Source organism: Agrobacterium sp. CG674 (genome assembly GCF_053521645.1).
Window position 1 is genome coordinate 510,845 of sequence record NZ_JBNWDZ010000003.1, and the last position, 57,227, is coordinate 568,071.

53 protein-coding genes and 2 tRNA genes (2 of these 55 running past the window's edge) are annotated in these 57,227 nt (G+C 56.7%); 32 read left to right on the forward strand and 23 right to left on the reverse strand.

The genetic code is table 11. From position 1 onward, the window contains the following. The 4 genes from ACQZ51_RS11675 to ACQZ51_RS11690 form a co-directional block, all read left to right on the forward strand. Window positions 1-283 carry the 3' end of an ABC transporter permease gene (locus ACQZ51_RS11675; protein ID WP_448777345.1) on the forward strand. It extends 521 nt beyond the left edge of the window, so the window shows 283 of its 804 coding nt (coding positions 522-804); its start codon lies off the left edge, out of view; its stop codon occupies window positions 281-283. After that, window positions 280-1,110, forward strand: a complete 831-nt coding sequence (locus ACQZ51_RS11680; RefSeq protein WP_448777347.1) for an ABC transporter permease — start codon at window positions 280-282, stop codon at window positions 1,108-1,110. The genes ACQZ51_RS11675 and ACQZ51_RS11680 overlap by 4 nt, the downstream gene beginning before the upstream one ends. 163 nt (window positions 1,111-1,273) lie before the next feature. Further along, window positions 1,274-1,540 carry an usg protein gene (locus tag ACQZ51_RS11685; protein ID WP_243255838.1) on the forward strand — a complete coding sequence of 89 codons (267 nt, stop codon included), beginning with the start codon at window positions 1,274-1,276 and terminating at the stop codon, window positions 1,538-1,540. Window positions 1,541-1,614: 74 nt separating this feature from the next. Continuing rightward, entirely contained in the window at window positions 1,615-2,439 is an 825-nt protein-coding gene (locus tag ACQZ51_RS11690) for a methyltransferase domain-containing protein (RefSeq protein ID WP_448777349.1), read from the forward strand. A 70-nt stretch (window positions 2,440-2,509) separates the two neighbouring features. Here ACQZ51_RS11690 and ACQZ51_RS11695 read toward each other — a convergent pair whose 3' ends face one another. The 3 genes from ACQZ51_RS11695 to ACQZ51_RS11705 all read right to left on the reverse strand — a co-directional run bounded on the left by ACQZ51_RS11695 (window position 2,510) and on the right by ACQZ51_RS11705 (window position 4,283). After that, window positions 2,510-3,001: an Lrp/AsnC family transcriptional regulator gene (locus tag ACQZ51_RS11695; RefSeq protein WP_042619306.1), complete on the reverse strand. Its 492-nt coding sequence runs from the start codon at window positions 2,999-3,001 to the stop codon at window positions 2,510-2,512. A gap of 65 nt (window positions 3,002-3,066) precedes the next feature. After that, window positions 3,067-3,699, reverse strand: coding sequence for a uracil-DNA glycosylase family protein (locus ACQZ51_RS11700; RefSeq protein WP_448777352.1), 633 nt, complete (start codon window positions 3,697-3,699; stop codon window positions 3,067-3,069). A 5-nt stretch (window positions 3,700-3,704) separates the two neighbouring features. Then, entirely contained in the window at window positions 3,705-4,283 is a 579-nt protein-coding gene (locus ACQZ51_RS11705) for a thermonuclease family protein (RefSeq protein ID WP_448777354.1), read from the reverse strand. 107 nt (window positions 4,284-4,390) lie between these two features. Here ACQZ51_RS11705 and ACQZ51_RS11710 point away from each other — a divergent pair, with 107 nt between their 5' ends. Then, window positions 4,391-5,926 carry a sensor histidine kinase gene (locus tag ACQZ51_RS11710; RefSeq protein WP_448777356.1) on the forward strand — a complete coding sequence of 512 codons (1,536 nt, stop codon included), beginning with the start codon at window positions 4,391-4,393 and terminating at the stop codon, window positions 5,924-5,926. On the opposite strand, the gene ACQZ51_RS11715 is transcribed toward ACQZ51_RS11710, so the two are convergent. Further along, window positions 5,923-6,342: a diacylglycerol kinase gene (locus ACQZ51_RS11715; RefSeq protein WP_448777358.1), complete on the reverse strand. Its 420-nt coding sequence runs from the start codon at window positions 6,340-6,342 to the stop codon at window positions 5,923-5,925. The genes ACQZ51_RS11710 and ACQZ51_RS11715 overlap by 4 nt on opposite strands. A 7-nt stretch (window positions 6,343-6,349) precedes the next feature. Continuing rightward, window positions 6,350-7,372, reverse strand: a complete 1,023-nt coding sequence (gene cobT / locus ACQZ51_RS11720) for a nicotinate-nucleotide--dimethylbenzimidazole phosphoribosyltransferase (RefSeq protein ID WP_448777360.1) — start codon at window positions 7,370-7,372, stop codon at window positions 6,350-6,352. A gap of 164 nt (window positions 7,373-7,536) precedes the next feature. Here cobT and ACQZ51_RS11725 point away from each other — a divergent pair, with 164 nt between their 5' ends. Genes ACQZ51_RS11725 through ACQZ51_RS11735 form a run of 3 tightly spaced genes read left to right on the forward strand, consistent with a single transcriptional unit; the run spans window position 7,537 to window position 9,209 of the window. Beyond that, window positions 7,537-8,292, forward strand: a complete 756-nt coding sequence (locus ACQZ51_RS11725; protein WP_448777591.1) for an adenosylcobinamide-GDP ribazoletransferase — start codon at window positions 7,537-7,539, stop codon at window positions 8,290-8,292. 9 nt (window positions 8,293-8,301) lie between these two features. Next, a complete protein-coding gene (locus tag ACQZ51_RS11730; RefSeq protein ID WP_448777362.1) occupies window positions 8,302-8,505 on the forward strand; it encodes a DUF1289 domain-containing protein in 204 nt (67 codons plus the stop codon). Then, complete coding sequence (locus ACQZ51_RS11735; RefSeq protein ID WP_448777364.1) at window positions 8,502-9,209, forward strand: TIGR02281 family clan AA aspartic protease; 708 nt, start codon at window positions 8,502-8,504, stop codon at window positions 9,207-9,209. Before ACQZ51_RS11730 ends, ACQZ51_RS11735 begins: the two co-directional genes overlap by 4 nt. A 15-nt stretch (window positions 9,210-9,224) precedes the next feature. Here the strand turns inward: ACQZ51_RS11735 and ACQZ51_RS11740 are convergent, their stop codons facing one another. Next, the gene (locus ACQZ51_RS11740; RefSeq protein WP_448777366.1) at window positions 9,225-12,662 is read right to left on the reverse strand and encodes a YhdP family protein; all 3,438 of its coding nucleotides are present in this window, start codon (window positions 12,660-12,662) and stop codon (window positions 9,225-9,227) included. A 135-nt stretch (window positions 12,663-12,797) separates the two neighbouring features. Between ACQZ51_RS11740 and bcp the strand changes: the two genes are divergently transcribed. The 7 genes from bcp (at window position 12,798) to purB (ending at window position 20,154) form a co-directional block, all read left to right on the forward strand. Next, a complete protein-coding gene (gene bcp / locus ACQZ51_RS11745; RefSeq protein ID WP_448777368.1) occupies window positions 12,798-13,265 on the forward strand; it encodes a thioredoxin-dependent thiol peroxidase in 468 nt (155 codons plus the stop codon). A gap of 86 nt (window positions 13,266-13,351) precedes the next feature. Continuing rightward, entirely contained in the window at window positions 13,352-14,617 is a 1,266-nt protein-coding gene (locus ACQZ51_RS11750; RefSeq protein WP_448777370.1) for a M23 family metallopeptidase, read from the forward strand. A gap of 205 nt (window positions 14,618-14,822) precedes the next feature. Beyond that, window positions 14,823-16,337: a DEAD/DEAH box helicase gene (locus tag ACQZ51_RS11755; protein WP_448777372.1), complete on the forward strand. Its 1,515-nt coding sequence runs from the start codon at window positions 14,823-14,825 to the stop codon at window positions 16,335-16,337. Then, window positions 16,337-16,756 (forward strand): NUDIX domain-containing protein, encoded by a 420-nt coding sequence (locus ACQZ51_RS11760; protein ID WP_448777593.1) that lies wholly within the window; start codon window positions 16,337-16,339, stop codon window positions 16,754-16,756. The genes ACQZ51_RS11755 and ACQZ51_RS11760 overlap by 1 nt, the downstream gene beginning before the upstream one ends. Window positions 16,757-16,893: 137 nt before the next feature. Further along, complete coding sequence (locus tag ACQZ51_RS11765) at window positions 16,894-17,967, forward strand: branched-chain amino acid ABC transporter substrate-binding protein (RefSeq protein WP_448777373.1); 1,074 nt, start codon at window positions 16,894-16,896, stop codon at window positions 17,965-17,967. An 81-nt stretch (window positions 17,968-18,048) separates the two neighbouring features. After that, entirely contained in the window at window positions 18,049-18,726 is a 678-nt protein-coding gene (gene rpe / locus ACQZ51_RS11770) for a ribulose-phosphate 3-epimerase (protein WP_448777374.1), read from the forward strand. Window positions 18,727-18,852: 126 nt separating this feature from the next. After that, a complete protein-coding gene (gene purB, locus ACQZ51_RS11775) occupies window positions 18,853-20,154 on the forward strand; it encodes an adenylosuccinate lyase (RefSeq protein WP_448777375.1) in 1,302 nt (433 codons plus the stop codon). Between the two features lie 76 nt (window positions 20,155-20,230). Here the strand turns inward: purB and ACQZ51_RS11780 are convergent, their stop codons facing one another. Next, entirely contained in the window at window positions 20,231-21,886 is a 1,656-nt protein-coding gene (locus ACQZ51_RS11780; RefSeq protein ID WP_448777377.1) for a tannase/feruloyl esterase family alpha/beta hydrolase, read from the reverse strand. 163 nt (window positions 21,887-22,049) lie between these two features. On the opposite strand from ACQZ51_RS11780, the gene ACQZ51_RS11785 reads away from it, so the two are divergent. The 6 genes from ACQZ51_RS11785 to ACQZ51_RS11810 all read left to right on the forward strand — a co-directional run bounded on the left by ACQZ51_RS11785 (window position 22,050) and on the right by ACQZ51_RS11810 (window position 27,808). After that, window positions 22,050-22,622, forward strand: coding sequence for an RBBP9/YdeN family alpha/beta hydrolase (locus tag ACQZ51_RS11785; protein WP_448777379.1), 573 nt, complete (start codon window positions 22,050-22,052; stop codon window positions 22,620-22,622). Between the two features lie 155 nt (window positions 22,623-22,777). Further along, complete coding sequence (locus ACQZ51_RS11790; RefSeq protein WP_448777381.1) at window positions 22,778-25,315, forward strand: EAL domain-containing protein; 2,538 nt, start codon at window positions 22,778-22,780, stop codon at window positions 25,313-25,315. A 311-nt stretch (window positions 25,316-25,626) separates the two neighbouring features. After that, complete coding sequence (purC, locus tag ACQZ51_RS11795; RefSeq protein ID WP_042619710.1) at window positions 25,627-26,391, forward strand: phosphoribosylaminoimidazolesuccinocarboxamide synthase; 765 nt, start codon at window positions 25,627-25,629, stop codon at window positions 26,389-26,391. 17 nt (window positions 26,392-26,408) lie between these two features. Continuing rightward, window positions 26,409-26,651 (forward strand): phosphoribosylformylglycinamidine synthase subunit PurS, encoded by a 243-nt coding sequence (gene purS / locus ACQZ51_RS11800; protein WP_448777383.1) that lies wholly within the window; start codon window positions 26,409-26,411, stop codon window positions 26,649-26,651. A gap of 17 nt (window positions 26,652-26,668) precedes the next feature. After that, a complete protein-coding gene (gene purQ, locus ACQZ51_RS11805; protein ID WP_448777384.1) occupies window positions 26,669-27,340 on the forward strand; it encodes a phosphoribosylformylglycinamidine synthase subunit PurQ in 672 nt (223 codons plus the stop codon). A 60-nt stretch (window positions 27,341-27,400) separates the two neighbouring features. After that, window positions 27,401-27,808 (forward strand): hypothetical protein, encoded by a 408-nt coding sequence (locus ACQZ51_RS11810; protein WP_448777386.1) that lies wholly within the window; start codon window positions 27,401-27,403, stop codon window positions 27,806-27,808. A 73-nt stretch (window positions 27,809-27,881) separates the two neighbouring features. Here ACQZ51_RS11810 and ACQZ51_RS11815 read toward each other — a convergent pair whose 3' ends face one another. Next, window positions 27,882-29,714 (reverse strand): methyl-accepting chemotaxis protein, encoded by a 1,833-nt coding sequence (locus ACQZ51_RS11815; protein WP_448777387.1) that lies wholly within the window; start codon window positions 29,712-29,714, stop codon window positions 27,882-27,884. A gap of 520 nt (window positions 29,715-30,234) precedes the next feature. Between ACQZ51_RS11815 and ACQZ51_RS11820 the strand changes: the two genes are divergently transcribed. From ACQZ51_RS11820 to ACQZ51_RS11830, 3 genes are all read left to right on the forward strand, one after another. After that, window positions 30,235-31,653, forward strand: a complete 1,419-nt coding sequence (locus ACQZ51_RS11820; RefSeq protein WP_448777388.1) for an aminotransferase-like domain-containing protein — start codon at window positions 30,235-30,237, stop codon at window positions 31,651-31,653. Between the two features lie 133 nt (window positions 31,654-31,786). Beyond that, the gene (purL, locus tag ACQZ51_RS11825) at window positions 31,787-34,021 is read left to right on the forward strand and encodes a phosphoribosylformylglycinamidine synthase subunit PurL (protein ID WP_448777389.1); all 2,235 of its coding nucleotides are present in this window, start codon (window positions 31,787-31,789) and stop codon (window positions 34,019-34,021) included. A 15-nt stretch (window positions 34,022-34,036) separates the two neighbouring features. Continuing rightward, entirely contained in the window at window positions 34,037-34,270 is a 234-nt protein-coding gene (locus ACQZ51_RS11830) for a BolA/IbaG family iron-sulfur metabolism protein (protein WP_003507909.1), read from the forward strand. Window positions 34,271-34,322: 52 nt separating this feature from the next. Here the strand turns inward: ACQZ51_RS11830 and ACQZ51_RS11835 are convergent, their stop codons facing one another. Further along, the gene (locus ACQZ51_RS11835; protein ID WP_448777392.1) at window positions 34,323-35,471 is read right to left on the reverse strand and encodes a hypothetical protein; all 1,149 of its coding nucleotides are present in this window, start codon (window positions 35,469-35,471) and stop codon (window positions 34,323-34,325) included. A 110-nt stretch (window positions 35,472-35,581) separates the two neighbouring features. Here ACQZ51_RS11835 and ACQZ51_RS11840 point away from each other — a divergent pair, with 110 nt between their 5' ends. Continuing rightward, window positions 35,582-35,839 carry a hypothetical protein gene (locus ACQZ51_RS11840; protein ID WP_448777394.1) on the forward strand — a complete coding sequence of 86 codons (258 nt, stop codon included), beginning with the start codon at window positions 35,582-35,584 and terminating at the stop codon, window positions 35,837-35,839. 92 nt (window positions 35,840-35,931) lie between these two features. Here ACQZ51_RS11840 and ACQZ51_RS11845 read toward each other — a convergent pair. Continuing rightward, window positions 35,932-36,016 (reverse strand) — tRNA-Leu (locus ACQZ51_RS11845). A gap of 188 nt (window positions 36,017-36,204) precedes the next feature. On the opposite strand from ACQZ51_RS11845, the gene lipB reads away from it, so the two are divergent. Further along, complete coding sequence (lipB, locus tag ACQZ51_RS11850) at window positions 36,205-36,939, forward strand: lipoyl(octanoyl) transferase LipB (protein WP_448777395.1); 735 nt, start codon at window positions 36,205-36,207, stop codon at window positions 36,937-36,939. A 105-nt stretch (window positions 36,940-37,044) separates the two neighbouring features. Next, a complete protein-coding gene (locus ACQZ51_RS11855) occupies window positions 37,045-38,109 on the forward strand; it encodes an NAD(P)-dependent alcohol dehydrogenase (protein ID WP_448777397.1) in 1,065 nt (354 codons plus the stop codon). 135 nt (window positions 38,110-38,244) lie between these two features. On the opposite strand, the gene ACQZ51_RS11860 is transcribed toward ACQZ51_RS11855, so the two are convergent. The 4 genes from ACQZ51_RS11860 to ACQZ51_RS11875 all read right to left on the reverse strand — a co-directional run bounded on the left by ACQZ51_RS11860 (window position 38,245) and on the right by ACQZ51_RS11875 (window position 39,570). After that, the gene (locus tag ACQZ51_RS11860) at window positions 38,245-38,457 is read right to left on the reverse strand and encodes a hypothetical protein (RefSeq protein ID WP_042619285.1); all 213 of its coding nucleotides are present in this window, start codon (window positions 38,455-38,457) and stop codon (window positions 38,245-38,247) included. Window positions 38,458-38,693: 236 nt separating this feature from the next. Beyond that, window positions 38,694-38,939 carry a hypothetical protein gene (locus ACQZ51_RS11865; RefSeq protein ID WP_448777399.1) on the reverse strand — a complete coding sequence of 82 codons (246 nt, stop codon included), beginning with the start codon at window positions 38,937-38,939 and terminating at the stop codon, window positions 38,694-38,696. Between the two features lie 138 nt (window positions 38,940-39,077). Continuing rightward, window positions 39,078-39,153 (reverse strand) — tRNA-Lys (locus ACQZ51_RS11870). Between the two features lie 165 nt (window positions 39,154-39,318). After that, window positions 39,319-39,570, reverse strand: coding sequence for a GlsB/YeaQ/YmgE family stress response membrane protein (locus ACQZ51_RS11875; RefSeq protein WP_042619284.1), 252 nt, complete (start codon window positions 39,568-39,570; stop codon window positions 39,319-39,321). 155 nt (window positions 39,571-39,725) lie between these two features. Here ACQZ51_RS11875 and ACQZ51_RS11880 point away from each other — a divergent pair, with 155 nt between their 5' ends. After that, window positions 39,726-42,305 carry a mechanosensitive ion channel domain-containing protein gene (locus ACQZ51_RS11880; protein WP_448777400.1) on the forward strand — a complete coding sequence of 860 codons (2,580 nt, stop codon included), beginning with the start codon at window positions 39,726-39,728 and terminating at the stop codon, window positions 42,303-42,305. Between the two features lie 167 nt (window positions 42,306-42,472). Further along, entirely contained in the window at window positions 42,473-44,986 is a 2,514-nt protein-coding gene (locus ACQZ51_RS11885) for a GcvT family protein (protein WP_448777402.1), read from the forward strand. Between the two features lie 158 nt (window positions 44,987-45,144). On the opposite strand, the gene exoR is transcribed toward ACQZ51_RS11885, so the two are convergent. From exoR to ACQZ51_RS11900, 3 genes are all read right to left on the reverse strand, one after another. Next, window positions 45,145-45,939, reverse strand: a complete 795-nt coding sequence (exoR, locus tag ACQZ51_RS11890) for an exopolysaccharide production regulator ExoR (RefSeq protein WP_042619282.1) — start codon at window positions 45,937-45,939, stop codon at window positions 45,145-45,147. Between the two features lie 42 nt (window positions 45,940-45,981). Continuing rightward, window positions 45,982-46,233, reverse strand: coding sequence for a hypothetical protein (locus ACQZ51_RS11895; RefSeq protein ID WP_448777404.1), 252 nt, complete (start codon window positions 46,231-46,233; stop codon window positions 45,982-45,984). A gap of 228 nt (window positions 46,234-46,461) precedes the next feature. Beyond that, window positions 46,462-47,694 carry an OmpP1/FadL family transporter gene (locus ACQZ51_RS11900; RefSeq protein WP_448777406.1) on the reverse strand — a complete coding sequence of 411 codons (1,233 nt, stop codon included), beginning with the start codon at window positions 47,692-47,694 and terminating at the stop codon, window positions 46,462-46,464. A 457-nt stretch (window positions 47,695-48,151) separates the two neighbouring features. Here ACQZ51_RS11900 and trmFO point away from each other — a divergent pair, with 457 nt between their 5' ends. Then, window positions 48,152-49,645: a methylenetetrahydrofolate--tRNA-(uracil(54)-C(5))-methyltransferase (FADH(2)-oxidizing) TrmFO gene (gene trmFO, locus ACQZ51_RS11905; RefSeq protein ID WP_448777408.1), complete on the forward strand. Its 1,494-nt coding sequence runs from the start codon at window positions 48,152-48,154 to the stop codon at window positions 49,643-49,645. Here trmFO and ACQZ51_RS11910 read toward each other — a convergent pair. The 5 genes from ACQZ51_RS11910 to yajC all read right to left on the reverse strand — a co-directional run bounded on the left by ACQZ51_RS11910 (window position 49,594) and on the right by yajC (window position 54,433). After that, window positions 49,594-50,091: a hypothetical protein gene (locus tag ACQZ51_RS11910; RefSeq protein ID WP_236727996.1), complete on the reverse strand. Its 498-nt coding sequence runs from the start codon at window positions 50,089-50,091 to the stop codon at window positions 49,594-49,596. The two genes, trmFO and ACQZ51_RS11910, sit on opposite strands and share 52 nt — an antisense overlap. Before the next feature lie 108 nt (window positions 50,092-50,199). Then, the gene (locus tag ACQZ51_RS11915) at window positions 50,200-51,048 is read right to left on the reverse strand and encodes a phytoene/squalene synthase family protein (protein ID WP_448777410.1); all 849 of its coding nucleotides are present in this window, start codon (window positions 51,046-51,048) and stop codon (window positions 50,200-50,202) included. A gap of 14 nt (window positions 51,049-51,062) precedes the next feature. Further along, window positions 51,063-51,455, reverse strand: coding sequence for an Mth938-like domain-containing protein (locus tag ACQZ51_RS11920; RefSeq protein ID WP_448777412.1), 393 nt, complete (start codon window positions 51,453-51,455; stop codon window positions 51,063-51,065). After that, window positions 51,455-54,013, reverse strand: a complete 2,559-nt coding sequence (gene secDF, locus ACQZ51_RS11925; RefSeq protein WP_448777414.1) for a protein translocase subunit SecDF — start codon at window positions 54,011-54,013, stop codon at window positions 51,455-51,457. Before secDF ends, ACQZ51_RS11920 begins: the two co-directional genes overlap by 1 nt. 63 nt (window positions 54,014-54,076) lie before the next feature. Beyond that, entirely contained in the window at window positions 54,077-54,433 is a 357-nt protein-coding gene (yajC, locus tag ACQZ51_RS11930; RefSeq protein ID WP_042619276.1) for a preprotein translocase subunit YajC, read from the reverse strand. A gap of 233 nt (window positions 54,434-54,666) precedes the next feature. Here yajC and ACQZ51_RS11935 point away from each other — a divergent pair, with 233 nt between their 5' ends. Next, the gene (locus tag ACQZ51_RS11935; RefSeq protein ID WP_192066963.1) at window positions 54,667-55,539 is read left to right on the forward strand and encodes an ATP-binding protein; all 873 of its coding nucleotides are present in this window, start codon (window positions 54,667-54,669) and stop codon (window positions 55,537-55,539) included. Window positions 55,540-55,720: 181 nt separating this feature from the next. Then, window positions 55,721-56,620 carry a PhnA-like protein gene (locus ACQZ51_RS11940; protein ID WP_448777415.1) on the forward strand — a complete coding sequence of 300 codons (900 nt, stop codon included), beginning with the start codon at window positions 55,721-55,723 and terminating at the stop codon, window positions 56,618-56,620. Window positions 56,621-56,739: 119 nt separating this feature from the next. Here the strand turns inward: ACQZ51_RS11940 and ACQZ51_RS11945 are convergent, their stop codons facing one another. Next, a protein-coding gene (locus ACQZ51_RS11945) for a lipocalin family protein (protein WP_448777417.1) crosses the window boundary here: on the reverse strand, window positions 56,740-57,227 show its 3' portion. 43 nt of this gene lie beyond the right edge of the window; the window shows 488 of its 531 coding nt (coding positions 44-531); its start codon lies off the right edge, out of view; it ends in the stop codon at window positions 56,740-56,742.

The following is a 57,227-nucleotide window of genomic DNA, read 5'->3' on the forward strand; positions in this document are numbered from 1 at the left end:
GCGCAGCCGGACCATGGTGCTGATCATCATTCCGCAGCTCATCCGCATCGCACTGCCGGGCATGACGAATTTGTGGATGATCCTGCTGAAGGATACCTCCTATGTGTCGATCATTGGCCTCTCAGATATTGTGCGCCAGACTGGCATCGCGGCGCGCGTCAGCAAGGAAGCATTCTTCTTCTATGGCATAGCCTGCCTTCTGTACCTCATCCTCGCATTGATCTCGTCCCTGGGCCTTGGCTATATTGACCGCTGGTCGCGTCGCTCGGAGGCCAGCCGATGAGCCATGCGCAAGAATTGATCCCTGCCCGCCCCGCGCCGCCAGCCGTGGGGAAAACCCTTAATGCCTCAAAAGTGCTGGGCTATGGCGTGACGGGTCTGTGGCTGCTGCTGGGCCTTGGTCTTCTCTCCTTCATGATTTCAGGCTGGAGCATCGACAAGTTCACCCGCTACGGGCCGCGCTATATCGACGGCCTGATCACCACGCTGACGCTGGTCGGAACGTCCATCATTCTCGGCGCCCTGCTTTCGCTGCCGCTCGCCTTTGCCCGCATGTCGAAAAACCGTGTTATCGGCACGCTGGCCTATGTCTATGTCTACGTGTTTCGCAGCACGCCTTTGCTGGCGCAGCTCTTCCTCATCTATTACGGCTTTGGCAGTTTCCGCCCGGAACTCGAAAGCGTTCACCTTTGGTGGTTCTTCCGTGAGGCATGGTATTGCGGTCTTTTATCGCTGACGCTGAACACGGCGGCCTACCAGGCGGAAATCCTGCGTGGTGCGATTATCAGCGTTTCAAAGGGCCAGCATGAAGGCGCAGCCTCTCTCGGCATATCCAAGGCCGTGACATTCTGGAAAATCATTCTTCCCCAAGCACTGATCGTGGCGCTGCGCCCATACGGCAACGAGATCATCCTTATGATCAAGGGATCCGCCGTGGTCTCAATCGTCACCGTCTTCGACCTGATGGGCCAGACCCGCTACGCCTTCTCAAGGACATTCGATTACCAGACCTATCTGTGGGCAGCGATATTCTACCTGACGATCGTCGAAATCCTGCGCAACACATGGGCGCGTATCGAGCGGCGCCTCACACGGCATCTCAACCGGTAGAAGAGTGGCAGCACTCCCAGAGGATGAATGCTAACAGACTGATAAATATAAATATTTTGTGACGGAAGGGCGTTTCAGCAAGGTTCGGTTAAGGATCTCGTGTTCCCATGGTTATCGGTATCGAAAGCGATATCGGCGACCATTGAGAACGGGAGCAGCCAGCATGAACAAAGACATGGAAATGATGCTGAAGGGCTACGGTCTGACCACTGCTGAAATACTGTACAGAATGCCCGACCATCCAGTCGTTCTGCAAACCTACCTCTGGCAGCACTATGATCTTGCGCCTGACTTTCCTGAAATGCACGGCTTCCTGAAATTCTGGAAGGAGAAACTGGACGGCCCCCTGCACTCGGTTCGCTATACTCACCGCCAGTTGATTTCGGCGCAGGAGTGGCGGTCGCTGAAGGGCGAGTTCATTCTTCACTGACAAAACAAGGATTGCGCCATCCGGATTTGCAGCTTAATCAGACTTCGATTTCAAGCAAAGTCCGGATGCGCGCCATGACAAACAACCAGAAGATCGACGAAGAAGCTCTTGCCGAGGCGTATAATCGCGCTCTTTCCCTGGAAAAAGCGGGTGATATCGACGCCGCCGTCAAGGCTTATGAAGAGGTTCTGGCGATTGACCCGGAAGATCATGGCGGTGCCGCCGTTCGCATCGCCTCCATGGGTCGCGGCGAAACGCCGCCCAAGGCACCCGATGCTTATGTCGAAACGCTGTTTGACCAGCAGGCTGAGGCTTTCGAGGGCATTCTGGTTGATCAGTTGGGATATGCAGTGCCAATGGCCGTCCGCCAGCGCCTGCAAACGCTGGAACTAGGGCCCTTCAAGCGCATGCTCGATCTGGGCTGCGGCACAGGCCTGACAGGCGAAGCGCTGCGCGACATGGCCACTGATATCACCGGCATGGATCTTTCCGAAAACATGGTCGAAATCGCCCATGAAAAAGATATCTATGAGACGCTGTACGTGGCCGAAGTCGAGGATTTTCTGGAAGACAATGACGACGAAGCCTTTGACCTGATCACGGCGACAGACGTTCTGCCCTATCTCGGCGCGCTGGAGCCAATCTTCTTTGGCGCAGCGGAGAACATGGTAGAAGGTGGCCTTTTCGTCTTTTCGTCCGAAACGCTGCCCTCAGAAACCATGGCCGGTCGCCCTTACATGGTCGGTCCGCACCAGCGTTTCGCGCATTCGGAAACCTATATCCGGGAGCGCCTGGCTGCGACGGGCTTTGACATTGTCGAGGTCACAAACATCAACGTCCGCATGCAGGACGGCCACCCGACACCGGGTCATCTGGTTATCGCGAAATACAAGGGTTGACGGACGGGCGCCTAGCGCGCCCAAACCCTTCGAGCGTTTCCTTTAGCGGGAAACGCTCTGACAACAGTGATCAGGAATCATCGCCGGATTTAGCATTGTCCAGTTGCATGTAATCCAATGGCAGTTCGGTCGTGTATTTGATTTGCTCCATTGCAAAGACAGACGACACGTCACGGATTTCGATCTTGGCAATCATGCGCTTATAGAACGCATCATAAGCGGCAATGTCAGGCACAACGACGCGCAGCAGGTAGTCGACGTCACCGCTCATGCGGTAGAATTCGACGACTTCGGGGAACTCGGAAACGACTTCCGAAAAGCGCTTCAACCACTCGATGGAGTGAGAGGCGGTGCGGATCGAAACGAAGACCGTAACCTTGGTGTTGACTTTGCCCGCGTCGAGAATGGCAACGCGACGGCGGATGACGCCGTCCTCTTCCATCTTCTGGATGCGGCGCCAGCATGGCGTTGTGGAAAGTCCGACCTTTTTTGCAAGGTCAGCAACAGCCAGAGTGGAATCTTCCTGCAAAATCCGTAGTATTTTTCGGTCGAGACGGTCCAATTCTCTCTCCTCAAGAATATTTTCCTCTGTTTATACGAAATCACAGATAAAAAAAGAAATTTGTTTCACCGAAGCAGCCTTTCCACAGACTGACGAAGCACAGGCAACAACTCCGCAGTGAACCACGGGTTCTTCTTCAGCCACGCCGTGTTGCGCCAGCTGGGATGTGGCAGAGGTATGATCGGCGTATCCTGATTGGTATGTAAAAAGCTGCGCCAGTTTTGAACCGTCTCGGTCATTGTCTTCATACGGCGTGAGCCCAGATGCCAAGCCTGCGCATATTGGCCGACAGCCAGAACCAGGTCAATTTGCGGCATGGCTTTCATGACCTCGTCACGCCAGAGCGGCGCACATTCGCGTCGTGGAGGCAGGTCGCTGCCCTTGGCGTCATAGCCCGGAAAACAGAAGCCCATGGGCACGATTGCGAACCTGTCCGCGTCGTAAAACGTTTCCCGGTCCACACCCAGCCATTCGCGCAGCCGGTTGCCGGACGCATCGTCGAAAGGCAGCCCGCTTTCATGAACCCGCAGGCCCGGCGCTTGTCCGGCAATCAGCACTTTCGCTTTGCTGGAAATTACCGCAACGGGCCTTGGCTCGTGCGGCAGGCGGTCCGCCTCACCTTTCAGCGGCGCATCGCGACAGATGCGACATCGCGCAATCCGCAATCGCAAGGCCTCCAGGCTCTCCTCATCCTTCATCGGCATCACCATCCCAGAACATGGCGCAGCAGTGTGAGCACACCGGCAAGCGGCACATCCATATCGGCGGCCTTGCGTTCTTTGCGCCAGTCTGCGGGCATCTCGAAGGTGCCTGACCAGATGCCGAGCCCCTTGTTCTGGGCAAGGGTCTGCTCGCGCGAAAACAGGAAGTATTCCGTTGTCACCGCATAACCCGCAGCCACGATTTCCCCCGCCAGATCGCGCGCACCGATATGACACCTGACAAGCAAGCGCTTGTACCGGTCCCGGCTGCTCCCCTCACAGTCCAAATCTCCACTTTGCAGCAAGGTTTGAACATATGTCTTGGCCTGCCTGCCACAGGGCCAGTCACTTCCTTCGCGACTGCAGCTCTGGCTCAGCTCTGGCGCATCGATCCCCATCAGGCGAAACCGTTCACCGTCACGGGCGATTGTGTCACCATCCACAACGCTGAAGCGACCGGAAAATGTCTGTTGATGAATGCCATCCACCCGCGCTGCGACAAGAGTGCCTGCTACCAGCAGCAGAGCTGCGACAATGCCATCTTTCAACCAGCGGCTGATCTTGCCTGACTTTCGTCTCATGTACGAACAAACCCTTTGGAGAAATGGCAAACAAATCCTTTCGGCGCAGCATCTTCTTAAGATTTTGCCACTAAGCTGCAAGCCTTTAGATCATTTGCGTTGTGTCCATGAGTAAGAGCGCTAGCAGCACCGCTGACAAGAACATCGTCGATCGCTCCCGCACGCGCCGTAACAAGGCGGTGTTCGAGACGGTCAAGGCGACGCGTGAGCGGCTGCAATATGGGCCGGTGAGCACCAACGGCTTCGAGCGTGATCTGCTGCAGATGCACATTGTCGAGACGTTGCAGGGCGCAACGATCATGCCTCTGTTCATCATTCTCACGACAGGCGTCGGCATTTACATCAGCCGCGATCCACAAATCATCGGTTGGGCCGTCCTCGCATTGACCGTGCATGCGATGACGCTGCTATTTGCCAAGCGCGCATCAAAACAGGAGATCAGCGCTTCCAACCTGTCCGCATGGCAGAACATTTTTCTTGCGGCACAGATCGTCATGGGTCTTGTCTGGGTCCTGTTCACCATCCAGCACATTGAAAGCAAAGATCCATCGCTGGTCATGTTCTATAAGGGCGGCACCCTGTTGATTGCCCTGACGATCACGGCAAGCTCCAACAACCTGTTGCGACGGGCGATGGTGATGACGTTTCTGCCCGTGGTGGTGGCGCTCAGCGTTACCGCCATATTGTCCCGCAGTCCGATGGAAATAGGTCTGGCGCTGATGTTTTCGCTGGCCATGCTGTTTTGCCACCATGTGACGAAACGGATCTACCAGTCCAGCATCAAACTCTTGACCTTCCAGTCCGAAAAGGACGACCTGATTGCGGAGCTGGAAGTCGCCAAATCTATGTCCGATGAGGCGCGGCGCAGGGCCGAAGAAGCCAATATGGCCAAATCGCGTTTCCTGGCCTCCATGTCTCATGAATTGCGCACACCACTGAACGCCATTCTCGGCTTTTCCGAAGTCATGGCGGAAGAGGTGCTCGGGCCGCTCAACAACCCGCTCTACAAGGAATATTCCGGCGATATTCACCGCTCCGGCCAGCACCTTCTTGATCTCATCAATGAGATTCTCGACCTCTCCCGCATCGAGGCCGGACGTTACGATCTGCATGAGGAAGCGATTGCCCTTCTGGAAATCGCCGATGATTGCGTGGGCATGATCCAGCTTCGCGCGCGCGCCAAGAACATCCGCATTGTTCAGCAGTTTGAAACGACCCTGCCCCATGTCTGGGCAGATGAAAAATCAATCCGTCAGGTCATCCTCAACCTCCTATCAAATGCAGTGAAGTTCACGCCGCAGGGCGGTGAAATCTCCATCAAGGCGGGTTGGACGGCGGGTGGCGGGCAATATGTCTCGATCAAGGATAACGGCCCCGGCATTCCAGAAGAGGAAATACCGGTGGTTCTGTCGGCCTTCGGTCAGGGCTCCATTGCTATCAAGAGCGCCGAACAGGGCACCGGGCTTGGCTTGCCCATCGTTCAGGCCATTCTGGCAAAGCATGACGGCCAGTTCGTGCTGAGATCGCGTCTGCGCGAAGGCACGGAGGTCATTGCCATCCTGCCTGCAAAGCGGGTGCTTCAGAGCATTCCAGCTGTCGAAGATGTGCAGTTCGTGGAGCCGCGCCGGCGGTCGTTCGCTTAAAGCAGAACGATAGATCCGAAGATGGTGCTGACCAGCGAGTAGAGCACGAATCCACCATTGGCCAGCAGCAGACAGAACACGGCAAAGGAACCGAGATCCTTCGCGTTGCGGGCAGAAGCGGAAAATTCCGGCGATACCCGGTCAACGATCTCCTCAATAGCCGTGTTCAGCGCTTCCACCGAAAACAGAAGAAGCATTAGCACCGAAAATATCAGATAGTGCACCAGCGGCGCGCCGATAACGCCCATCAGTGCCAGCCCCGCTCCGAAGGCCAAAACCTCGTGCCGGAACGCCGCTTCCTTCCAAAGACGCAGCAAGCCCTGGCCCGAATAACGCGCCGCCGCGATGAGATGTCTGAAGCCGGTCTCCTTGCGAAAGACCGGTTCCGATGGTGGCGAGGCGTTTAGGTTGTCCATGGCAATCTCAGCGGTCGGTGCGGGTCGTTACACCCGCTGCAGCAAACGTCGCCATGCCGGAATGGCAGGCAGCTGCCGCTTTGACGATACCGGCTGCCAGTGCCGCACCGGTGCCCTCGCCCAGACGCATACCCAGCGCCAGAAGCGGCGTCTTGCCCAGCTTTTCCACCGCAGCCAGATGACCCGGCTCACCGGACACATGGCCGATCAGGCAATGGTCGAGTGCGGCAGGGTTGGCAGCTTTGAGCAAGGCGGCAGCGGCGGTCGCGACATAACCATCGATCAGCACGGGAATTTTCTCGACACGAGCAGCGAGAATGGCACCCGCCATGGCCGCAATTTCACGCCCACCCAGTCGACGCATGATCTCCAGCGGATCAGACAGATGATCCTTGTGAAATTCGACGGCAGCCTTCACGGCAGCGATCTTGCGCGCCATGATGTCGCCTTCCGATCCCGTGCCGGGGCCGGTCCATTCTTCCGCCGTGCCACCGTAAAGCGCCAGATTGATCGCAGCCGCAATCGTGGTGTTGCCAATGCCCATCTCACCGATGCACAGAAGATCGGTACCACCAGCAATCGCCTCCATGCCGAAAGCCATGGTGGCTGCGCAATCGCGTTCGGAAAGTGCGGCTTCCGTGGTGATGTCGCCGGTCGGATAATCAAGCGCCAGATCGAAAATCTTGAGGCCGAGATCGTGTGCCACACAGATCTGGTTGATGGCGGCACCGCCTGCAGCAAAGTTTTCGACCATCTGCTGCGTGACAGACGACGGATAAGGCGTAACGCCATGGCGGGTAACGCCGTGGTTTCCAGCAAAAATTGCCACCAGCGGACGGTTGACCGCAGGCGCACGTCCAGACCAGGCCGCCAGCCACATGGCGATTTCTTCCAGACGGCCCAGCGAGCCCTCAGGCTTGGTCAGTTGCGCGTTGCGCTCCTTGGCTGCGACAAGCGCAAATGTATGTGGGCCCGGCAGGTCGCGCAGCAGCGTGCGAAAATCATCAAACGGCAATCCGCTCATGCTCATGTAACAGGTCTTTCTGTTCACGCCGGACGCTTGTCTTTTCCGGCAAATCGGTCTTTGTAGGCCCTTCTCATAATCGCGGATGCGCAGAGGAACAACCTCAAATACGATATGCCGAGCCTCAACCAAAGGAGAGACGTTTGCAGGCGGGGAATTTTGTGACGGACATGATGCGTTCGCTGAGTTTTCTCAGCCGCATTCCCGTGAACGATATCTTCTTTGAAGATGATAATCGCCCGCTCGGCCAGATGGTGCGAGCCTTCCCTGTTGCCGGATTTCTGATTGCTCTACCGGGGGCATGTCTTGCTGCTCTCCTTGCATGGGCTGACGCAGACCCGCTGATGTCTGCCATGTTAGTGCTGACGGTTACGACGATCACCACCGGAGCCTTGCACGAGGATGGCTTTGCCGATTCTGCCGATGGCTTAGGCGGCGGCAGCACGAAAGAACGCGCGCTGCAAATCATGAAAGACAGCCGCATCGGCTCCTATGGGGCCATCGCGCTTATCGTCTCGTTTCTCCTCAGAGCAACGGCAATCGCCGTTCTCTTTCGCGAACTCTCACCACTGGCAATCGCCGCCTGCCTCGTTGCCAGTGCCTGTTTCAGCCGGGGATTGATGGTCTGGCACTGGCAGACGCTTCCACCGGCCCGCGATGGCGGTCTGGCCGCTATGGCAGGCCAGCCGGGTGAGCGGGAACGCAAGGGCGCAATCATCTACGGCCTGGCAATTGCGGTTCTCCTCTGCCTGCCGATTGTCTCGCTTTATCTTCTGGCCATCGTCATTGCTGCGCTGTTTGGCGTGACCCATGGCTTCAATCGCTTCTGCTACCGCAGGATCGACGGCCACACGGGCGACACCATTGGCGCGACCCAGCAGATCACAGAGATCGTGATGCTGACAGCACTTGCTCTCATCGTGTGAAATACAGATATGGAAATCATGGAATCACCCTGCATCGACATATGCTCTCTCGATTCGCATGACGGCCTTTGCGACGGCTGTCATCGCAGCATTGAAGAGATCATGGCCTGGTCACGCTTAACGGCGTTTGAGCGCCGAACCATCATGGCAAACCTGCCACAGCGCGCCAAGGATCGCATGCGCCCACCCGTTCAGGAGACCGCAACCGCATGAACAGGCTGACCTTCGTGTTTCTCGTGCTAGGCATTGGTCTTGCACTGCTCATCTTCAACCACGAAAGCGGCCAGACCTTTGGCATCAGCAACGAGCAATTCGGTGAGGCCATCTACCTGATACCCATCGCCGCCCTGTTGTCAGTCGGCATTCTGGCAGGCAATCGCGGCGGCTGGGGCACAGTGCTGCGCCAGATGGCCATCTGGCTCGTCATCATTCTCAGCCTCGTTGCCATGTATCTCTATCGCTATGACGCACAGCGTTTCGGTGAAAGACTGCTCGCAGGCCTCATGCCGGGCCGCGCCGTTGTGGTGACCACGCAAAATGGCGAGCAGGAGGTCATCGTCAACAAATCCATGAGCGGACATTTCGAGACGGATGCGCAGGTCAATGGAGCGCCAGTGCACATGCTGGTCGATACCGGAGCCAGTTCAGTCGTTCTGTCTACAGCCGACGCAAGGGCCGTCGGGATAAACGTCGATACTCTTGGCTATACGGTCACCGTCATGACGGCCAACGGGCGCACGTCGGCTGCACCGGTCCGCCTTTCAGAAGTCGCCATTGGCCCAATTGTCAGGCGCAACGTCTCGGCACTCGTGGTGCAGGATGGGCAATTGGAGCAGAGCCTGCTGGGCATGACATTCCTCTCCACCCTCGGTTCGCTTGAGATGCAAACCGACGAACTGAGACTGCGGGATCGCTAGCGCCCATCGGCAGACTTACTGGAACTCGAAAATCTGGCGAAACACGCCCGGGGCAATGAGGGAGAGCGGGTTGATCGCCAGACGCGGCGCGTCCGTCTGGCCCGTTAGCTTGAAGGTAATCCCCAGCAGACCGCGATCCCGCCCGTTGCCGAGGAAGATGCCAATGAAGGGCAATTCTGCAAACAGGCGGTTCAGGCCATAGGCCGGCATGAAAGTGCCGGTCATATCCATATTACCGCTTTGATCCTTGACGATGCCCTGGAATGTCGCGCCAATCTGTTCGCCGCGTATCACCCCGTTTTCAAGCGCCAGCGTGCCGTTCACATAGACGACCCGGGCAAAACCACGCTGGAATTTTTCAGAACTGACATCGATGTTGCGACGGACCGCTGTGTTCAGGCTTCGCCCATCGTCACCTGTCGGCGTCGCGACGATATCCTGAAGTTTGGCTTCATTCAGGACAGCGAAGTTGCGCAGATCGAGTGAGCCGCTCCAGTCGTTGCCATTGGCGGTCGTTAAAGCAAGGTTCAGCAAGCCGCCACGAACGCGCGAATAGAGGTTCGTAAAACGGGCGAACGAGCCCGCATCGCTGCTTGTCAGGTTGATCGTTCCGCTATCGCCACGGTTGATGGTTTGGGCAACAAGCGCCTGCCCCCGGCTGGTCACGGCTTTCAAATCAATGGTGCGCAGCTTTCCGTCCCGCAGAGTGACGTCCGCGTTGACGTTGCTCATCACCTCGTCATTGAAGCCGTAGACCTTGTCCAGTTGCGCCTTGATGTTGAAAACGCCGAAATTATTATCGGCCGTATTGGTACCACCGCCCTTTGTCGAAGAGCCTCTTAGTCTGGCGATCAGGGGCCGCAGATCGACGGATTTGCCACGGGCGTTGACTGTATAATTCCTGCGCGATGTCGTGATTGAGACGGTGAAATCGTCTTGTGGAGAAAGCTGGAAACGGGAAAAATTGGCGGCGGTCAAGCCGGATTTATCGAATGTGAGATCTCCCGCAGCACCAAAACCATCGCCTTTTAGCGAGAAGTCTTCAATCTTCGTCACACCATCCACGGTTTCCATCGCGAATGAAGCACCGGCGGCGATGCCTGCACCCTTGGTCCAGCCAATCCCGGGCAAGACGATGGAAGCATTGGACAAGTCGATTTTGACATTCTGCTGTACCGGATCCGACGCATCGAGCTCCAGCAAGGTGGTGCCGCCCAGAATACTCGACAGTTCGGGTGAAAGCTTGGCAATCTGCCCTGGCTCGAGTGTGGCCTTCACGAGTATCTGCCGCGCCACGGCGCTTGTCTTGCGTGTAGGTTGGACCACATCGATGTCTACGGCCACACCGTCGACGCGGGCTTTGCCTTTCAGGCGCAGCGCCTCATTGTCGATCGTCATGGGGCCGTTAACGGCGGAGATATCGCGGCCCGCAAGAGGGCGTGTGAGCGAGACACCATCAAGGTCAAGCTTGGCATTCCACGTCGGTTGTGGCGGGCTCTGGCTGGTGAGTAGCCCAACAGTCAGCTTTGCGTTGGCTTTGACCTGCCCTGCAAAATCTTCCGGCTTGAATTCCGTGTCCTTGAGCGCGTTTATGGGCTGGAACGTTGCTAGCTCTGCCACCGCATCCGCCGAACCCGATACGTTGAGATCGAGATCAGCCATCAGTGGTTTGGCATAGACGGACTTGATCGAGAATTTGCTGTTATCCAGCGCAAGCGTACGGTTGGACGGGAAGAATGATGTCGCCTTGATAATATCGACATTGATGGTCTCGCCCACCAACTCGAAATGCGCGTAGGCGTCGCGCAATGGCGGAATGTCCCCCGCCACATTAAGCCGGGTATTGTCGACATCGAATTTGATCTGCAATTCACTGTCAGAAAGTTCCAAGGGGCACCCGGGGCCACACATCCGTCCCTCCGGTATGAAGACGGAGATGGAGCCGTTCCTGACCGTGCCACCAAACAGGTTGGAAACCACCCAGGGACGCGCCTTGCGCGCCATCCAGAAGGGCCACAATTGCTTGACGGCAGTGGCGTCCATCTTGGCAATCTGGCCGCCAAAGCTGATTTCGGGCGAACCATGGCCTAAGAACCGGACCTTGAGTGAGCCCGCCATATCGCCAGCTGCGCTCTTCACATAAAGCGCGGGAATATCGAGCAGCCGCGATGACCTGTCGAATGTTCCATCCGCCACAAGGTCGAACCCGACAGGCGGCTCCCCGCCGGCTTCGGCAAGCGCAGTCGCGCTTTCCAGACGCATCATCAGGTCATAGCCATTGGCATTGTCCTTAATTTGCGCGCGAAGCGGAAGAACGGTCTGGCCGAACGTCAGGTGGGAATTTTCCACCGCCACAACGCTGTTTTCGAAGTCGTATCGGGCATTGATCACCCCGCTGGACACCGGTTGCGCATCACCGCCAATGTAGAGCTTGCCATCGCCAATACCGGCGGAGACGGTAAGCGACGGCGCCGCATCACCCAGCGCACGGTTGCCGACGATGTTCACTCCGGCTTTGACGTTGAGGCCCTGATGCATCACCCCTTGGGGATCATGCTGCTCCAGAAGCGGACCGATATCGAAACCATCCAGCCTTGCCGTGAAGTTGCCGATCTTGTCGGCCATTCCCTTGGCGGCAAGGGACAAGGTCGCCACCTCGCCGTTGAACGCCACATTGCCGTCCAGTGTATAGCCACCCTCCCCATCAGGCACCAGAGAGAGTTCGCGAAGTGTAATGGTGCGAGGCTGCCCGTCATCGCGGGGTGGCAAACGAATGGCGATTTCTGAGAGATCAATCTCTTCTGTGCCGCTTGCCTTGAAGGCCTGAGCGAAGCGATCCAGCTCAACAAATGCCAGATCGAGATAGGCGGGAACATCAGCCACACGAAGCTTGGCGAATTCGATACCCTGCCCCTTCGGCAAAAGCGCGGTGTCCAGCTCCATTCCCGTTGCTTCAAGGCTTTGAACCGAAACGCGGCCCGCCAGCAATGCCAGTGGGTTGAGCGCCATGCCCATGGCGCGGGCGCGGCTCAAATGCTGGCCGGTTTCCTTATCAATGATGTCAACATCCTGCGCCACCAGAGCCAGATTGAAGCCGGAGGCAAAGCGCACGGATGTGGAGCCGATTCGTGCATCGTATTTGGAGCCCAGCGCACGCTCGAGCGCCTGCTTGGCTTGTGTCGTCAATGCGGCGTCGATGGAACCGGTTTCGACCGAAACGATGATGCCACCAATGGAAATGAAGGCGAGAATGACCAGCGCCCCAAACACCTTCAGCAGCGATCGCGTCATGGAACGCGGGCGCGGGCAATGAACAATAATGGGGTCTTCAACCTGGGCAGAGGGCATCGCATGCAGCGGCTTTATATCGCGCTTGCTGAAGCTGACCTTTTCGCCACGAATTTCCGCCATCCGCCTGTGCTTGCTCCCGAAACTGCCACGACCCTCGATCATTATCAGGGTCTTTTCGGCGTGACGGTCCTACCAATCACACCGTCTGTATCGCCACAAGACTGGACGAAGCACTTATTCGGTATATATCGAATAACGGCCCATTCACTCAACAATCCGGCGAAAGAAAGGTCATATATGACTGATTTGAAAATTGGCGATACAGCACCGGACTTTACCCTGCCCCGTAATGGCTCAGGTGAAGTCACTCTTTCAAGCCTCAGCGACAAGACAGTGGTCCTTTATTTCTACCCCAAGGATGACACGTCCGGCTGCACCGTGCAGGCCATTGATTTCAGCGCGATGGGTGCGCAATTCGAAGCAGCCAACACTGTCGTGATCGGCATCTCCCCCGATTCGGTCAAAAGCCACGATAAATTCGCAGCCAAGCACTCGCTTTCCGTCATGCTGGCCTCTGACGAAGAGCGCACGGTGCTAGAAAGCTACGGCGTGTGGAAAGAAAAAAGCATGTATGGCAAAAAATACATGGGCGTGGAGCGCACGACCTATCTGATTTCCCCAGGCGGCGCGATTGCCAAAATATGGACCAAGGTCAAGGCAAACGGCCACGCACAAGAGGTTCTTGAGGCCGTGAACGCTCAGTAGTTGCTGCCTTGCTGATAAAGTCAAAACTTCGTTAACCTTAACGAATTACTATCCAGCCAGATAGGATGTTGGCTGGAGGATGCGTTTTGACGAGAGCGGGTAAAGACCTGGCATTTGGCAAAAAACGCCAGCAGCACGTCCTTATTCTCGCTAGCGGCGAGAAAGTGCGCCACATCACGATCCGGCCCTGGCTTGCGGCGACTGCTTTATGCGTCGCCGGTCTGCTCAGCATCGGTTATATCGGCTCGACGGCCTATCTCATTCTGCGCGATGATCTTGTCGGTGCGACCATCGCCCGCCAGTCTCGAATGCAGACCGAATATGAAGATCGCATCGCCGCACTCCGCGCTCAGGTGGACCGCGTCACCTCCAAGCAGGTGCTGGATCAGCAAGCCGTGGAACGCAAGGTGGAGAAACTTCTGGCCCAACAAAGCGCCCTCACCTCCCGGCATGGCCGCATGAGTGAATTGCTGGAGCGCGCTGAAAAATCCGGTCTTTCCGAACCCGCAATCGAACCCAGCCCCGCCAATGCTTACGCGCCGGACAAGAAGGCGAGCCTCTCGGGCGCTGCCAAAGCCATCGACACCGCCCTGTCATCTCCATCCACGGGCATGAAGGGCAGCATCGGATACACATCCGGGCACGAAAAACTTTCCGAGCGCAGCCTGTCGCTGATGATCGCCTCGCTCGACAAGGTCGAGTCCGAACAGTTGAGCCGGATCGCCTCGCTGACATCGGGCGCTGCAAGCAAGGCAGACGCCATGGCCGATATCATCCGCAGAACCGGCATCCGCATCAACGACTCGGTCCCGCAGGACATTGGTGGCCCCTTCGTGGAGCCTGTGAACACGAGTTCTGCAACATTTGAAGAGCAACTCAGCAATCTCGACAGCGCCCTGATCCGCCTGGAAACGGTTCGCGGCGCGGCTGTATCACTGCCCTTTGGTAACCCTGCCCCCGGCCGTGAAATCTCCAGCCGCTTCGGAAACCGCATCGATCCGTTCCTCGGCCGCCTTGCCCTGCATGCGGGAATCGATTTCGTCGCCGAAACGGGTGCGTCGGTTCAGACAACTGGTGCTGGAACGGTGACAAGTGCTGGATTTTCAGGCGGTTACGGCAACATGGTCGAGGTCGATCATGGCAACGGCATCACCACCCGCTACGGACATCTCTCGGAAATTCTCGTGAAGGAAGGCGATAAGGTCGCGCTTGGCGAGGTCATCGGCAAAGCTGGCAGCACAGGACGTTCAACTGGCCCGCATGTGCATTATGAGGTGCGCCTCAACGATAATCCCGTCGATCCTGCACGCTTTCTGCTGGCCGGAACTCAACTTAAAACCTATCTCCAATAGATCAACAGGTACGCTCACAGGATTATTGATGCCATTCCAGTCGTCACGCAGACCCAATCTGTGAGGCAACCTGTGTTATTTCGAGACAAATCCCTGTTTCCTTGACTTTCTGGCTAATTCGGACTATTCCGCCGCTACAGTCTGCGGCGTCGCCGTTATGACAGCTAAGTGTTCTTTTCGAACCAACACGGAAACAGTTTTTCCTTTGACAACATTCTCTGATCTTGGCCTGAGCCAAAAAGTTCTTTCCGCGATTGAAAGTGCCGGCTACACGACACCGACACCTATTCAAGAAGGCGCAATACCGCCAGCGCTGGAACGACGCGACATCTGCGGCATCGCGCAAACGGGAACGGGCAAGACCGCTTCGTTCGTGCTCCCGATGCTGACCCTTCTGGAAAAAGGCCGTGCGCGCGCAAGAATGCCGCGAACCCTGATCCTTGAACCGACCCGCGAACTCGCGGCGCAGGTTGCTGAGAACTTCGAAAAATACGGCAAGAATCACAAGCTCAATGTCGCGCTGCTGATTGGTGGCGTGTCGTTTGATGAGCAGGATCGCAAGCTGGAGCGTGGCGCAGACGTTTTGATCTGCACCCCCGGCCGCCTGCTGGACCATTGCGAACGTGGCAAGCTTTTGATGACGGGCGTCGAAATCCTCGTGATCGACGAAGCCGACCGCATGCTTGATATGGGCTTCATTCCCGATATCGAGCGCATCGCGAAGATGATTCCTTTTACACGCCAGACGCTGTTCTTCTCGGCCACCATGCCAACGGAAATTCAGAAGCTGGCTGACCGCTTCCTGCAGAACCCGGTTCGCATCGAGGTTGCCAAGCCATCCTCGACGGCAAAGACCGTGACGCAGCGCATCGTTGCCACGCATGACAAGGATTACGAGAAGCGCGCAATCCTGCGCGATCTCATCAACGCGCAGACTGACCTCAAGAACGCGATCATCTTCTGCAACCGCAAGAAGGATGTCGCAGACCTGTTCCGCTCGCTGGAACGTCACGGCTTCTCGGTCGGCGCTCTGCATGGTGACATGGACCAGAACTCGCGCACAAAGATGCTTGCGGGCTTCAAAGATAACCAGATCACCCTGCTCGTCGCGTCAGACGTTGCGGCTCGCGGCCTTGATATCCCCGATGTCAGCCATGTGTTCAATTTCGACGTTCCGATCCATGCGGAAGACTATGTCCACCGTATTGGCCGCACGGGCCGTGCAGGCCGCTCCGGCGCTGCCTTCACGCTCGTCAACCGTCGCGACACCAAATATCTCGACGCTATCGAAAAGCTCATCAACGAGAAGATCGAATGGCTGAACGGTGACCTGACCGCCCTGCCGGAGCCGATGGAAAGCTTTGCTTCCGAGCGCCCGCGCCGTGGCAAGGAAAAAGACAAGGAACGCGGTCGTGGCCGTGACAGGAACCGTCGTGATGCGGCTCCACAGGCGGAAGCACCACAGCCGGTTGTCGAAGAAAAGATCATTCAGCCAGCCGCTATCGTAGAAATCGCGGCAAATGGAGGCGACAAGTTGAAGGCAGAACGTAAGCAAGAAAGAGCACCTCGCAATTTCGAGCGCAACCACGACGCAACGCCCCCTGCAAATGATGACAACCGTCGTCGCCACTACCGCGACCACGATGATGGCCCGACACCTGTTGGTTTCGGTGATGACATTCCGGCCTTCATGCTGATCGTCGCAACCGCGAAGGCGTGATTGTGAAGCCCGGCATTGACTTTCCGGGCGTTGGCGCTGGCCTTGTCATCAGGCGCGATGACAAGGTGCTGCTCTATAAGCGGGTTAACCCGCCAGAAGCCGGGCACTGGAACATTGTGGGCGGCAAAGTCGACCACATGGAGCATTCCAGAATTGCCGCAATACGCGAAGCCGAAGAAGAAACCGGCCTGAGCGTCGGCGATGTAAGCTTCCTATGCACCAGCGAACAGATCATTGCCGCCGATAGGCAGCACTGGCTTTCGCTCATCTACATGACTGATGACTTCAAGGGTGAACCCTCGCTGACCGAGCCTGATAAACTGTCAGAGTTTGGCTGGTTTGACGTGGACAATCCGCCTCAGCCACTGTCATTTTTTGCAAGGGATGCGTTTCTTCAATTGCGCAATGCCAGAGCGTGAACGGCTTTTTCAAGCCTATATCGCTGAAAATACGCGAAAATTTCTGCCTAACAGTCTTTTTGACGGGCATTTCCTCTTTTGCAAAACGTCTGGTGTCGTTAAACATCGCAGGACAGCAAGAGGAAACCCGCCACGCCATGCACCTAACTCGCCTGCTCGCAATCGCTGCCACTTTCGCCATGGCAGGCACAGCAAGTGCCGCGACCATTGGCGTGGTCGCGCCGCAGAGCGGGCCATATGAGGCGCTTGGCCTGCAAATCCGCCAGGGCGTGAAGATTGCAGCCGCGAAAGCTGGCCTTGATGTCATGGAAATTCACGAGAGCTGCGAAGAAGGAAGCGGCGGCGCTATCGCGGATGGTCTGGTCGCAGCCAAGGTCAGCATCGTCGTCGGCTTCCTGTGCACTGAAACACTGTCGCAGGGACTGCCGACCCTCAAGAACGCAAATATTCCCGCCATAACGCTGTCCAGCCGCGCATCCGGCCTGATGGAAGACACGCTAAAGCGCGGATGGCCACTATTCCGGCTTTCGCCATCCGAGGCCGATGAGGCGGAAGCCGTGAGCGCAGCTATTTTGCGGGACTGGAAGGGCCATTCCTTAGGTCTCATCGATGACGGCACAATCTATAGCCGTGAACTGGTGGACCGCATCAGGGCCAAGCTCGAAGAATCCGGCCTGAAGCCCACCTTTACCGATACAATTCGCCCATCCCAGGAACAGCAGGTCGCACTTGTGAGACGCCTGAGCCGCACGGGCATCACCCACGTCTTTATCGGCGCCGAGCGCAATGATGTGGCCATCATTGCCCGCGATGCTGGAGCTGAAAAGTTCCCGCTGACCATCCTTTCTGGCGATACGATGAGAGCGGCCAACAGCCCTGTGCCGATGCCAACAGGCGTGCTTGCCGTTACCCTGCCCGATTACGCCACGCTACCTTCAGCCGTTGATGCGGTTCAGCAGTTGCGCGCAGCCAATGTCGAGCCGGAAGGCTATGCCCTGCCCGCCTTTGCGGTAACGCAGGTGGCGGCAAAGCTGGTCGAGCTGTCCGAAGCCCAGAGCGAACCGGCATCCGCGCTTGTTATCGGCACACGCTTTGATACGGCCATCGGCCCCGTTATGTTCAACGAAAGCCATGAGCTTCAGGACAACCCCTACCGCCTGCAACAATGGAACGGCTCGGCCTTTGTTTCCGTGGAGCATACCGAGCGCTGAAAACAATTAAGACCCGCGCAATCATTGCTCTTCATCGGCAATGATAAAGGCGCGAAAAACCTTGCTTGAGGAGCTAAGCAGATGTCCCTTCCCGTGCGGATCGCCCCGTCCATCCTTGCGTCCAACTTTGCAAAGCTTGGACAGGAAGTTGCCGATGTAACGGCTGCCGGTGCCGACTGGATTCACCTTGACATCATGGACGGCCACTTCGTGCCGAATATTTCCTTCGGGCCAGATGTGATCAAGGCGCTTCGCCCCCACAGCCAGGCGTTCTTCGATTGCCATCTGATGATTGCGCCCGCCGATCCTTACCTCGAAGCCTTTGCCAAGGCCGGTTGCGATGGCATCACCGTGCATGCCGAAGCGGGTGCGCACCTGCATCGCTCATTGCAAACCATTCGTTCACTCGGCAAGAAGGTTGGCGTCACGCTCAACCCGGCAACACCGCTCAGCGTTCTGGAGAATGTGCTTGATGATGTCGACCTCATCCTCATCATGAGCGTCAACCCCGGCTTCGGCGGCCAAAAATTCATTCCCGCAATGCTGGACAAGATCCGCGCCGCCAAGTCCCTGATCGGTGATAGGCCGATTGAGCTGGAAGTGGATGGCGGCATTACCATCGATACGGCTGCAAGCGCTGTTGCCGCAGGTGCCAATGTTCTGGTTGCCGGTTCTGCCATTTTCAAGGGCGATGGCGTGGAAGATTACCGCAAGATGGTCAGCGCCGTTCGCGCCGCCGTCGAGCAGGGTCGCGCCTGAACCCAAAAGAGAACAGCGGCCCTTGCCCAGCCGCCGGTGTTTCGCCCTCCCGACGAATGCGTTGAGATTGCGGGAACACTTTGCTAAAGGGGCAGAAATATTCCTTCCTGAGAGAAAGTCATTGCCATGATACCTCGTTATTCAAGACCGGAAATGGTCGCAATCTGGTCGCCGGAAACGAAGTTTCGCATCTGGTTCGAAATCGAGGCGCATGCCTGTGACGCTCTCGCCGACATTGGCGTTATCCCGAAGGAAGCGGCTAAAACGATCTGGGAAAAGGGCGGCGCTGCTCAGTTTGATGTTGCGCGCATCGATGAGATCGAAGCCGTCACGAAGCATGACGTCATCGCCTTCCTCACCCATCTGGCAGAATTTGTCGGCCCAGACAGCCGCTTCATTCACCAGGGCATGACATCGTCAGACGTTCTCGACACCACCCTGAACATTCAGCTGGTCCGCGCTGCCGACCTTCTGCTGGCCGATATGGACCGGGTTCTCGCAGCGCTGAAAACCCGCGCTTTTGAACACAAGGACACCGTCCGCATCGGCCGCAGCCATGGCATCCATGCAGAGCCGACAACGATGGGCCTGACCTTTGCCCGCTTCTACGCCGAGATGGATCGCAACCGCGCCCGTCTGGTCAACGCCCGCGCTGAAATTGCGACCGGCGCTATCTCCGGCGCTGTCGGTACCTTCGCCAACATCGATCCTTCAGTTGAAGAGCATGTCTGCAAGGCGCTCGGCCTTGCACCGGAGCCTGTCTCGACGCAGGTCATCCCACGCGATCGCCACGCCATGTTCTTCGCAACGCTCGGCGTCATCGCGTCTTCCATTGAGAACGTCGCGATTGAGATTCGCCACATGCAGCGGACCGAGGTTCTGGAAGCCGAAGAGTTCTTCTCTCCCGGCCAGAAGGGCTCGTCGGCCATGCCGCACAAGCGCAACCCGGTTCTGACAGAAAACCTTACCGGCCTCGCCCGTCTGGTGCGCATGTCCGTCGTTCCCGCCATGGAAAACGTGGCACTCTGGCACGAACGCGATATCAGCCACTCCTCCGTGGAACGCGCCATTGGCCCAGACACCACAATCACTCTGGATTTCGCGTTGAACCGTCTGGCTGGCGTTGTGGAGAAGCTGGTGATCTACCCGGACAACATGTTGAAGAACATGAATAAGTTCCGCGGCCTCGTCCACTCCCAGCGCGTTCTGCTGGCGCTGACGCAAGCTGGCGTCTCGCGTGAGGATTCCTACCGTCTGGTCCAGCGTAACGCCATGCGCGTCTGGGAAGAAGGCAAGGACTTCCTGGAAGAGCTTCTGGCCGACGAAGAAGTCCGCGCCGCTCTGCCGGAAGAAAAAATCCGCGAGAAGTTCGATCTTGGCTACCACACCAAGCACGTCGACACGATTTTCTCCCGCGTCTTCGGCTGATCGGCCGATCACGCTGACGAACAATCAAATCAGCCGGCGCAGGATACCGCACCGGCTGATTGCGTTCAGCGTGCTATTATTCGCACGCAAAACGGCTTTCATCATCTCCAGCCGCACGGGTAAAGCGGGTGACCTTTGGATAGGGGCAGTACAGAAAACGCTTTCCCTTGAGACCCACCGCTTCCTTGTTGCCGGGGGTTATCCCGGCGGCAACCGCGTCTGGCATCTTGCCATGCTCCACCCAGGCAACCAGTTCCGAGAAGAAATCGAAATCGTCAAATGACGGCCCGCCTGCGCCATGCGGCATACCTGGAACCCTGTAAAACTTCACGAAATCTGCCGCTGCGCCACCATTGTTTTCATCCAGCTTGCGATACCAGTTGACGGTATCGACGACGGAAAAAACCGGATCGGCATTGCCGTGAAAGACAATCATCTTGTGGCCAGCCGCACGGAACGCCTTGAGTGTGGGATTATCGGTTTCTGGAGGGATCATAACTTCAGCCGCCGACTCGCTAAAAGTCGCATTGGTCGCAAAGATCTTTGGTGCGTCGCGGTCGAAATCGAAGCCGAGGAGAAAGGCCTGCAAATCCTCCGGCGTGCCGACCACAGCCGTTGGTGGCGTGGTGAAGACCTGCGCCAGCGAGGCCGCTCCCATTGCTGCGATAATCGGCTTTCGGCCCCACGCATCCACGCTGCTTTCCAGCTTCCAGGTCCGCCAATTGCCGGATGCCATGCCCGGGTCCCAAACCCATTCGCTGTAGAGCTGCTTCCCCTTGCTGTCCGTGGGTCCCTCTAAGCTTTTGTCCAGCGCAGTGATCTGCGCAGCCGTCAGGCAGTTTTTGGCGCTCTCGGTGGCGCATTCCAGCGCCTGTGACTTGAAGGCCGTCTGGCATGCTGCCGAATCTGCGACGACGCCATCCTCAACGCCATCCAGCGCATCGCAAGCGGCAAGAATACCATTCGCCAGCAACGTCATGTCATCGCGTGAGAAAGACTTTGAGATATCGGCATTAACCGCCGTCCACGCCTTGATGTCATGCGCGTGCTGAATGGCAGCCTTGGGCAGGTTAAATCCAGGATAGCCCGAAAGTATTCCATCGAATGTTTCAGGCATTCGCGTCGCCGCCATCAGACCGTGTCGACCGCCATTGGAACTGCCTATCCCATAGGTATATTCAGCCGGCTTGCCGTATCTGGTCTCAACGATTTGTTCGGCAATCGGGTGGAGCGTCACGACGGCGGAATAGCCATAATCCCGTCGCGCTTGCGGATCAAAGCCAAAAGCTGCACCGCCCGCCATCCCTTTTTCCGGGTTGGCCTTGCCATCATGACCGGCATCGCTGGAGACCACCGCGTAGCCACGCGAAAGCGCCGTATCTTTCTTGTTGCCGCCGAGAAGTGGACCGAGCGCTGGGACCACCACACCATCATTTCCGCCGTTGAATTGATGGACGAAGCGACCGTTCCACGCGTCGGGCAGACGCAATTCGAAGCGAATGGCATAATCCATTCCATCTATGCCCTTGTGCGCTCCGGCCGTTCCGCGCACCAGGCAATGGGCCACCGGTATGTCGTCACTGGCGGGCGTCGCAACCGCCTCCGTCAACGTCACGCCCTCGGGTTCGCGATCGTTATCTACCAGCTCGGCGCAGGTTACCGCTGCCAGCCCAAGGCTTGGGGCCGCCATAACGGCAAGCGCCGCCACTCCTGAAAATAAGGCTTTTCTCAAAGGCTCCTCCCAAAGCACCGTTATGGCGAGACGCCTCCGCGTCCGCCTTCACGGGAACGTAACACCAGACTGCACGGCAAAATAGCAAGTGTGTTGAATTAATTTTACGGCCCTTTACTGCACCTCTCTTGACGGCGGGCGGTGGCGCTAGCAGATAAGAGGCATGAAAGCATCTGAAGCAGATATCCTCATCGTTCCCGGCTACACCAACTCTGGCCCAGAACACTGGCAAAGCCGCTGGCAGGAAAAGCTGTCCACCGCCCGCCGTGTCGAGCAGGCGGAGTGGACAAAGCCGGTCCGTGAAGACTGGGTCGCAAAACTCATCGAAGAGGTGAATGCCTGCACGCGGCCCGTGGTGCTGGTTGCCCATTCGCTGGGCGTGCCAACAGTCATGCACGCTCTGCCCCAGATTGCCGGAAAGATTGCGGGCGCCATGCTTGTGGCCCCACCAGATGTGGCAAACCCGGATATTCGCCCCAAGCATCTGATGACATTCGGTCCCTACCCGCGCGACCCCTTGCCCTTCCCCGCCATTACCATCGCCAGCCAGAACGATCCTTTCGGCACCTATGAGCATGCGGGCGAGATTTCGAATGCCTGGGGCTCAACGCTTATTGATGCGGGCATGTCTGGCCATATCAATGCAGAATCAGGTCATGGCCCATGGCCGGAAGGCACAATGGTATTTGCCCAGTTCATCAGCAAGCTGAAGCCACCGGCCAGCTTTAATCTTTGATTTGACTGGATATATCAGCGAATTCAAGACTAATAGAACCCACATTAAATATTCGCCAATGCGCTATCAACCAGCGCCTAAGTCTGCGACAATAACCTGCAATCGATGCGACCCTAATTTCAGGGCGTTTACAGTGGGAACGGTGGCAGGGGCGCTTGAAACAAGATCTTTTACTGAAAGAAATTCTTGACGCATTGCCTGTTCCCGTTATCCAGCTTTTGCCTGACGGGAACATTGCTTATCTGCCGCCAAATTTCTCCTGCGCTTGTGCAAACCCGGCTCACCTTCTGGATTTCATCCATAGGGATGACCACGCTGCCGCGACTGAAGCACTGGCCGATGTTTCAAATAACGGACCTGCAACGTTAGAGGTGCGGCTTAACGACGAGCCTAACAGACAGCGCTTCGCGCTTTTGTCGCTTTCCCGCATGCAGGCGAGCGGGGGGGAGATCATTCTCGCTCAGTTCACCGACATCACAGCGCAAAGCCTGCGCGAGCGCGACATTTCGATGCGCGAAAGCCGCTGGAACAGTGCGCTGGTGGGCTCTCTATCTGGCGTATGGGACCAGAACTTCGCGACCGGCGAGATGTATGGTTCTGAAACCTGGCGCGCCATGCGTGGCATGGAACCGGATGATCCTATTGAAGCCAATTTCGAAGAGTGGCTCACCCTTGTACACCCTGATGACCGCGCTCACACCGTACACTGCATCGAAAAGCAGACGGAAGGCGATCCGGCCTATGCCGCTTTTCAGTATCGCGAGCGACACAAGGATGGCCACTGGATCTGGATAGAGTGTCGCGGGGCATGTATCGAGCGCGACGAAGACGGAAAGGCTGTGCGCATCGTCGGCACAGATACCGATGTCACCGAGCGAAAGGCATCCGAAAGCGAGATGGAGCGGATGTCGCGGCACCTTAAACTCGCGCTGGAGGCATCGCAGGTCGGCGTTTTCGAAGTGGATTTCGAGACCGGCGTGACGACATGGGACGACCGTTTGTACGAGATTTTCGGCATCGACAAAAGCCTGCCCATCATTGTCAACGGTCTTTGGGAAAGCCGCGTTCACCCTGATGATCTCAGCCGTGTCCTGGTCAACGTCTCTGACAATGTGGAGAAGCTTCAACCCTTCAAGGAAGAATACCGCGTCATCCTGCAGGACGGTTCTCTGCGTTACATCCGCGCGCGCTCCCTGCCCTTCATCGATGTTGACGGCAAACGAAAGATGATCGGCGTCAACTGGGATGTCACGGCAGATATTGCGCTTCGCAACGAGCTTGAACGCGCCAAAACGCAGACGGAAACGCGCAACCACGAACTCGAACTCGCTCGAATTAACATTGAGCACAACGCGCTGCATGATTATCTGACCGACCTGCCGAACCGCCGGTATCTGGACGAAGTCCTGACACGGCAAAATCTTTTTACGGGCCAAACAGACCCCGGCCTTGCCATCCTTCACATCGATCTGGATCGCTTCAAACAGATCAACGATACACTCGGACATCGCACCGGCGACGTCATGCTGAAATATGTCGCCAACCTTTTGCGCAAGGCCAGCAAGAAGAGCGAGTTCGTGGCGCGCATCGGTGGCGATGAGTTCGTGTTCCTCTCGCCCTTCAACGGTGACACACGCAGAATCGAGTCGATGGCCAAGCGGTTGATCAAGCAGTTGAAGCAACCCATTCTGCATGAGGGCCATGAGTGTCGCATCGGTGCCAGCATCGGCATCGCCTGTGGTATCGGCGCGGATATGGACTACAAGCAGCTGCTTCTGAACGCCGATATCGCGCTCTACAATGCCAAGAAGCGAGGCCGCAATCGCTTCGAATTTTTCTCATCGGATACGCAGGACTGGCTGATCAACACAAAGCGCGTTTCGGATGAAATTCTGACCGCGCTGGAGCGAGATGAGTTCATTCCCTATTACCAGTTTCAGTTCGACGCACAGACCCTTGATATCACCGGCGTCGAAACGCTGGCGCGCTGGAACCACTCGGCTGAAGGCATCCTGACCCCCGACCGCTTTCTCGCCATCGCGGAAGATCTCGATGCCGTGTCCGCAATCGATAGCATCATCCTAAAAAAGGCCCTGGTGGATTTCAGCAAATGGAAGGCGGCGGGCCTTTCCATTCCCAAACTCTCTGTCAACGTGTCCGCCAGGCGGCTCCATGATCCGGCGCTGAGCCAGGCGCTCGATGGTCTCAAGATTGAAGCGGGTACTCTAGCATTCGAACTTTTGGAATCCATTTTCCTAGACGATAGCGACGATATCACCATCCACAATCTCAAGAAGCTGCGGGAGCTGGGCATCGATATCGAAATCGATGATTTCGGCACGGGCCATGCCTCCATCATCAGCTTGCTGAAAGTCAGCCCGCACACGCTGAAAATCGACCGTGAGCTGGTTCGGCTTATTCCACAATCCAACGAACAGCGGAAATTGCTGGGCTCCATCATAGATATCGGCCGGTCGCTGGGCATCAGAGTTGTGGCTGAGGGCGTGGAAAGCGCCGAGCATATTCATATTCTGAAAGATATGGGTTGCGATGCCTTGCAGGGCTTCGCCCTGTGCCGGCCATTGCCTGCGGAGGCCGTGGCCGATTTCGTGGCGGCGCAGGCGTGGAGAACAGTTCCCTTCCAGACGCAGCGATCAACAAGGACTAGCCCCGGCATCGCCCCGTTAAAATAAGCTGAGCCCACAGCAGGGCGGATAAACCTTCGCTACCGCATGTCTGATTATGCTACGCTTCAACCACAATTTCATCGGCGTTTTGGCCCATAGTGTTTTTCCCTCAGCAAGGCTTTGATTTTCTGGTAAATAAAGCTGTTGAAAAGGCTTCATCAGTCGACCACCACCTCGCACAAGCAGCACTCAAGGGCCACAATCGAAGCGAACGCGGCCCCAGCCTCATTGTGGAATGGCTTCTTTTCCTTTATGGGACCGCTTCAATAGACGAAACAAACGCCACCCATCCGGCGTCAACCAAGAGATTTGTTAATATGAACCGTCGCCGCCGTATTTACGAAGGCAAGGCCAAGATCCTTTATGAAGGTCCAGAGCCAGGAACTCTCATCCAGTTCTTCAAGGACGACGCAACCGCCTTCAACAAGAAAAAGCACGCAGTCATCGACGGCAAGGGTGTTCTGAACAATCGTATTTCAGAGTATCTTTTCACACATCTCAACAAAATCGGCATTCCCACCCACTTCATCCGCCGCCTCAACATGCGCGAGCAGTTGATCAAGGAGGTGGAGATGATCCCGCTTGAGATCGTCGTGCGCAATGTCGCCGCTGGCTCGCTTTCCAAAAGGCTCGGCATCGATGAGGGCGTGGTTCTGCCGCGTTCCATCATCGAGTTCTATTACAAGTCCGATGCGCTTGAAGATCCTATGGTTTCTGAAGAGCATATTACTGCATTCGGCTGGGCTAACCCGGCAGAACTTGATGATATCATGGCGCTTGCCATCCGCGTGAATGACTTCCTGTCCGGCCTGTTCCTCGGTGTCGGCATTCAGCTGGTTGATTTCAAGATCGAATGCGGTCGCCTCTACGAAGGCGATATGATGCGCATCATCCTGGCCGATGAGATTTCTCCCGATAGCTGCCGCTTGTGGGATATCGAGACGCAAGAAAAGATGGACAAGGACCGCTTTCGCCGCGATATGGGTGGGCTTCTGGAAGCCTATTCGGAAGTGGCGCGCCGTCTGGGAATTATCAACGAAAACGAACCGCTCCGTGGTACCGGCCCGGTTCTGGTCAAGTGAATTCAGGAGAGCATAAGGTGATCAAGGCACGGGTGACTATTACGCTCAAGAACGGCGTTCTCGATCCGCAGGGTAAGGCAATCGAAGGCGCTCTCGGCAGCCTCGGTTTCGAAGGTGTTGGCCAGGTTCGTCAGGGCAAGGTCTTCGATCTGGAACTGGCGACCACCGACAAGGCGAAAGCTGAAGCCGACCTGAAGGCGATGTGCGAAAAGCTCCTCGCCAACACGGTGATCGAAAACTACTCTATCGCTATTCTCTGACGCTCAGGAGCCGACCCATGAAATCCGCAGTCGTCCAGCTTCCGGGCCTCAATCGCGACCGTGACATGATCGCGGCCTTGACTCGGATTTCCGGCAAGGCACCTGTCACCATCTGGCAGACGGAAACAGATATTCCCGACGTCGATCTGATCGTCATTCCCGGCGGATTTTCCTATGGCGACTATCTGCGCTGCGGAGCGATCGCCGCGCGCATGCCCGTCATGCAGGCTATCCGTGAAAAGGCCGAACAGGGCGTCAAGGTTCTCGGCGTCTGCAATGGCTTTCAGATTTTGGTCGAGGCAGGCATGCTTCCGGGCGCGCTCATGCGCAACGCATCGCTGAAATTCGTCTGCCGCGAAGTGAAGTTGGAAGTCGTCAACAACGACACCGAATTCACGCGCACCTACGACAAGGGCCAGATCATCCGCTCGCCCGTTGCCCACCACGATGGCAATTACTTCGTGGAGCCGGAAGAGCTGAAGTCCCTCGAGGACAAGGGTCAGGTCGTGTTCCGCTATGCGGAAGGCACCAATCCGAATGGCTCGCTCAACGACATCGCCGGCATTATCAATGCCAAGGGCAATGTTCTGGGCATGATGCCTCACCCGGAAAACCTCATCGAAGCCGCCCATGGCGGCAATGATGGGCGCGGTATCTTTGCCTCAGCCCTCGGCGTCATCGCAGCTTAAAAATTAACAAAGCCGGGTTACACCGGCTTTGTTGTATTTCACGTATATGGAATTAAAGCGATGAACCGCCTTCCCCACGCACTGAATATTGTAGGCCTCGGCCTTGCTGCGCTTTCTCTGGCCGCTTGCCAGTCAGAAAGGGCACCTGTGGCCTCATCCTCCGCATCACGTGCAGCATTGCCGGTCATGGAACGCGTGGCACTGGGCGCAAACGCCTGCTGGTTCAAATCAGGCGACCCGGCTTTCAAGCAGTATCGCCTTGCACCGGAACTCAATTCCTTCTCCGGTCGCCCGCGCATTCTGCTCGTGCCGCGCAACAGCCCGGAATCACGCCCTATGCTCGTCGTGCAGGCGGAAGGCAATCCAGCAAAGGTTGACGCCTTCGGCCCCGCCATGAACGAACCACATGCCGCACGCATCACCACAGACGTGAAGCGTTGGGTCAATGGCGGTAAAGGCTGCTCTTAAAGCAGAAAACCCGCCAGCGCCTGATAGAAAGGCACATGGCGGGCATTTGCTGACAAGGCAATCTGGCGAGAAATCAAGCCACCATGCGCGCTCTGCCGCGTGCTGCGACACCGCCCGCAGATTGTGATGTTCCGAGGCTGAACTGAGCAACGAGATCACGAAGCTTTTCGACCTCCTGCGACAATGCGGCAGAAGCTGCGGTTGATTCTTCAACCATTGCCGCATTCTGCTGTGTGGACTGGTCCATGGAGTTGATGGCTGTGTTGACTTCCGAAAGCCCGACAGACTGTTCCTTCGAAGAAGTCGCGATCGCATTCATGTGCTGATTGATGCCAGCAACGCGGTCGGCGATTTCGTTCAATGCGACCCCTGTCTCACGCACCAGTTCAACGCCGCTTCCAACTTCCGCCGTGGACGTCTGAATGAGAGCCTTGATCTCCTTGGCCGCATTGGCGGAGCGCTGTGCCAGTTCTCGGACTTCCTGCGCAACAACGGCAAAGCCTTTGCCCGCTTCGCCAGCGCGCGCCGCTTCCACACCCGCATTGAGGGCCAGGAGGTTGGTCTGGAAGGCAATTTCATCGATGACGCTGATGATGTTGGAAATCTGCTGCGAGGAATTCTCGATCCTCTGCATCGCCTCTTCGGCCTGGTTTACAACCTTGGAGGACTTGGCGGCACTGTCTGTCGCAGATGTGGCCGCCCGCTGTGCTTCTATTGTTCGCTGGCTTGAATTGGTGACATTGACGGTTATTTCATCCAGTGCAGCGGCGGTCTGCTCGAGCGAAGCAGCTTGCTGTTCGGTGCGGCGCGACAGGTCATTTGCACCAGAGGCAATCTCCTGGGTTCCATTGCCAATCGTTGATATGCTTTCCGCAATAGAACGCAATGTATCACCGAGTTGCTTGACGGACAGGTTGAAGTCTTGACGCAACGCCTCGAACTCCGGCGAGAAAGCTTCGTTCAGCTGGAAGGAAAGATCGCCGGAGGCCAGCCGTTTCAAGCCTCCCGCCAGTCCTGATGTCGCCACACGCAGCCTTTCAGCCGCAACGGCTTCCGCCCTTTCTTGAGCTTCCAAACGGTCTGTTTCTGCCTGACGGCGTAGTCCCTCGGCTTCTGACTCCATACGCGTTTTGGCAATGGCAGCTTCACGGAACACTTCCACTGCTGCGGCCATCGAACCAATCTCATCCTTGCGACCGACCCCGGCGCTGATGACATCGGTGCGGCCCTGCGCGAGTTCAGACATGGATTTAGACAGCGCAAGGATAGGTGCGCTGATCGTTCGCCGAGATATATAGAAAATAATGCCTGAGAAAACGACCGTCAAAACGATGAGCGCCTCTAGGATGCTATTGATATAGACGCTGGTATCACCACTCTCTGCGCTGATACTGTCCGCAACTTTTTCAATACTGTCGCCCGCAACTTCCATGGCCGTTTCCAGCTCCGAAAATTGCTTCATGAAATCAGGCAGCCCTTGCATGGCAGCGTTGGTGTCGCTTTCAGCCAAGGCAACAAGCTTGGTCGCACTGTCAATATAAGCGCGCAGAGGAGGCTCAACGCTTTTCACGACTTTTTGTGTTTCGGGGTCTGTTGCCAGAGCCTCGTTTGCCGCAATCATTTCTCGGAAAGAAGCTACGTGTTCTGCGAGGTCCTGCTTCACATCCTTCAGTGCAATTCCGGCGGATGGGTTGGAGGTCAGCAGCGAAGCGAAGACATCAGACCGAAGCGCATCATGCATCATGTCTGCCTGCATGTGGTTGCGAAGCACCTCCGCTGAGGTTGCGATGCGATTGGCATTACCGGTTAGTTCGGAGGCGGACCAAAGTCCTATCCCGGCCGCACTTCCCGCTAAGGCAAGAATACCCAGACTAGCAACAATAATTTTCTGCTGAATTGACGACATCACAATATCCCCTAGCAACGTCGTGATAATATCGCCTATTATTATTAAGTTTTGATAAATTAGATTGCACGCTTCTTGTCTGCACCGATCCAAAGTTGAATTGAAAAATCATCATATGCTAAATCAGCTTAAAGAGACCTATTTGGCCATGAGAAGAAAGACGCCCTCCGGGCCTCCTCTAATGCCTCATGGCGCGTGAGACCGATGTCTACCAATTGCTCCTCGGACAATTCGCGAAGGGCCAGTCTTCCCGCACGCTTGGCTCTGCTAAGCGCAATCTTCTCAAACAACTGCGCAAAGAAACCCCTTGCAACGGACGCAGGCTTAGGGTCAACCATATCGCCGCTATCCCGAAAGATCCGCTCGCGCTGGTACCCGTCAGGATAAATTGTATCTATTGTCTGATTGTATTGGTCCATCTTGAGCATATTGTACCTACCGTTCAAAAATTGTCTGCGTTTGCATTCCTGAACAGAGATACAATTGACATGAATACAGATACAATGCATATATTGTCACCATGACAAATTGGACACCCGACCTTACAAGCGGCACAGGCCCCATCTACATCAGGCTTGCTGATCACATCGAAGCCGCCATCGCGGATGGCACCCTGCCCGCTGGCACGAAACTGCCGCCGCAGCGAAACCTCGCCTTCGATCTTGGGGTGACAATCGGCACCATCAGCCGTGCCTATGCGCTCATTCATGAGCGCGGCCTTGTCAGCGGCGAAGTCGGCCGTGGAACATATGTCAATGCCAGCCTGACACCGAGCCCGGCAGCAGCACATGAACGCGCAGTGGCATCCTTTGGTGGCACGAGGCCCGCTTCGGAAACTCCCAACAAGTTCCGCCTGAACACCACGGCCGCCCCGGATGTTGGCCAAAGTGTTCTTGTCGAAAAACACATTTCAGAGATTGCCAGAGACTGCTCCTTCGAGATCACAGACTATGCAAGGGCATTTCCGCAAGAATGGGCACAGGCTGGTGTCCGCTGGCTTTCGCAGGGAGACTGGACACCTTCGCTGGACAGCATAGTACCCACGCTTGGCGCGCATGCAGCCATCATGAGTGTCATCACCGCCATGACCTCGCCGGGCGACCGGATCGTGTTTGAAACCGCCACCTATTCGCAGATTGCCCGGGCGGCAATTCTTGCCGGTCGGCGCGCAGCGGTGGTGGAATGCGATGAGGAAGGAATCATCCCTGAGGATCTGGAGCGCGTCTGCGCGCAACAGCATCCGAAAATGATTTTCCTGATGCCCACGGGCCAGAACCCGACCTGCGCTACCCTCCCCGAGGATCGCCGTCGCGCCATTTCCGATACCGCCCGCAGGTACAATGTCTGGATCATCGAGGACAATCTGTATGGCGCAACGGTTGCCAGCCAGCCGCCAATGATTGCCGAATTCGCCCCGGACCTGACCTTCGTCATCGGCGGCCTGTCGAAATCGGTCGCCGCTGGTGTTCGCGGTGGCTGGGTGGCATGCCCGCCAAACTTCTCGTCGCGCATTCGCATTTCCCACGCCATGATGACCGGTGGCCTGCCCTTTCTGTTGGCTGAACTCTGCGCCCGCATGGTCAACAGCGGCGATGCGCATGACATCAGGAGAGACTGCACAGCAGAAATCAATGCCCGCGTAGCGATTGCCCGCCATTCCTTTGCAGATTTCGAGTTCAACTCGATGCCGGATATTCCCTTCCTCTGGCTCAAAGTGCCGGAGCCATGGCTTTCCGGCACTTTCCGCAGCGCCGCCATGAAGGAAGGCATTTTGATTGATGATGAGGATGAGTTCAAAGCCGGACGCTCGGAAAAAGTCTTTCACCGCGTCCGCATCAGCTTCTCGGCACCGAAAACCCGCAACGAGCTGACCGAAGCCTTCGGCATCCTGCGGCAACTGCTAGACAATGGCTCTGCGGGTTACGAGGGTGTGGCCTGAGAGCGGAGACCTGCGAAAAACTGGGGTGAAGGCGGTTTTTGCGGGGGCTTCAGAACATTTTCCTGTCGCGCCTTGCTGTCTCTTGCGGTAAAGAACCGGAAACTCCCGTACCGGCTCGAACCCCGTGAGACCTATGACACTTCCAAATCATATCAAGATCACCCCGGAACTCATTGCATCCCATGGGCTCAAGCCCGATGAATACCAGCGCATTCTGGACCTGATCGGACGCGAGCCAAGCTTTACCGAGCTTGGTATTTTCTCCGCCATGTGGAACGAGCACTGCTCATACAAATCCTCCAAGAAGTGGCTGAAAACCCTGCCGACCACCGGCCCACGCGTTGTTCAGGGCCCCGGCGAAAATGCCGGCGTGGTCGATATTGATGATGGTGACGTCGTCGTCTTCAAGATGGAAAGCCACAACCACCCATCCTATATCGAACCCTATCAGGGCGCGGCAACCGGCGTCGGCGGCATTCTGCGCGATGTCTTCACCATGGGCGCGCGCCCCATTGCCGCGATGAACGCTCTGCGCTTCGGCTCCCCCGATCACCCGAAAACCCGCCACCTCGTTGCAGGTGTTGTGGCCGGTGTTGGCGGCTACGGCAATTCCTTCGGCGTTCCCACAGTTGGTGGCGAAGTCGAATTCGATGCCCGTTACAACGGCAACATCCTCGTCAATGCCTTTGCGGCTGGTCTTGCCAAGTCTGATGGTATCTTCCTGTCGGAAGCCAAGGGCGTTGGCCTGCCGGTTGTTTATCTCGGCGCAAAGACGGGCCGCGATGGCGTTGGTGGTGCGACCATGGCATCTGCCGAATTTGACGAATCCATCGAGGAAAAGCGCCCAACCGTTCAGGTTGGAGATCCCTTCACTGAAAAGTGCCTGCTGGAAGCCTGCCTTGAGCTGATGAAGACGGGTGCCGTTATTGCCATTCAGGATATGGGTGCCGCTGGCCTCACCTGCTCTGCCGTTGAAATGGGTGCCAAGGGTGACCTCGGCATCGAACTCAACCTTGATCAGGTGCCGGTGCGTGAAGAACGCATGACCGCCTATGAAATGATGCTGTCTGAAAGCCAGGAGCGTATGCTCATGGTTCTGGAACCATCCAAGGAAGATGTCGCCAAGGCGATCTTTGTCAAATGGGGTCTGGACTTCGCCATCGTCGGCAAGACAACGGATGATTTGCGCTTCCGCGTTCTGCACAATGGCGAGGAAGTCGCCAATCTGCCGATCAAGGAACTGGGCGATGAAGCGCCTGAATATGATCGCCCATGGACACCGGCCAAGGTGCCTGCACCGCTGGCTGAGAACGATGTTCCAGACTCCGATATTGCTGACGCTCTGCTCAAGCTCGTCGGCTCTGCGAACAACTCGTCGCGCCGCTGGGTCTATGAACAGTACGACACGCTGATTCAGGGTAACTCCCTGCAATTGCCGGGCGGCGATGCCGGTGTCGTGCGCGTCGAAGGCCACGACAAAAAGGCACTCGCCTTCTCGTCAGACGTCACACCGCGTTATGTGGAAGCTGATGCCTTCGAGGGCGGCAAGCAGGCCGTTGCCGAATGCTGGCGCAACATCACGGCAACCGGCGCATTGCCGCTGGCTGCCACCGATAACCTCAATTTCGGCAACCCGGAAAAGCCCGAGATCATGAGCCAGCTGGTTCATGCCATCAAGGGCATTGGCGAAGCCTGCATCGCGCTGGAATTCCCGATCGTTTCCGGCAATGTGTCGCTCTATAACGAGACCAACGGCCAGGCCATTCTGCCCACCCCAACCATCGGTGGCGTTGGCTTGATGGCGGATTGGGGCAAGATGGCCCGCATCCGTTTCGCAGCCAGCGATGAAGTCATCCTCCTGGCAGGTGCACCTGAAGGGCTCGGTTCCCACATCGCGCAGTCCGTCTATATGCGCGATATCCATAACCGCATCGATGGCCCTGCCCCGCATGTGGATCTTGCCCATGAAAAGAAGACCGGCGATTTTGTTCGTGCGATCATCACGGATGGCCTGACAAGTGCAGTTCACGATTGCTCATCTGGCGGCCTGGCACTTGCCGTGGCTGAAATGGCGATGGCGTCTGACATCGGCGCGACGGTCGATGCAGTCGAAGGTCACCACCCGGTGCGCACATTCTACGGTGAAGACCAGGGTCGTTACGTGTTCACAGTCGCCCAAGCGAACCTTGAAACCGTCTCCGCTCGTGCGGCGGCTGAAGGCGTTTCGCTTGCCGTTATCGGCAAGACAGGCGGCTCAACTGTTAAGCTGGGTAACGCCCGCGCAGTAGCGATTAATGAATTGCGTTCGGCCCATGAATCATGGTTCCCTCAGTTCATGGATGGCGAGTTTCTCGCCGCTGCAGAATAATCTAGGAGAGATAGCATGCCCATGAAGCCCGGCGACATAGAGGACATGATCAAGGCCGGAATTCCCGGAGCAAAAGTCACCATTCGTGATCTCGCCGGTGACGGCGATCACTATGCGGCAGAAGTCGTGGCGGAAGCCTTCAAGGGCAAAACGCGCGTGCAGCAGCACCAGATGGTTTATGACGCGTTGAAAGGCAATATGGGCGGCGTGTTGCATGCCTTGGCACTGCAAACGTCCGCTCCAGAATAACGAAATCTGTGTTTTAAGATCTGGGCCTGCGCGAAAACCTCGCGCGGGCCTTTTACATTTTGGGAGGCTGCTCAGAGCGCAGATTGGCAAAGGATGCCGCAGGCATCGGCCCCGCCGTCAGCAACGCGAAATCAAAGCCAGAACGACGGTCGGAACCCAGCACATATTGGCGATGCATGCGCAGGAAATTGCGCTTGTTTTTCTTGTATCGCTCGGCAGACATGGAATGCTTGAAGCGGATCGGCACGATCTTCGGCTGGGAGGCATCACCATGGCCTGCGAGCTTGGCTGTGTGACACTTGTAGAGGTGGATAGGGTCCGTCAGGCACTGAATATCAAACCAGGTCACATGCTCTTGCCGCGCCATCACGCCAATGCTCTGGCGCAGCCTCGATGCACTTCTGAGCAGCGCGCACTGAAGCGCCGCTCCGCCCAATGTGACGAACGAAACAGCCCGCCCGTTGAACGCATCCGGCTTCAGCTCCAGCACACGGCCCGCCACCGCCAGCGCAAGGCTTGCACCCATGCTGTGGGACACGAACAGCACCTCGTCAGACCGCTGCTCAAGCGCGGCGATCACGGCATGCGCCTTGGCGTCGATCCAGCCACGCGCCATGGGCTCGTCACGGCCAACAGCCAGCGCAAAGCGCCAGTCGGCAAAGAGATGAAGTGTGTGAAACCGATCCGAAAATGGCATCACACCTTTCACGAAGAAGAAATAGCTGAGCGGAATGGTGATGAGGCAGAGGAAAACCGAAATGCCCAGCAGCAATGGCAAGGCTGCGATCAACCCGGCGGCGATAAGGCCTGATGCAATGAACAAAAACGGAAACAGAAAAAACAGCCCGAACCGCCACGCATGGCGGAAATAGGCGAGTGCTCCCCCCTCACCGATAATGCCGGCGCCTGCCTTGAAACCGAGCGCGATCTGCTTCCAGATGGACACGGCACGCAGCTGTGAAATCAGGTCATTATGGTCATGGATGAGGATGGTAGACTGCATGGCATGGCCATTGTGAAGGGCAGCCACATCCATACGGCTACCCACCGGCGTCTCCTCGATTCTGCCCACCTGATAGTCAACGCCGAAAGTCTTGCCCGATTGCGCAGCGCTGCGCTCATAACGACGCTGATGCGCCTGCGCATCCAGCGGATCAAAGCCGGGAAAATAAAAAACCAGTCGCGACGAAACCTTCGTCATCTGTAGCAATCCTAAAAAACGGCAACCCAAAAGGATTGCTTGATACGGGTGGGCGCACCTATATTGAAAATAATAACTTTTTACAGGCGGCACCAAAAAAAGAGGCCCAATTGTCAAAAATCGTCGATCAGCTGATCAGCGGCGTCATCAAGGGCGCGGTGGCGGAAATCCTCAAGAAATCCGGCAACCGGCAGACGAGACGCACAAAGCGCCGCGCAAAGGCCAGCACCTCAATTGCGGGCGGCATCGTCGGCAGCATCCTCAAAGCCGCGCTGGGTGAGAAAACCACCCGAAAGCCGAAGACACGTATCGCCAAAAAGCAGGTCAGCAAACGCCGCACCGCAGCAGCCAGAAGCCGCCAGCGTTAGGTGCTTTGCACCTGCTGCCGCTTATGTTCCACATGAGCAAAAGCGCGGTACCGATTGATAAAAAAGAAAAAACCCGCCGAAGCGGGTTTCTTTGGTGCGGTCGAGAAGACTCGAACTTCCACGGGTTGCCCCACAGCGACCTCAACGCTGCGCGTCTACCAATTCCGCCACGACCGCATCGTGGTAGATGTCAACTTGCGCCGACGAAGGTGCATGTACCAAAAGCATTTTGGGTGCACAAGAGCGTCATGACAGTTTTTTGAAATTAAAAATCGCGGGCGTCGTCACTATATGAAAGAAGCCCGCAAATGCAGGGCTTGCAGCTCGGAAATCATTCTGCGAGAAGGCTGTGGAAAGGATTTTTTATGCTGACACGTACCGATATCAAGGCGGATATGTTCGCAATTTCCGGCTCAGCGCCCGTTCGCTGGCGAATCTCCGACGGATTTGTCCCCTATCAGGTGGCCATTGATGAGATGGAGCGCGAGGTGGCGGCGATTGCAGCTGGAGAAGCGGACGAGTTGATCTGGCTTCTGGAGCATCCTCCGCTCTATACCGCAGGCACTAGCGCCGATTCCGCCGATCTGATCGAGCCGGATCGTTTCCCGGTCTTTGCGACGGGTCGCGGCGGCGAATACACCTATCATGGCCCCGGCCAGCGCGTGGTCTATGTCATGCTGGATCTCAAGCGCCGGAGACAGGATGTGCGCGCCTATGTGGCCGCACTTGAAGATGTCATCATCCGCACACTGGATAAGATGAATGTGCGGGGCGAGCGCCGCGAAGACCGCGTTGGCGTCTGGGTGCAGCGTCCGGAGAAGCCGCTTCTGCCCGATGGAAGCGTGAGCGAAGACAAAATCGCCGCCCTTGGCATTCGCCTGCGCAAATGGGTGAGCTTCCACGGCCTCTCCATCAATGTCGATCCGGATCTAGGACATTTCAGCGGAATCGTACCCTGCGGAATTTCTCAATATGGCGTCACCAGTCTTGTCGATCTCGGATTGCTGGTTATGATGGGTGATGTCGATGTCATGCTGCGCCAGTCCTTCGAAGAGGTCTTCGGCGCAACCGCAAACGAAGTGGCTCATCAGACACTTTAATGTCGAGCCGCAACCTTCTGTATCGATCAACGTTTCTCAATTGCGCAAAGCTGGATCATCATCCCGCTCTCGCTTTCATCGAAAAATTGAAAAAGGATCCATTTCATGTTCACAACATCTGCCTATGCCTGCGATGATGGCTCCTCCCCGCTGAAACTCGCCACGATCAAGCGCCGTGATCCTGGCCCGCGCGATGTGGAAATCGAAATCGAATTCTGTGGCGTCTGCCATTCGGATATCCACACCGCACGCGCAGAATGGGCAGGCTCGCTCTTCCCATGCGTGCCCGGCCACGAAATCGTCGGACGTGTTGGCCGCGTCGGCTCTGACGTCACCAAGTTCAAAACAGGCGACCGCGTCGGCGTTGGCTGCATTGTCGATAGCTGCCGCGATTGCGCAAGCTGCGCGGAAGGCCTCGAGCAATATTGCGAAAACGGCATGACGGGCACTTACAACTCGCAAGACAAGGCCATGGGCGGCGAAGCACACACACTTGGCGGCTACTCCTCCCACGTCGTCGTGGATGACCGCTACGTGTTGAATATCCCCGAAGGTCTCGACGCAGCAGCAGCAGCCCCGCTGCTATGCGCCGGTATCACCACCTATTCTCCTCTTCGCCACTGGAATGCCGGTCCCGGCACCCGCGTCGGCGTTGTTGGCCTTGGTGGCCTCGGTCATATGGCCGTCAAGATTGCCAGCGCCATGGGCGCAAAGGTGGTCATGATCACCACCTCTCCCGGCAAGGCAGATGATGCCAAGAAGCTTGGCGCACATGAAGTGATCGTGTCCAAGGACGCCGAGCAGATGAAGCAGGCAACATCTAGCCTCGACCTCATCATCGATGCCGTTGCCGCAGACCACAATATCGACTCGTACCTTGCTCTGCTGAAGCGCGATGGTGCGTTGGTGCAGGTCGGCGCGCCTGAAAAGCCGCTGTCGGTCCATGCCTTCAGCCTCATCCCGGGCCGCAAGACCTTCGCTGGCTCGATGATCGGTGGCATCGCCGAAACTCAGGAAATGCTCGATTTCTGCGCTGAAAAGGGCATCGCCGCCGAAATTGAAATGATCAACATGGATCAGATCAACGAAGCCTATGAGCGCATGATCAAGAGCGACGTGCGCTACCGTTTCGTCATCGACATGCAGAGCATGCCAAAGCAGGCCGCATAAGCAAGACTGCAAACAGCCAAAAAACGAAAACCCGCCGAGAATATCGGCGGGTTTTTTCATGGCTATATATAAGGAGATAACAGCGCAAAGCGTCTGGCTGGCTAACGCCCGCCACCTCTGCTTAGGTCATCGTGATTAAGATAGAAGCCGGTCATCCGTAAAGCTGCTCTCAGGAACCTTGCCGCTGGCAAGTGCCATGATGGCAAGCACCGCATGCTGACGATCCCAGCCCGCACCCTCAGCCTTTTCCAGGAGACCATTGATTGATGGCTCGAGAGCAAATTGGCATTCAGCCTGATAATCCATCGTATCAACCGAAAGCGAAGGAGAATTGATCATAGCGCGCATTAAAGCACTCCATTTTACGTAACGCCCGTGACATCAAGGTCACGACATACGTGCATTCACACACTCAGAACGCTGGACATCTCGAGAGACGACCAGCGAAACAAGTAAAACGAATCCCCCAGCGGTCCGCAGAGTCTGTCATATGACTGACACTGTCAAGTTATAAGCGCGATTGAAACTGTGGATATAGCCGTCCACGCTGCCCTGCCGTTTCGGGTTACATTTTGGAGAGCACACTATAATCGCCCCTCCCGGTCGCGCCGCGGCTTACGCCTCCAGATCAGCATAGCCATCAGAACCAGAGCGAAAAGGATGAACCACATCAGGGGAAATGCCATGAAAAGTGCTGCATAGCCGCAATTTTCTTCAAAGCACGCGCCCAATCCTCCAGCGTCTTCAAACATCGTGACCGAGAAGGCAGCGGCCATGCCACTGCCGACGACACCTGCCACCAGAATCATAATGTTCGTAAAAACTCTCATTGCCGCTATTATGCGGCCAAATGAGACCGCTTTGCGGAACGCACCAGGAAAAACTAGGAGTTTTAGAAATTGCTTTGAAACGTGTTGCACACACGCCAACGTACAAGAAAATCAATGCCTTAAAACGTTGAGAAAGAATGGTGGGTGATGTAGGGCTCGAACCTACGACCCGCTGATTAAGAGTCAGCTGCTCTACCAACTGAGCTAATCACCCGCCGCATCCGCCATTGTCTGGCGGTGTGAGTGGCCGTATAAAGAGGATATTTCGGCTTGTCCAGCGTGGAAATGACATTTTTGCGAAATTAATCTCGGAAAAACATCGACCACGCTGGAAAACCCCGCATTGCCGGGCTTTTTGCCCTGCAACATTTTTTCTGGGTTAGCGACGAAACGCTCTGGCAACGGCAATCAGAATACACGCACCAATGAAGCCTGCGATCAGGTAACCGATCCAGCCGGTCAGAACGATCCCAAAGACGGCAAGAAGTGTGTTGGCGATGATCGCGCCGACGATGCCCAATATGATGTTCATGAAAACACCCATATTGCTCTTCATGAACTGTTCAGCGAGCCAACCAGCTATTCCACCAATGATGATTGCAGCGATCCAACCAATTCCAGCACTTTCCATGATGTTCTCCTTGCTCAAGCACGATATGTGATCGGCAAGGTAATGGTTGAGACTGGAAAGAAGTTCCGCGCTAATTCTGCGGTAGGTTCTTGATACACCAAATATGCCGACTATTTTGACCGCATGATTTGGCCGACTTTAAAAGGGCACTCTTGATGATGTTTTCGATAAGGCTGGAACGGTGGTTTCCGGCGCTGATGTTGCTGATAGCCACTTTGATAGTGGCATCGTCCGCCGCTTTCGCGCAGGCGCCAACTCAAACAGCCCCAGTGGAACCGCTCCCTATTGTTGAGCAGTCAAAGACCGACCTCGACAAGTCGAGAGCGACCATGGCCCAGATCAACCAGCAGATCGAGGAAGCACGCTCCGAGGACCCGCGTCTGGTGGATCTCAAAAGCAAAGCGGATGATCTGGCCGGCACTGCAGCCAGCACGGTTGCCAGCCTGCGCAGCAGGCTCGATGAGATCAATGCGCGCATCAGTTCGCTGGGCGAACCGCCGAAGGACGGTCAGCCACCGGAAGCAAGCGTGGTGACGGATGAGCGAACCCGGCTTAACTCGGAAAAATCCCAGATCAACGCTGTTCTGGGTGAGGCCGAAGCGGTTGCGGGCCATGCCACTCAACTCGCCAATAATATCACCTCGCTTCGCCGCTCCCTTTTCGCCGCCACCCTGTTCAAGCGCACTGAAATTTCGCCCTCTGTCCTCAGTGAGGCTGGCCAGGAATTTCTCGGCGAGATTTCAGCCGTGAGCAGCTCGCTCTCGGGCTGGGCAATTTTCGTTTGGAATTACAAGCGCGTATCCATGATCGGTGCGGTATCGCTGTCTGCGCTGGCAGCGCTGCTGTTTCTGGTTGGTGGATACCGCCTGCTGGGCCACAGAATGGAGCGCCGCGCCTTTTCGGGCGAGCCATCCTATCTGCGCCGCCTGTCGGTCGCCTTCTGGTCAACGATGATCCAGTCATCCTCCGTGTTCCTACTGATGGTCACCTCTGCCTTCCTGCTGGATAATTTCGGAGTTCTGAGGCCCGACATTGCACCCATCGTTTTCGTGGCGATGACGGTGCTTGCCTTCTGCTATTTCGTGTCTCGACTGACATATGCGATTTTTGCGCCCAACCATCCCGAATGGCGCTTGCTGCATGTGTCCAATCGCGGCGCACGCACACTCTCTGCGGCCGTACTTTTCATGTCGCTCGTCAATGGTCTCGATTATCTTTTCGGCACCATCAGCGAGACGCTGAACTCACCTTTGATACTGACTGTCGCAAAAAGCTTTGTCGCCTCCATCATCATCGGCTCCATTCTTCTGGCCATGTCGTTCCTCAAGCCCATGATCGGCAAGGATGAGGACGCAGAAACCGGTCGCCAGCGCCTTCCCCGCTGGCTTTCAATCCTGCTTGCCATAGGCGGCCTTTTGCTGATCGGCGCGTGCCTGACAGGCTATGTCGGCCTCGCACGCTTCCTCGCCACCCAGATCGTCGCAACCGGCGCCGTTCTCGCAACGGTTTATATCGGCATCCTCTCAGGCAAAGCCATTGCCAAACAAGGTGCCTTTGCCGAAACGCTTGTCGGCCGCTATCTCGGTAAACGGTTCAAATTGGGTCCCGTGGCGCTGGATCAGGCGGGCCTTGGCGCTGGGCTCGGCATTTACGGCATTGCGCTTGCTTTCGGCATTCCCCTCATTCTGTTTTCATGGGGCTTCCAACCAGGCGATATCGAAAATTGGGCTTACCGTCTGCTGACGGGGTTCAGCATCGGCAACACGTCTATCTCCTTGATCAGCATCTTCAGCGGCATTCTGGTCTTTGCAGTTGGCTATGCCGTAACACGGTGGTTCCAGCGTTGGCTGGATCGCAACGTGATGGCTCGAGGACAGGTGGACGCTGGCGTCCGCAACTCGGTTGGCACCGGTATTGGCTATCTCGGAATAGTCTTCGCCGCCATATTCGGCATTTCGTCTGCGGGCCTTGACCTATCCAGCCTGGCGCTCGTTGCCTCGGCACTGTCCGTCGGTATCGGTTTTGGCTTGCAGAACATCGTCTCGAACTTCGTGTCGGGCCTCATTCTGCTCGTGGAGCGGCCTTTCAAGGTGGGCGACTGGGTTGTTACCGGCGCTGTGGAAGGCACCGTCAAGCGCCTGTCGGTTCGCGCTACCGAGATCGAAACCTTCAGGGGCCAGTCGATCATCGTGCCGAATTCGGAATTCATCAATTCTTCGGTCGGAAACTGGACCCACAGAAACCGCATCCAGCGCGCCGAAATCCCTGTCTCTGTGGCCTATGAAACAGACCCGCAGCAGGTGATGGATATCCTCCTGGAACTGGTGAAGAAACAGACGCCGGTATTGCGCAATCCTGAACCGCATGTGGAGTTTCTGAGGTTTGGCGATTTCTCGCTTGATTTCGAGTTGCGCTTCCACCTGTCCGACCTCAATCACGGCCTGACGGTGAAGAACAATTTGCGCATGGAAATCCTCAAGCGTTTCCGCCAGGAAGGAATTACCATTCCCATGCCGCAGCGCAATTTGAACATTCACGTCGAGGGTGAGACAAATCCGCAAATGCTCGCCGCACTGCTGTCCGAAGAGGGGGACAAGGCTGTCGCATCTCACACCGCAGCCGCTGTTGCACCTAAACAAGACATGCCAAAAGCCCCGAATGAAAGCGATGCCGACGCGGCGAAAGAGCCCAAGGTCGAAGCCCCGAAAAGCCCTGCTCGCAACAGAGCAGGCTGACGCCTTCAACGCTTGAAAATCGTCAAAAGGCTCGCCGTCGCGGCGAGCCTTTTGCATGTCGTATTCAGGCGTTTGGGCGACGGTGCGACATTGCATAGTCTGGCCCATATTGGTTTGAAAAAGCCCACGTATAAGTGGGCCATTACGCCTCAAGGGGAACTAGCATCATGAAGACACATGCGCGGGCGGTGGTAATCGGTGGCGGCGTTGTCGGTGTGTCGACGCTCTATCATCTGGCCAAGAAGGGCTGGGGTGATTCTGTGCTGATCGAGCGCAAGGAGCTCACATCGGGCTCCACTTGGCACGCAGCCGGTCTGCTGCCGCTGTTCAACATGAGCTATTCCGTTGGGCAGATCCACAAATATTCGGTCAAGTTCTATGAGGAGCTTCAGGAAGAAACCGGCATGAATGTCGGCTTTTCCAAAGTGTCCAACATCCGCCTCGCCCGCACCAAGGACCGCTGGGACGAGTACATGTACTACGCGGGCATTGCCGAAACCATCGGCGTCAACGTCAAGATGCTGACGCCTGAAGAGGTCAAGGAAATCTGGCCACTCTGCGAAACGGATGGTCTTCTGGGCGCCATCCAGCATCCTGACGATGGTTACATTCAGCCCGCAGACCTGACACAGGCTCTAGCCAAGGGCGCACGCGACAAAGGTGCAACCATCTATCGCAACACAACCGTCACCGCGCTGGAACAGCTTGAGAACGGTCACTGGAAGGTGACAACGGACAAGGGCGAAATCATCGCCGAGCACGTCATCTCCTGCACTGGCAACTTTGCGCGCAAGACAGGCGAGATGGTCGGCATCAACATCCCAGTCATCCCGGTTGAGCACCAGTACATCGTCACAGAACCGCACCCCGCCATTCTAGAGCGCCGCAAGCAGGGCCTGCCGGAACTGGGTGTGCTGCGCGAATCCGATAGCGCCTGGTATATGCGCGAAGAAGCCGGCGGCCTCATTCTCGGCCCCTATGAGGTCGGTGCGCCCGTCTGTTATGTCGATGGCCCCTCGGACCAGAGCGAATATGAGCTTTTCCAGGAAGAGCTCGACCGCCTCATGCCCCACATCGAAGCCGCCATTGCCCGCGTTCCGGCGTTTGGCGAAGTGGGAATCAAGAAAGTCTACAATGGCGCCATCGCCTACACGCCCGATGGCAACCCCATCGTCGGCCCTGCCCCGGGCCTGAAGAATTTCTGGCTGAACGAAGGTCACTCCTTCGGTATCACCGCTGCTGGTGGCGCAGGCTGGCAATTGGCGGAATGGATTGTGGACGGTGAACCGACCCTCGACCTCATGGGCGTCGATCCGCGCCGTTTCGGACCTTATGCAACAGAAGGCTACCTCATCGCGAAAAACGAGGAAGCCTACGCCAACGTCTTCACCATGCACTATCCCGATGAGGAGCGCGCCGCCGCCCGTCCGCTGAAAACGACACCGATCTATGATCGCCTGAAGAAGCTTGGCGGCGTCTTTGGCTGCGTCTACGGCTGGGAGCGCGCCAACTGGTTCGCGCCGGATGGTTACGCCTTGAAGCCGGAAGAGCTTGGCGTCGGCGCCGATGTTCTGACCAACCACAACCACGCGCCAGCCACGGAAGATGGCCGCATCGTAGAGAAATGGTCCTTCCGCCGCTCCAACTATTTCGAGCATGTCGGCAACGAAGTGAAAAACGTCAACGAAAATGTCGGCGTTCTGGATATGTCGGCCTTCGCCAAGATGGAGGTTTCCGGCCCCGGAGCGCGGCAGTGGCTCGAATCCATTCTCGCCAATGCCATCCCGAAGAAGCGCGGTCGCATCGCGCTGACGCACCTTCTCACCAAGGATGGCGGCGTGAAGGCGGAGTTTACTGTCTACGAATGGGCGCCCGGCCGGTTCTATCTCGTATCTGCCGGCGGCCTGGAGACGCATGACCACGATGTTCTCCGACGCCTTGCGCCAACAGATGGTTCTGTGATCTTGCAGCCCATTACGCAGAAATATGGTGTTCTGGCCCTGGCCGGTCCCAAGTCACGCGCGCTGCTGAAAAAGCTCACGCGCACCAGCCTCGACAACAAGGACTTCCCATGGCTCACCGCCAAGGAAATCTCCGTCGGCGTTGCAACCGCCCACGCACTGCGCGTCAACTTCGTCGGCGAACTCGGCTGGGAACTTCACCACCCGATCGAGATGCAGGCATATATTTTCGACCGCCTGATGGAAGCCGGCGCTGAATTCGGCATCAAACCCTTCGGAATCCGCGCCATGGTCTCCATGTCGCTGGAAAAATCCTACCGTAATATGGGCCGCGAACTCTCCGTCGAATACAATGCCTATACGTCCGGCCTCGACCGTTTCATCAAGCCGGAGAAGCAGTTCATCGGCCGTGATGCAGTGGTTGCGGGCAAGGAAAAGGGTTTGGGTTGGATCTTCTCCACGCTCGTCGTCACCGGCAATACCACGGTGGATGCACGCGGGTCTGAAGCCATCTACAATGCGGCTGGCGATGTCGTCGGACGCGCCACATCGGGCGGCTTCGGCTGGCGTATCGGCAAATCGCTGGCGCTTGCCATGCTGTCACCTGCCGAAGCGCAGATCGGATCAAAGCTGAAGATCAAGATTCTCGGCGATCTCTATGATGCGGAAGTGGTGGGCGAAAGCCCGTTCGACCCTGACAACGCCGTCTTGAGGGCCTGATAAGGCCGCCATCACGCTTTGAAAACCTCACCCCGGCCTCGTGCCGGGGTTAGTCTGCTGGGTCACGTGAGGCTCAAGCAAAAGCATTGCCGGCATCGCTGCGCGCATGCTGGTCCATATCGTCAATGAAGAATTTGGTCCTGAGCGAGCTCAGCAGGTCAATCAGCGTTTCCAGATGAGATATTCTGCGCCAGCGAGATCGCTATGCGCCGGTCATCTTCCGCTGCAACAGAAAATGCCTGTTCCTGCAGGTTCTGGATCCATTTGCAATTGATCGACGAACACTTGTCCAGCGCAGCCGTCATGAAAGCCAGTCCTCGCACGGTCTGACCTTCCTGAAACAGGAGGTTTCCAAAAATGGACATGGCTCCAGCGTGGCCATGCTTGCGCGCCTGATTCAGCCACTTCTTGGCCTGCTGCGCATCGGCACGTCCGCCCTCGCCCGCCAGAATCATCTGAGCAAGCTCAAACTGAGCTTCGGCAACACCGAACGTGGAAGCAACCTGGAAGTAGAGCTGGCGCGCCTGCGAAAGATCACTCTTCACAGGGCTGCCGGGAATACCGTGGCGGTAATAATCTGCGAGAGACAGCAACGCGTTGACGAAAAACCCGGTGTCTTCAGAGCCCGGCTCCACGCCCTGGCTCGCAATCTCGCTGTAAATCTTGAAAGCCTCAAAGTCATTCTTCGCAACACCATCGCCATAGGCGTACATGTTGGCCAGTGCCCAGCGCGAGCCCGTATGACCCTTTTCCGCCGCGTAGCGATATGCTTCGACTGCGTCGTCTTTTTTGCCGCTTTTGTAAGACTTGAAGCCGAATTTGAACAGGTCAAAAGGACCTGATTCCTTGGTAACGCCCGAATTGATATCAAAAGCTGCAGCAGGCATTGCCAGCGCTGCAAGCAACAAACCCGCCCATAGCGGCTTCAAAACATTGATGTCACATTTCAGCATTTAAACGGACTTCTCTCACTCTTCCCGGGGTATAGCGAATACTCACGCAATACTGCAAAGACAATTCACACCAGGCTGCGATTTTCGAACACACTGCGTCTTTCCAGCCGCACTTTTTAAGGTGCTGCCGGTCTGCTTCTGCGTCTGTAGGTCGGTCTGTGCACGAAATGAGATATACGCGCCGTTTCCGGCAATATAACGGCGTTTGATCGCCGCAATCATGGTCTCCAGCAAGGCCACGAATTCAATTCGTGCGTTTACTTGCTTAGACACTGAATCCACTTTCATTTTCACATTAACCACTTCAGCAGAGCCTGTTTAAAAGCCCGCATATTCTTCCGTTTCCCGCGTCCCTGAAGACAAGCAAGCAACTTGTTTGTGGCGGGAAATGGACAAATAGGACGGCTTTCTGACGCAACGTGAAGGTTGCAGAAATATGTTGCTAAATCGTCACAATATTGCAGCCAAGCAACAAAAAACCCGGCCTCGAAAGACCGGGTGATTTTGACTGAGTTGGTGAAATTAGAACTTCACCTTCAAGGATGTCGAGACAGCCGTAACGATGTCGTTTCCAAAATCATAAGCAACATCGTCACCGTATGTAAATCCACCTCGAGACACGGCTCCGGAACTACCGCTTGTCAGCAGACCAACCGCACCGGCCAGACGCAGCTCCACATTTTCCGTCATGGCATAAGATAGACCGGCACCAACGGTCCAAGTGTCAGTCTGCGTTCCAACGCCTGTGCTCGTGCCACGATCCCACGTCAAGCTGAGCGCGCCCGAAAGCTTATCGTTAAACTTGTGGCCCACACCACCCGAGACAGTCCATCCATCACGGTACAGAAGATCTAGTGACGTCACACCACCTGGCTGGCAGGGTAGCCCGGAGGAGGCAACCGGGCAGAAGCCGATGGATTGTATGAGGCTCCAATTCGTCCATTTGACAGACCCGAAAGCAAGCCAGTCCGGCGCAATACCGCTTTGTACCTTAAGTTCCAACGAGTCTGGCGCCTCTGCTGAGCCTACGATGCCAAATCGACGACCAGCCCATGGACTACCACCAAAATTAAGAGGGATTTGAGTGAGATCCAAGGTGCCGGAAAGATTGTCATATTTGACCCTGCTATTGTAAACGAGGCTTGCCCTCAATGCATATTCAGGGATTTCGTATGCGACGCCTGCTCTCCAGCCCAGCGCCTCATCGCTCATATCGAGACGGCCGACGCCCGCGCCTGGAATAGGAAGGACCAATCTTGTTTTGGAACCCTCGATCTCCTGGTAAAAGCCGCCGCCAATCATGCGGAATTGGCCCGGCCCCATGTCAAACTTGTAAGAGCACGTCAGTCCGTAATTATCTGTCCGAACTTTCGTTTCAATATTGCTCTGGCGGCCAGCCCAACCCGCACCCGGCTGCAGATGTGCGCCGAACGGCTGAGAATAGTCCACAAGGCAGTCAATCGCGTCATAACCGCCCTTGATACCAACATATGGAATGGCATAATTCTCGCTGTCATCCGCATAGGTGGTGCCACCGACCGTACCATCCAATGGATCTGTATCGCGAGCATTTTTGATTTTCCTCTGCGGCATCACGTAGGTCACGCCGGAGGAAAATGTGAACGGCGAAGCGTCAAAAAGCTGGTCGATATTGTAACCACCTCTGTCCAACCCGCCAGCAAATGCAGGTGACATCGATGTCAAGCCGACGGCAAAGCTCAAAGCACCACTCAGAATGATATGTTGTTTTGCCATGTCTCTCCCCAATCAAGGCAATGCGATGGAAAGACCGTGCAATGCTTTGATACAAAAGACAATCTGCCGCATAGCAGCCATGCGTTTTTGCAGTGCAAAAATAATTTACGTAAAATGCTGAACAACTCGACCTCAGACGAAAATCCCGTAAATTTATTCTCCCAGGTAGCTATATTAGCCGAATATATTAGAACAATATGCTTTACATCAGCTGAACTGTGACCGTGCGACAACATCTGGGGTTTTCGCGTCTAAAGCCGTATTTCCGCGACATTCGCCTTAGGGTGGCAGTCACAGACAGCATAGTCACATCACCAACATACGGAAAATTGTTTGGCGACATTCAGCTCTCGTGGTACTGCAACGGCACATTCGCCTCCTGAAAATGGCAGGCTATCCATCAAACAAACATATCTGCCACAACGCACGTCGTGCTGCATGGCGGTGCGGGTGCGTTATGCAAGACAAGACCTATTCCCCCATTCACGTCATCGGTGGCGGCCTTGCAGGTTCTGAAGCCGCTTGGCAGATCGCACAGTCCGGTGTGCCTGTCATCATGCATGAAATGCGCGGCGTGCGTAGCACGGATGCCCATAAGGGCACAGCACTTGCTGAACTGGTCTGCTCCAATTCATTCCGCTCCGATGACGCGACGGCCAACGCTGTCGGCGTTATCCATGCTGAAATGCGGCTTGCGGGCTCGCTCATCATGGCCTGCGCCGATGAGCATAAAGTGCCAGCCGGTAGCGCCCTTGCGGTGGACCGCGATGGCTTTGCCGACGCCGTCACGGCGAAACTCGAAGCCCATCCGCTTATCACCATCATCCGCGAGGAAATCTCCGGCCTGCCACCGCAGGAATGGGACAACACCATCATCGCCACCGGCCCGCTCACATCACCTGCCCTCGCCGCCTCCATTCAAGCGGAAACGGGTGAGGATGCGCTTGCCTTCTTCGATGCCATCGCCCCCATCATTCACCGCGATAGCATCAATATGGATATCTGCTGGTACCAGTCGCGTTACGATAAGGTCGGACCCGGTGGCAATGGCAAAGACTACATCAACTGCCCGCTGGACGAACAACAATACCATGCCTTCATAGACGCCCTCATCGCGGGGGATACAGTTGGTTTCAAGGAGTGGGAAGGCACGCCCTATTTCGACGGCTGCCTGCCCATCGAGATCATGGCTGAACGCGGGCGCGAGACGCTGCGCCACGGTCCGATGAAGCCCATGGGCCTCACCAATTCGCACAACCCAACCGTCAAGGCCTACGCCGTCGTCCAACTGCGTCAGGATAATGCACTCGGCACGCTCTATAATATGGTGGGCTTCCAGACGAAGCTGAAATACGGCACGCAGGCCGATATATTCCGCATGATCCCCGGGCTGGAAAACGCGGAGTTTGCGCGCCTCGGTGGGCTGCACCGCAACACCTATATCGATTCGCCGCGCCTGCTGGATCCGTCGCTACGGCTGAAGTCGCGCCCATCTGTGCGGTTTGCAGGCCAGATCACCGGCTGCGAGGGTTATGTCGAAAGTGCATCGATTGGCTTGCTGACCGGCCGTTTTGCCAGCGCAGAGCGCAAGGGAGAGGCTGTCAGCCTTCCTCCGGCCACCACGGCTCTTGGCTCCCTGCTCAGCCACATCACCGGTGGACATCTGTCGAGCGATGAGGAGCCTGGCAAGCGTTCCTTCCAGCCGATGAATATCAACTTCGGGCTTTTCCCTGAACTTGAGCCAGGTTCGATCGTCAAGCCGGAAGGCGTCAAACGCTTCCGTGGCAAGGACAAGACCATCATGAAGCGTCATTTGATGGCCAAGCGCGCCCTCACAGATTGCGCCTCATGGCTGGGCGTGCCTGCCCCCATCTTCGCAGAGCCGGAAACGGCCTCTGCTCAGGTGGAAACAGGCGGCGACACCTTGGTATCGGATGCTTCGGCGGCCTGATCCGCCGCAGGTTCCGGCTCGGTGGCCGGGACCGCTTCCAGCATGCTTCCCAGCAGCCATAGGGAGACTTCCGCGGCCTCCTTCACCGTCTTGAAACGGTAGGCGCCGCTATATTTCGGCTTGTCCAGAAACGACACGACAAACCCGTCGCCGGTTTCCAGATGCTCGACCTGAATGCATTCGGGATCGAGCAACATGCAGACATGGTGTTTGCCCATGTTGCGCATGAAGCCAGCCTTGTTGTCGTGAAGGCGCACGAAAACTGCATTACCATCAGCGGTCATATGCAGGCTGCGGATGGCTTCGTTCGGAAAGGCGCGAGCAAAATCGAGAATGGCCTGACCCGGATCGTGCAAGTCATCCTCGTCCGGGTTACGCTTCAGGCGCAAGAAATAAAGGCCTAACATGGCCAAAGGAAAGAGGACGATCAGGATTGTAGGGCTCATCGATGTCTCTCCATACGGCTGCTCTCGTCGTCCCGGCTCAGGCGCTTTTCGCAATATCATCACATAGTGGTCAAGCCTTGCGCGAATATGGACTGGGCGGACCTATGATCAGAAGCGACGGGTGAAAGACGCCTTTGCAAGCTGCCACTGGCGGCGAAACTGCGATGACAGGATATCCTGCGTCAAGAGCGCCGCGCCGGCCCTGCGCGCCCTGACGATAACACCGCCTGACAGTGCAACGGGAATAAAGGCTGGAAAAACCGCCTTAGGAATGGGCGCAAGCCGCGCCTTCTCCAGATGCCCCTGTGCGTGAACGCAGAAGATCTCGATGGCAGCACCGATCCGCGCCTTGTCCTGACCTTCCAGAAACGTCTCGCGGTCCAGACCGGCAGCAGATAGCATATCAAGGGGTACTAACACCTGCCCCCTGCTGGCGTGCAGCGGCATCAGCAACAGCATGCCCGCCATTGCCTGCGCCACACCTGCGTGGCCTGCGGCCTCTGCATTGCTAGCAGCGTCTTCTGGCGAAAGCACGATGCTGGCAAGCTGGATCAGGGCAGATGCCGTTTCCCCGGCATAGCCTTCCAGTGCGTTTCGATCGGTGAAAGGATCGTCATAAAGATCGAAAATCCGGGCTTCGATCATGTTGATCAGCGTCTGCCGCGGAAGCTTGTGCGTCTCGATGGCATCCAGAAGTGCGGCAGCCACCGGATTGGCAAGGCTCTCGCCATGGGGCTTGCCCTCGAGCAGATCGCGCCACCATTGCATGCGCACCTCGCCGGGAAGCGGGTCGCGCACGAGGTCGCGAATGCGGGCAATTTCAGCGTTGAAGGCATAGAGAGCGCAGAGTGCTGCGCGCTTATCCTGAGGTGACAAAAGGCATGCCAGATACCGATCACGATCGGTATCGCGCAACATGCTCATGCACGCGTCCGTATCTATCATGCGCTCAGCCATTGTATAAAGCTCTTTCAGCCCTCGACGGCGATCAGCGCAGCCGCGACGGCACGCGATTCCGAAAGCATGATGTTGTAAGTCCTGACCGCAGCCCCGGTGCTCATCGGGTCGACAGAGATGCCAGCATCCTTCAAGGCTGCCCGCAACTCTTTGGGTATCATCCGCATCGTATCCCCCATACCGACGAGCAAAAACTCTATCTCGCTGGCCTGGGCAATGATCTGAGAAAAATGCTCGATGCTGAGCTGGCTCGGCTCATTGACAGCCCATCCATGAATTCCGGACGGAATGCAAAGAAGTGATCCGCGATGCGACATATCGGCGAAACGAAATCCGCCATTGCCGTAGGCGTCTATGGGTGCCCGGCCGGGAAAATGGGCCGGGCGTATTTCGATACCAGCGGCCATCAGACGGCAGGCTTGCCGCCAATGGCATTGGCTTCGGCCTTCGCATCTTCAGGGTCGTTACCACCTGGACGCAGCTTGAAGGCAATGAGAACCGGCGCGGCGATATAGACCGACGAGAAGACGCCGATACCAACACCGAAGAGCATCGCGAAGGTGAAGGATCTGATGACTTCGCCACCGAACAGGTAGAGCGACAGCAGCGCCAGCATGACGGTCAGACCCGTCAGGATCGTGCGCGACAATGTCTGGTTCAGCGAAACGTCGATGATCATCGAGAGCGGCATCTTCTTGTAGCGCCGCAGGTTTTCGCGAATACGGTCATAGATGACGACCGTATCGTTGAGCGAGTAACCGATGATCGTCAGAATGGCGGCGATACTGGTCAGGTTGAACTCGATGCCGAGGAACACGAACAGACCGATGGTGAAGACCACGTCATGCACCATCGAGATGATGGCGCCGAGCGCGAACTGCCATTCGAAGCGCACCCAGATATAGGCCATGATAGCGACCATGGCGAGCGCAATACCGATGGTGGAGGTGAGCGTCAGATCGCCGGAAACGGCAGGACCAACCACTTCAACGCGGCGGAATTCGTATTTGTCCTCAAGCTCGCCACGCACCAGCGTAATCGCAGACTGCTCAGCATTCTCGCCGCCTTCCTGCGCCTGAATGCGGATCAACACATCCTGTGGTGTTCCAAAGCCCTGCGCCTGAACTTCGCCCAGGTTCAACTGGCTGAGACGATCACGGATATCAGCGATATCGGCATCACCCTGCTTGGCCTTGACCTCGACAACGGAGCCGCCCTGGAAATCGATGCCCAGGTTGAGACCCTTGGTTGCGAAACCACCGACGCAGGCCAGCATGAGCACGCCGCTCAGGATGAAGACGTAGCGGCGGTAACGCATGAAAGGTATGTCTTTGCCATCGAAAATCGCTGTGCGAATTCCCTTCGGCAGGACCTTCGGACGGCTACGACGAACCCACACGCCGAACATCCACGCTGTCAGCGTATAGGCGGTAAAGACCGTGGTGACGATACCGACGGCAAGCGTAACGGCAAAGCCCTTGACCGGTCCTGTTCCCATGTAGAACAGAACGCTGGCCACGATCAGCGTCGTGATGTTGGCATCCATGATCGTCGCGAAAGCGCGGGTAAAGCCGCTTTCGAGCGATGAAATCAGCGGCTTGCCGCTTCTCACCTCTTCACGAATACGCTCATAGATCAGAACGTTGGAGTCGACCGCCATACCGATGGTCAGCACGATACCGGCAATACCCGGCAAGGTCAGCGTCGAACCGATGATACTCAACACCGCCAGAAGCATGACAATGTTGACGATGAGGGCGATGTTCGCCAGCAGGCCGAAGAAGCCGTAGAAGATGAACATGAAGATGACGACGGCGGCGGCACCGATGGCGCTGGCCATCAAACCGGCATTGATCGAGTCGCTACCAAGGCTTGGGCCCACGGTGCGTTCTTCAACAACCGTCAGCGTTGCCGGAAGCGCACCGGCACGCAGGAGAACGGCGAGGTCGTTAGCACCCTCAACAGAGAAGTTACCGGAAATCTGGCCCGAACCACCGATGATCGGCTCGCGGATAACGGGTGCGGAAATCACCTGATTGTCGAGAATGATGGCGAATGGCTTGCCGACATTCTGCTGCGTGGCCTGCGCAAAACGCTGTGCACCACGGCTGTCGAAGCGGAACGTTACGACCGGCTCATTGTTCTGCTGGTTAAAGCTGGCCTGCGAATCAACGAGGTTATCGCCGGAAACAAGCGCGCGGCGCTCCACCAGATATGGAACCGGTGGGTCATCCTGCGAATAAAGCACTTCTGATGTTGCTGGCGGGCGGCCATTCATCGCTTCCTGCACCGGCATGGACGTATCGACCATGCGGAAGGACAGTTTCGCGGTCTGGTTCAACAGCGATTTCAAACGCTGTGGATCTTGCAGACCCGGAACCTGAACGATGATGCGGTCGCTGCCCTGACGCTGGATCAGCGGCTCGGTCGTGCCGACTTCGTCCACGCGGCGGCGAACGACTTCGATGGACTGGGAAACCGCAGACGACAGGCGATAAGCGATGCCATCATCCGTCAGATTGAGACGCAGAACGTTGTCGCCCACATCAGTCATCGTCACTTCGGTGATGGATGTGCCAACCAGCGTGCCGGATGAAACCGGCAGTGTCAGGTCACGCAATGCCGTTTTGGCGGCTTCGTACTGGGCAGGATCGGTGATGCGAACCTGCACCTGCTGGCCGTTGCCGGCAAGGCCCGAATAGCGGATATTGGCATCACGCAACTGGGTACGCACATCACCCACGATGGTCTCGAGACGTTCCTTCACAATGTCGGAACGCTCGATCTTGAGCATGATGTGGGAGCCACCCTGAAGGTCGAGACCGAGAGTTACTTTATTATCCTTGTACCAGTTCGGCATGCCCTCCAATTGCTTGTCGGTAAACAGGTTTGGAGAAGCGATAAACACGCTTATAAGCACGACCAGCCAGATGAAGGCTGTTTTCCAGCGGGAAAAATGAAGCATTGAGGTCTCGGTCAAGTTTGGGTGTCAGAACCCAGGTTGCGGATGCCGCAACCTGCTTGTCATTTACTTTGCGTTGGCAGGAGCTTCGGTCTTGACCGGCTCACCCTTGACGCGGACTTCAGCGATGTAGGTGCGCGATGCGCGAACCTTGACGCCTTCGGCAATTTCGACTTCCAGCTCGTTGTCGTCGATAACCTTGGTTACCTTGCCAACAATGCCGCCGCCCAGAACAACCTGGTCACCACGGCGAATAGCCGTCAGTGTTTCCTGACGCTTCTTCAACTGCGCGCGCTGCGGACGGATCAGGAAGAAGTACCAGACCACCATGAGTGGGGCGAACAGGAAAAGCATTTCAAGGCCGGACCCGAATGCAGATGGTGCGCCTGCCGCATCCTGGGCAAAAGCTTGGCTAATGAACATAAAGAACTCCTCAGATTATTCGGGCGCAGTCTCAGCCACTGGCCGGCTTTTCAAGCCGCCGGAATATAGTTGTGATCGCCCGGAATGCAACAGACGCAGGCGATACGCATTACCGTTTCCACGCCTCATAACCTTTCAAGAAGGTAAACACCATGCTACCCCGCAGAAATTCTAGTGTTATGCCGTCCTCATATGGTGGATTGTGCAACAACAATTATTCGGGAGACGTTGAGATGACGCCGGAAGAAACCAACCTCGCCTTGCTGGCGGAAGTCCGTCGCCTGGCTGCTGCGGTTGAGCGTCTGGCAGGCCCGGCGCCAGCGGTCAATGATTGGTCCAGCGCCGATTGCTTCGTCTGGATACCCGCAAACAGCTGGCTTCAGCCGGTTGCACGGCCAAACCGCATCGCACTGCAACTCATTCGCGGCGTGGATCATGTGCGCGATATTCTCCACGAAAACACATTGCGCTTTGCGCAGGGTTTTGCAGCCAACAATGTGCTCCTGTGGGGCGCACGCGGCATGGGCAAATCATCGCTGGTCAAAGCTGTTCACGAAGATGTCAGGGCCGCGGGCGATGTGTCGCTGAAACTCGTGGAAGTCCACCGCGAAGACATCCACACCCTTCCCGCCTTGATGGACATTCTCAAACGCGCAGATCACCGCATCATTCTCTTCTGCGACGACCTTTCCTTCGACCATGATGATACGGCCTATAAATCGCTCAAGGCAGCGCTTGATGGCGGCATTGAAGGCAGGCCGGATAACGTACTGTTTTACGCAACATCCAACCGCCGCCACCTGCTGCCACGCCACATGATGGAGAATGAGCAGTCCACCGCCATCAATCCGTCTGAAGCGGTGGAGGAAAAAGTCTCCCTTTCGGATCGCTTCGGCCTCTGGCTGGGCTTCCACAAATGCAGCCAGGACGATTATCTCGCCATGATCGATGGTTATGCAGACCATTTCGATCTGGGGCTGCCGAAAGACACCCTTCACCACGAAGCGCTGGAATGGGCAACTACGCGCGGTGGCCGCTCTGGCCGCGTCGCCTGGCAATATATTCAGGACGCCGCAGGACGTTTGAGAAAGCCACTCAACAGATGATCTTCCAGCCAAGTGAGACTTGGCATGAACAGTCACTATCGCGTCCCATGTAAAAAGAAAGACCGGCGCGCAACAGCGCCAATCCATCTCAATTAGTATTTCATACAATACTCAGGAACAAAGAGATCACGACATCGTTCTGAGCAGGCGCGAAACCCGCGCTACGTTACCGGAGAGCGAAATGACTGATCAGACCAGATACGCAACAACAACCGCAGGCGTTCACGCCCCTGTATCCCGCGAACCTATTGCCAATGTTTCCTGGGGCAGCATCTTTGCCGGTGTTGCTATTGCCCTTTCACTGCACCTTTTGCTGAACCTTCTGGGTCTGGCCATCGGCGCTGGCGTTATCGACCCAGCGCAAAATGACACGCCGACCGCATCATCGCTCTCCATGGGTTCGGTCATCTGGGTCATCGTCAGCGGCATCATTGCAGCCTTCGTCGGCGCATATGTCGCCAGCCGCCTGTCCGGTCGCGTGGTTCGCTCCACCGGCGCGCTCCACGGCCTCACATCCTGGGCAGTCACAACGCTTGTTGTTTTTTACCTGCTCAGCACATCGGTTGGCGCGCTGGTTGGCGGTGCATTCACCGGCGTCACAAGCGTCTTCTCTGGTGCTGGCTCCACGGTCGCAACAGCGGCAACGGCTGCGGCCCCTGCCCTTGCAAACGCAAATGATCCTGTTTCCAGCATCGAGCAGAGCATTCGCGAAGCAAGCGGCGGCAATGACCCACAGGCCCTGCGCGATGCAGCCGTCAGCGCCATGCGTGCCGCTTTGACTGGTGACCAGTCGCAGGCTGCCGATGCCCGCAACCGTGCAGCCGAAGCGCTTGCCCGTGCGCAAAACATTCCCGTCGAGCAGGCCCGTACGCAGGTCACTGATTACGAAAACCAGTACCGCCAAGCCATGGAACAGGCAAAGAAAACCGCGACTGAAGCCGCACAGGCAACAGCGACAGGCGTTTCTGCCGCATCCTACGTTGCCTTCGGCGCCCTGCTGATTGGCGCAATCGCCGCTCTCTTCGGTGGCAATATCGGCGCTGCTCACACGGAACGCCGCCGCGAAACGGTCATCGCATAAGCGGTGTGACATCAAGGAAAGAGATGCCCGCTTCACAGCGGGCATTTTCTTGAAACACAGATGAGCAATAAAAAATGCCCGCAAACCTGCGGGCATTTCTCATTATGAGCGGATCAATGTCAGAACTTGGGGAATTCCAGCTTGCTGGTGTCATAGCCCAGCTCCCCGGCCTTTTTCACCATGCGCGCCAGAAGCGGCTTCGATGGCACAGTGCGCGAATAGATCCAAAGGTTCTTCATCTTGGGATCGGCACTGATGAACCAGCTGCGATCCGGCGATTGGTAGAGCACCCAGTAATCGAAGGTAATCAACAGCGGATAGCGAACTTTCAGCTTGGCTTTTGTCGTCTTGGAATCCGTCAGCGTGCCCAGTCCCTCGATGGTCTTGAGCTTGCCCTGCGGCGAGCCTTCGCGGCAACCGTCCTGAACCATGACCTGATTGGGCGCAGCACCCTTTTTGTAAATGGTGAAACCGGCTTCGCAGCCATCGGTCAACCACATTGGCGTCCGTCCGATTTCCAGCCATTTACCCTGATAGTGCGACATGTCTACCTGCGCGACTGACGGCTCCGCCTTCGCCTCAGGGACAAGACCTGCGCCAAGACAGG

Excerpts from the sequence above, each read along its gene's own strand:
- ACQZ51_RS11810 (WP_448777386.1), top strand. The coding sequence starts at position 27,401 with ATGAACCGCCTTCCCCACGCACTGAATATTGTAGGCCTCGGCCTTGCT.
- purL (WP_448777389.1), top strand. The coding sequence starts at position 31,787 with ATGACACTTCCAAATCATATCAAGATCACCCCGGAACTCATTGCATCC.
- ACQZ51_RS11705 (WP_448777354.1), bottom strand. The coding sequence starts at position 4,283 with ATGAGACGAAAGTCAGGCAAGATCAGCCGCTGGTTGAAAGATGGCATT.
- ACQZ51_RS11700 (WP_448777352.1), bottom strand. The coding sequence starts at position 3,699 with ATGAAGGATGAGGAGAGCCTGGAGGCCTTGCGATTGCGGATTGCGCGA.
- yajC (WP_042619276.1), bottom strand. The coding sequence starts at position 54,433 with ATGTTCATTAGCCAAGCTTTTGCCCAGGATGCGGCAGGCGCACCATCT.
- ACQZ51_RS11920 (WP_448777412.1), bottom strand. The coding sequence starts at position 51,455 with ATGGCCGCTGGTATCGAAATACGCCCGGCCCATTTTCCCGGCCGGGCA.
- ACQZ51_RS11820 (WP_448777388.1), top strand. The coding sequence starts at position 30,235 with ATGACAAATTGGACACCCGACCTTACAAGCGGCACAGGCCCCATCTAC.
- ACQZ51_RS11915 (WP_448777410.1), bottom strand. The coding sequence starts at position 51,048 with ATGGCTGAGCGCATGATAGATACGGACGCGTGCATGAGCATGTTGCGC.
- ACQZ51_RS11865 (WP_448777399.1), bottom strand. The coding sequence starts at position 38,939 with ATGAGAGTTTTTACGAACATTATGATTCTGGTGGCAGGTGTCGTCGGC.
- lipB (WP_448777395.1), top strand. The coding sequence starts at position 36,205 with ATGCTGACACGTACCGATATCAAGGCGGATATGTTCGCAATTTCCGGC.
- ACQZ51_RS11765 (WP_448777373.1), top strand. The coding sequence starts at position 16,894 with ATGCACCTAACTCGCCTGCTCGCAATCGCTGCCACTTTCGCCATGGCA.
- exoR (WP_042619282.1), bottom strand. The coding sequence starts at position 45,939 with ATGCTGAAATGTGACATCAATGTTTTGAAGCCGCTATGGGCGGGTTTG.
- purQ (WP_448777384.1), top strand. The coding sequence starts at position 26,669 with ATGAAATCCGCAGTCGTCCAGCTTCCGGGCCTCAATCGCGACCGTGAC.
- trmFO (WP_448777408.1), top strand. The coding sequence starts at position 48,152 with ATGCAAGACAAGACCTATTCCCCCATTCACGTCATCGGTGGCGGCCTT.
- ACQZ51_RS11860 (WP_042619285.1), bottom strand. The coding sequence starts at position 38,457 with ATGCGCGCTATGATCAATTCTCCTTCGCTTTCGGTTGATACGATGGAT.
- ACQZ51_RS11710 (WP_448777356.1), top strand. The coding sequence starts at position 4,391 with ATGAGTAAGAGCGCTAGCAGCACCGCTGACAAGAACATCGTCGATCGC.
- rpe (WP_448777374.1), top strand. The coding sequence starts at position 18,049 with ATGTCCCTTCCCGTGCGGATCGCCCCGTCCATCCTTGCGTCCAACTTT.
- ACQZ51_RS11740 (WP_448777366.1), bottom strand. The coding sequence starts at position 12,662 with ATGATCGAGGGTCGTGGCAGTTTCGGGAGCAAGCACAGGCGGATGGCG.
- ACQZ51_RS11940 (WP_448777415.1), top strand. The coding sequence starts at position 55,721 with ATGACTGATCAGACCAGATACGCAACAACAACCGCAGGCGTTCACGCC.
- ACQZ51_RS11715 (WP_448777358.1), bottom strand. The coding sequence starts at position 6,342 with ATGGACAACCTAAACGCCTCGCCACCATCGGAACCGGTCTTTCGCAAG.
- ACQZ51_RS11855 (WP_448777397.1), top strand. The coding sequence starts at position 37,045 with ATGTTCACAACATCTGCCTATGCCTGCGATGATGGCTCCTCCCCGCTG.
- ACQZ51_RS11730 (WP_448777362.1), top strand. The coding sequence starts at position 8,302 with ATGGAAATCATGGAATCACCCTGCATCGACATATGCTCTCTCGATTCG.
- secDF (WP_448777414.1), bottom strand. The coding sequence starts at position 54,013 with ATGCTTCATTTTTCCCGCTGGAAAACAGCCTTCATCTGGCTGGTCGTG.
- ACQZ51_RS11785 (WP_448777379.1), top strand. The coding sequence starts at position 22,050 with ATGAAAGCATCTGAAGCAGATATCCTCATCGTTCCCGGCTACACCAAC.
- ACQZ51_RS11935 (WP_192066963.1), top strand. The coding sequence starts at position 54,667 with ATGACGCCGGAAGAAACCAACCTCGCCTTGCTGGCGGAAGTCCGTCGC.
- bcp (WP_448777368.1), top strand. The coding sequence starts at position 12,798 with ATGACTGATTTGAAAATTGGCGATACAGCACCGGACTTTACCCTGCCC.
- cobT (WP_448777360.1), bottom strand. The coding sequence starts at position 7,372 with ATGAGCATGAGCGGATTGCCGTTTGATGATTTTCGCACGCTGCTGCGC.
- ACQZ51_RS11835 (WP_448777392.1), bottom strand. The coding sequence starts at position 35,471 with ATGACGAAGGTTTCGTCGCGACTGGTTTTTTATTTTCCCGGCTTTGAT.
- ACQZ51_RS11685 (WP_243255838.1), top strand. The coding sequence starts at position 1,274 with ATGAACAAAGACATGGAAATGATGCTGAAGGGCTACGGTCTGACCACT.
- ACQZ51_RS11735 (WP_448777364.1), top strand. The coding sequence starts at position 8,502 with ATGAACAGGCTGACCTTCGTGTTTCTCGTGCTAGGCATTGGTCTTGCA.
- purB (WP_448777375.1), top strand. The coding sequence starts at position 18,853 with ATGATACCTCGTTATTCAAGACCGGAAATGGTCGCAATCTGGTCGCCG.
- ACQZ51_RS11690 (WP_448777349.1), top strand. The coding sequence starts at position 1,615 with ATGACAAACAACCAGAAGATCGACGAAGAAGCTCTTGCCGAGGCGTAT.
- ACQZ51_RS11885 (WP_448777402.1), top strand. The coding sequence starts at position 42,473 with ATGAAGACACATGCGCGGGCGGTGGTAATCGGTGGCGGCGTTGTCGGT.
- ACQZ51_RS11830 (WP_003507909.1), top strand. The coding sequence starts at position 34,037 with ATGCCCATGAAGCCCGGCGACATAGAGGACATGATCAAGGCCGGAATT.
- ACQZ51_RS11725 (WP_448777591.1), top strand. The coding sequence starts at position 7,537 with ATGATGCGTTCGCTGAGTTTTCTCAGCCGCATTCCCGTGAACGATATC.
- ACQZ51_RS11900 (WP_448777406.1), bottom strand. The coding sequence starts at position 47,694 with ATGGCAAAACAACATATCATTCTGAGTGGTGCTTTGAGCTTTGCCGTC.
- ACQZ51_RS11910 (WP_236727996.1), bottom strand. The coding sequence starts at position 50,091 with ATGAGCCCTACAATCCTGATCGTCCTCTTTCCTTTGGCCATGTTAGGC.
- purC (WP_042619710.1), top strand. The coding sequence starts at position 25,627 with ATGAACCGTCGCCGCCGTATTTACGAAGGCAAGGCCAAGATCCTTTAT.
- ACQZ51_RS11680 (WP_448777347.1), top strand. The coding sequence starts at position 280 with ATGAGCCATGCGCAAGAATTGATCCCTGCCCGCCCCGCGCCGCCAGCC.
- ACQZ51_RS11880 (WP_448777400.1), top strand. The coding sequence starts at position 39,726 with ATGATGTTTTCGATAAGGCTGGAACGGTGGTTTCCGGCGCTGATGTTG.
- ACQZ51_RS11815 (WP_448777387.1), bottom strand. The coding sequence starts at position 29,714 with ATGTCGTCAATTCAGCAGAAAATTATTGTTGCTAGTCTGGGTATTCTT.
- ACQZ51_RS11875 (WP_042619284.1), bottom strand. The coding sequence starts at position 39,570 with ATGGAAAGTGCTGGAATTGGTTGGATCGCTGCAATCATCATTGGTGGA.